The sequence below is a fragment of the Nocardiopsis prasina DSM 43845 genome (genome assembly GCF_000341265.1).
In the GTDB taxonomy this organism is placed as follows: Bacteria; Actinomycetota; Actinomycetes; order Streptosporangiales; family Streptosporangiaceae; genus Nocardiopsis; species Nocardiopsis prasina.
This window is the reverse complement of record NZ_ANAE01000201.1, coordinates 1-40512: the sequence shown is the minus strand read 5'-3', so window position 1 is coordinate 40512 and position 40512 is coordinate 1. Positions and strand designations below refer to the sequence as shown.

At 70.9% G+C, this 40512-nt stretch carries 37 protein-coding genes and 5 tRNA genes; 24 read left to right on the top strand and 18 right to left on the bottom strand.

Annotated elements, in window-relative coordinates; all coding sequences use genetic code 11:
• Positions 1–210: 210 nt before the first annotated feature.
• Positions 211–465, top strand: coding sequence for a helix-turn-helix domain-containing protein (locus D452_RS0124595; RefSeq protein ID WP_204366627.1), 255 nt, complete (start codon positions 211–213; stop codon positions 463–465).
• Positions 466–490: 25 nt separating this feature from the next.
• Positions 491–1750, top strand: a complete 1260-nt coding sequence (locus D452_RS31540; protein WP_017546790.1) for a tyrosine-type recombinase/integrase — start codon at positions 491–493, stop codon at positions 1748–1750.
• Positions 1751–1800: 50 nt separating this feature from the next.
• Here the strand turns inward: D452_RS31540 and D452_RS0124585 are convergent.
• The 5 genes from D452_RS0124585 to D452_RS0124565 all read right to left on the bottom strand — a co-directional run bounded on the left by D452_RS0124585 (position 1801) and on the right by D452_RS0124565 (position 2830).
• Positions 1801–1874 (bottom strand) — tRNA-Val (locus D452_RS0124585).
• A gap of 20 nt (positions 1875–1894) precedes the next feature.
• Positions 1895–1969 (bottom strand) — tRNA-Cys (locus D452_RS0124580).
• 48 nt (positions 1970–2017) lie between these two features.
• Positions 2018–2090: transfer RNA gene (locus tag D452_RS0124575), tRNA-Gly, on the bottom strand.
• A gap of 73 nt (positions 2091–2163) precedes the next feature.
• A tRNA-Gly gene (locus D452_RS0124570) sits at positions 2164–2236 on the bottom strand.
• Positions 2237–2398: 162 nt separating this feature from the next.
• The gene (locus D452_RS0124565) at positions 2399–2830 is read right to left on the bottom strand and encodes a roadblock/LC7 domain-containing protein (protein ID WP_017546789.1); all 432 of its coding nucleotides are present in this window, start codon (positions 2828–2830) and stop codon (positions 2399–2401) included.
• 399 nt (positions 2831–3229) lie between these two features.
• Here D452_RS0124565 and D452_RS0124560 point away from each other — a divergent pair, with 399 nt between their 5' ends.
• Positions 3230–4072, top strand: a complete 843-nt coding sequence (locus tag D452_RS0124560; protein ID WP_026129649.1) for an aminotransferase class IV — start codon at positions 3230–3232, stop codon at positions 4070–4072.
• A 90-nt stretch (positions 4073–4162) separates the two neighbouring features.
• Here the strand turns inward: D452_RS0124560 and D452_RS0124555 are convergent, their stop codons facing one another.
• Positions 4163–4585, bottom strand: a complete 423-nt coding sequence (locus D452_RS0124555; protein ID WP_017546787.1) for an SsgA family sporulation/cell division regulator — start codon at positions 4583–4585, stop codon at positions 4163–4165.
• 476 nt (positions 4586–5061) lie between these two features.
• On the opposite strand from D452_RS0124555, the gene D452_RS0124550 reads away from it, so the two are divergent.
• Positions 5062–5135, top strand: a tRNA-Val gene (locus D452_RS0124550).
• 150 nt (positions 5136–5285) lie between these two features.
• On the opposite strand, the gene D452_RS0124545 is transcribed toward D452_RS0124550, so the two are convergent.
• Complete coding sequence (locus D452_RS0124545) at positions 5286–5591, bottom strand: PGPGW domain-containing protein (RefSeq protein ID WP_017546786.1); 306 nt, start codon at positions 5589–5591, stop codon at positions 5286–5288.
• A gap of 557 nt (positions 5592–6148) precedes the next feature.
• Between D452_RS0124545 and thrS the strand changes: the two genes are divergently transcribed.
• On the top strand, positions 6149–8125 hold the full coding sequence (gene thrS, locus D452_RS0124540; RefSeq protein WP_017546785.1) for a threonine--tRNA ligase: 1977 nt from the start codon (positions 6149–6151) through the stop codon (positions 8123–8125).
• Between the two features lie 102 nt (positions 8126–8227).
• Here thrS and D452_RS30960 read toward each other — a convergent pair whose 3' ends face one another.
• The 6 genes from D452_RS30960 to D452_RS0124510 form a co-directional block, all read right to left on the bottom strand.
• Complete coding sequence (locus tag D452_RS30960; RefSeq protein WP_017546784.1) at positions 8228–8386, bottom strand: hypothetical protein; 159 nt, start codon at positions 8384–8386, stop codon at positions 8228–8230.
• Between the two features lie 112 nt (positions 8387–8498).
• Positions 8499–9185 (bottom strand): hypothetical protein, encoded by a 687-nt coding sequence (locus D452_RS0124530; protein WP_017546783.1) that lies wholly within the window; start codon positions 9183–9185, stop codon positions 8499–8501.
• A 446-nt stretch (positions 9186–9631) separates the two neighbouring features.
• Positions 9632–11194, bottom strand: coding sequence for a serine/threonine-protein kinase (locus tag D452_RS30115; protein WP_017546782.1), 1563 nt, complete (start codon positions 11192–11194; stop codon positions 9632–9634).
• A 327-nt stretch (positions 11195–11521) separates the two neighbouring features.
• On the bottom strand, positions 11522–12679 hold the full coding sequence (locus tag D452_RS0124520; protein WP_017546781.1) for an acyl-CoA dehydrogenase family protein: 1158 nt from the start codon (positions 12677–12679) through the stop codon (positions 11522–11524).
• On the bottom strand, positions 12676–14763 hold the full coding sequence (locus tag D452_RS0124515) for an acetyl/propionyl/methylcrotonyl-CoA carboxylase subunit alpha (protein ID WP_017546780.1): 2088 nt from the start codon (positions 14761–14763) through the stop codon (positions 12676–12678). Before D452_RS0124515 ends, D452_RS0124520 begins: the two co-directional genes overlap by 4 nt.
• 7 nt (positions 14764–14770) lie before the next feature.
• A complete protein-coding gene (locus D452_RS0124510) occupies positions 14771–16381 on the bottom strand; it encodes a carboxyl transferase domain-containing protein (protein WP_017546779.1) in 1611 nt (536 codons plus the stop codon).
• Positions 16382–16517: 136 nt separating this feature from the next.
• Here D452_RS0124510 and D452_RS0124505 point away from each other — a divergent pair, with 136 nt between their 5' ends.
• Complete coding sequence (locus tag D452_RS0124505; RefSeq protein WP_017546778.1) at positions 16518–17123, top strand: SACE_7040 family transcriptional regulator; 606 nt, start codon at positions 16518–16520, stop codon at positions 17121–17123.
• Between the two features lie 105 nt (positions 17124–17228).
• The gene (locus D452_RS0124500; RefSeq protein ID WP_017546777.1) at positions 17229–18695 is read left to right on the top strand and encodes a catalase; all 1467 of its coding nucleotides are present in this window, start codon (positions 17229–17231) and stop codon (positions 18693–18695) included.
• Between the two features lie 75 nt (positions 18696–18770).
• Here D452_RS0124500 and D452_RS0124495 read toward each other — a convergent pair whose 3' ends face one another.
• Positions 18771–19262, bottom strand: a complete 492-nt coding sequence (locus tag D452_RS0124495) for a hypothetical protein (protein ID WP_017546776.1) — start codon at positions 19260–19262, stop codon at positions 18771–18773.
• Between the two features lie 303 nt (positions 19263–19565).
• Here D452_RS0124495 and D452_RS0124490 point away from each other — a divergent pair, with 303 nt between their 5' ends.
• On the top strand, positions 19566–20942 hold the full coding sequence (locus D452_RS0124490) for an NAD(P)/FAD-dependent oxidoreductase (RefSeq protein WP_040694821.1): 1377 nt from the start codon (positions 19566–19568) through the stop codon (positions 20940–20942).
• Here D452_RS0124490 and D452_RS0124485 read toward each other — a convergent pair.
• Both D452_RS0124485 and D452_RS0124480 read right to left on the bottom strand, forming a co-directional pair.
• On the bottom strand, positions 20927–21625 hold the full coding sequence (locus D452_RS0124485; protein ID WP_017546774.1) for a hypothetical protein: 699 nt from the start codon (positions 21623–21625) through the stop codon (positions 20927–20929). The two genes, D452_RS0124490 and D452_RS0124485, sit on opposite strands and share 16 nt — an antisense overlap.
• A gap of 70 nt (positions 21626–21695) precedes the next feature.
• Positions 21696–21986, bottom strand: a complete 291-nt coding sequence (locus tag D452_RS0124480; RefSeq protein ID WP_017546773.1) for a metal-sensitive transcriptional regulator — start codon at positions 21984–21986, stop codon at positions 21696–21698.
• Positions 21987–22401: 415 nt separating this feature from the next.
• On the opposite strand from D452_RS0124480, the gene D452_RS0124475 reads away from it, so the two are divergent.
• The 5 genes from D452_RS0124475 (at position 22402) to D452_RS0124455 (ending at position 27910) form a co-directional block, all read left to right on the top strand.
• Positions 22402–22647 (top strand): DUF2630 family protein, encoded by a 246-nt coding sequence (locus tag D452_RS0124475; RefSeq protein ID WP_017546772.1) that lies wholly within the window; start codon positions 22402–22404, stop codon positions 22645–22647.
• 111 nt (positions 22648–22758) lie between these two features.
• Positions 22759–23457, top strand: coding sequence for a DUF4126 domain-containing protein (locus D452_RS0124470; RefSeq protein ID WP_017546771.1), 699 nt, complete (start codon positions 22759–22761; stop codon positions 23455–23457).
• An 84-nt stretch (positions 23458–23541) separates the two neighbouring features.
• Positions 23542–24219 carry an HAD family hydrolase gene (locus tag D452_RS0124465; protein ID WP_017546770.1) on the top strand — a complete coding sequence of 226 codons (678 nt, stop codon included), beginning with the start codon at positions 23542–23544 and terminating at the stop codon, positions 24217–24219.
• A 212-nt stretch (positions 24220–24431) separates the two neighbouring features.
• Positions 24432–26480, top strand: a complete 2049-nt coding sequence (locus tag D452_RS0124460) for an acetoacetate--CoA ligase (protein WP_017546769.1) — start codon at positions 24432–24434, stop codon at positions 26478–26480.
• Between the two features lie 131 nt (positions 26481–26611).
• The gene (locus D452_RS0124455) at positions 26612–27910 is read left to right on the top strand and encodes a heparan-alpha-glucosaminide N-acetyltransferase domain-containing protein (RefSeq protein WP_017546768.1); all 1299 of its coding nucleotides are present in this window, start codon (positions 26612–26614) and stop codon (positions 27908–27910) included.
• 39 nt (positions 27911–27949) lie between these two features.
• On the opposite strand, the gene D452_RS0124450 is transcribed toward D452_RS0124455, so the two are convergent.
• Entirely contained in the window at positions 27950–28639 is a 690-nt protein-coding gene (locus tag D452_RS0124450) for a hypothetical protein (RefSeq protein WP_017546767.1), read from the bottom strand.
• A gap of 320 nt (positions 28640–28959) precedes the next feature.
• Here D452_RS0124450 and deoC point away from each other — a divergent pair, with 320 nt between their 5' ends.
• The 7 genes from deoC (at position 28960) to D452_RS0124415 (ending at position 36171) form a co-directional block, all read left to right on the top strand.
• Positions 28960–29907 carry a deoxyribose-phosphate aldolase gene (gene deoC / locus D452_RS0124445; RefSeq protein ID WP_017546766.1) on the top strand — a complete coding sequence of 316 codons (948 nt, stop codon included), beginning with the start codon at positions 28960–28962 and terminating at the stop codon, positions 29905–29907.
• 3 nt (positions 29908–29910) lie between these two features.
• Entirely contained in the window at positions 29911–31341 is a 1431-nt protein-coding gene (locus D452_RS0124440) for an aldehyde dehydrogenase family protein (protein ID WP_017546765.1), read from the top strand.
• The gene (locus D452_RS0124435) at positions 31334–32266 is read left to right on the top strand and encodes an aldehyde dehydrogenase family protein (RefSeq protein WP_017546764.1); all 933 of its coding nucleotides are present in this window, start codon (positions 31334–31336) and stop codon (positions 32264–32266) included. Before D452_RS0124440 ends, D452_RS0124435 begins: the two co-directional genes overlap by 8 nt.
• 67 nt (positions 32267–32333) lie before the next feature.
• Complete coding sequence (locus D452_RS0124430; RefSeq protein WP_017546763.1) at positions 32334–32984, top strand: N-acetyltransferase; 651 nt, start codon at positions 32334–32336, stop codon at positions 32982–32984.
• Positions 32981–33619 (top strand): GNAT family N-acetyltransferase, encoded by a 639-nt coding sequence (locus D452_RS0124425; RefSeq protein ID WP_017546762.1) that lies wholly within the window; start codon positions 32981–32983, stop codon positions 33617–33619. Before D452_RS0124430 ends, D452_RS0124425 begins: the two co-directional genes overlap by 4 nt.
• Positions 33616–34413, top strand: a complete 798-nt coding sequence (locus D452_RS0124420) for a purine-nucleoside phosphorylase (protein WP_017546761.1) — start codon at positions 33616–33618, stop codon at positions 34411–34413. The genes D452_RS0124425 and D452_RS0124420 overlap by 4 nt, the downstream gene beginning before the upstream one ends.
• Positions 34414–34497: 84 nt before the next feature.
• On the top strand, positions 34498–36171 hold the full coding sequence (locus tag D452_RS0124415) for a phospho-sugar mutase (RefSeq protein WP_017546760.1): 1674 nt from the start codon (positions 34498–34500) through the stop codon (positions 36169–36171).
• Between the two features lie 18 nt (positions 36172–36189).
• On the opposite strand, the gene D452_RS0124410 is transcribed toward D452_RS0124415, so the two are convergent.
• On the bottom strand, positions 36190–36684 hold the full coding sequence (locus D452_RS0124410) for an Lrp/AsnC family transcriptional regulator (protein WP_017546759.1): 495 nt from the start codon (positions 36682–36684) through the stop codon (positions 36190–36192).
• Between the two features lie 624 nt (positions 36685–37308).
• Here D452_RS0124410 and D452_RS0124405 point away from each other — a divergent pair.
• From D452_RS0124405 to D452_RS0124390, 4 genes are all read left to right on the top strand, one after another.
• Positions 37309–38346 carry a thiamine pyrophosphate-dependent dehydrogenase E1 component subunit alpha gene (locus D452_RS0124405; RefSeq protein WP_017546758.1) on the top strand — a complete coding sequence of 346 codons (1038 nt, stop codon included), beginning with the start codon at positions 37309–37311 and terminating at the stop codon, positions 38344–38346.
• Positions 38343–39362 carry an alpha-ketoacid dehydrogenase subunit beta gene (locus D452_RS0124400; RefSeq protein WP_017546757.1) on the top strand — a complete coding sequence of 340 codons (1020 nt, stop codon included), beginning with the start codon at positions 38343–38345 and terminating at the stop codon, positions 39360–39362. Before D452_RS0124405 ends, D452_RS0124400 begins: the two co-directional genes overlap by 4 nt.
• A gap of 5 nt (positions 39363–39367) precedes the next feature.
• Entirely contained in the window at positions 39368–39712 is a 345-nt protein-coding gene (locus D452_RS0124395; RefSeq protein WP_017546756.1) for a biotin/lipoyl-containing protein, read from the top strand.
• A 167-nt stretch (positions 39713–39879) separates the two neighbouring features.
• Positions 39880–40512: alpha/beta fold hydrolase (locus D452_RS0124390; protein ID WP_239646443.1), on the top strand; the 633-nt coding region annotated here is incomplete at its 3' end.

The window sequence follows — 40512 nt, the reverse complement described above, 5'->3', positions numbered from 1 at the left end:
TGGTTCCGAGTCTCCAATAAACCCGGCACGAGACATGCTGAACGACGAGTTCCAGAGTGTTCCTTCCGAACTGTGTGGTCTCCCGCTTCTGGAATGTCACGTGGGCGACGTGCCGTGGAGTTGCCGCGGCAAGTGCGGCAGCCGGAGGGATGCCGAATGAGTGACCGGCAGCGACCTGAGACCAGGCGCCGTGACCGGGTTCCTCAGAAGTTGAGCACTACCTACGATTCGAGTTCCCCCGGGTCGGCCGAGGGGCTGGAGTTGTTCACCCCCGCCGAAGCAGCGGACAAGCTCAAGGTCCCCGAGTCCTGGCTTCGCAAGAAGGCGACCGCACGCCAGGTGCCCTGCACCTTCATCGGCAAGCACCTGCGGTTCAGCTCCGAAGACCTAGCCGAGATCATCCGTGACGGACATCGAGACCCCGTGACCGGGCCGTCTGCTCCCACCCGGAGGCGCACCGAGTAACCCGAGACACAAGGAGTACGTACGCATGGCGTACGCAGAAAAGCGAGGAACAAAGTGGCGGGTCAAGTACAAGAAGCCCGACGGTGACTGGGCCTCCGAATCCGGATTCGAGACCAAGCAGTCCGCATTGGACTGGGGACGTGACCAAGAGTCGGATGTCCGACGCAGCACCTACATCGACCCGAAGCGTGCCAAGGAGAAGTTCGGCGCGCTCGCGGAAGAGGTGTTCTCCAAAGCGAAGCTGGCGATCAACACCGAGGCCAAGTACCGCTCCTACCTGGACAAGCACATCCTGCCCCAGTGGGAGAACTGGCCTTTGGGAGCGATCCTCACCGACTCCCAGGAGCTCAAGGGGTGGGTGTCTGACCTGCATGAAGAGCTGGCTGAGCCATCGGTGGCCTCCATCTTCGCCTACTTCTCAACGATCCTGGAAGTAGCGGTCCAGGACCGTAAGATCCCGGCCAACCCCGCACACGGCGTGCGGGTGATCTCGGGGGAGTACATGGCCGAGCGTCAGGTCGCGACCCCCAGTCAGGCGCTGCGGGCCGCGATGCGGTTGGGCCACACCTTCGGTCACGCCGGGTTCGTGTTGACGCTGATGGCCCACTACACCGGCGCACGCTGGTCCGAGCTCGTCGTCCTCCAGCCGCACGATTACGACGAGGTCAACCACGCCATCCCGGTGCGTACGCCTCTTCGGGAAGCCAACGGGGCGTTGGAGGTGGCCAAGAAGCCCAAGACCCCGTCCAGCCGACGATGGATTCAGCTGCCCCCGTTCCTGGACCTGCTGTACACCGATCTGATCGTGGCCAGCGAACGCCCGTACCTGTTCACTGGCCCACAGGGTGGGCTGTTGCGACGTGGCAACTTCAGGCAGAGGTTCTGGCGGCCCGCATGGGATGGCGACTCGTCCAGCGAGTTGCAGTGGCTGCGCCCTGCCCTGGCCGAGGGGATGACGTTCACCGACGCGGGACGGCGTTCGCACCGGACCGGACTGGCCGAGGACAACATCCCCGAAGTAGCCAGGGCCGCCAGGCTGGGGCACACCATCCCGGGGATGAAGCGCGTCTATGAACTGGTCACCCCGAAGATGAAGAAGCGTGTACTCAAGGTGACCGAGAAGCGGTGGAGAAGGAGCGTGGACGCCTTCACCTACTGGGAGCGCGATCGGCTGTTCGATATGGCGCCGATCCTCGAAGAGCACTACCGTGGAAACAGCGAAAGCGGGCTCCCGAAGGAACCCGCTTCAAAGATGATCTCCCAGATATCTCCCAAGGTGGGATGATCATCTTCGCCGCTACAGTCAGATAACTCTCTGACCTGCGGTGCTGCTTGTGGGCGATACAGGACTCGAACCTGTGACCCCTACCGTGTCGAGGTAGTGCTCTAGCCAACTGAGCTAATCGCCCTTATGGAAATGTGGTGCGCATGGAGCCGGAGACGGGAATCGAACCCGTGTGCAGGGATTTGCAGTCCCTTGCCTCAACCACTCGGCCACTCCGGCATGCAAAGCACGGGGGAGCCGCGTGGCACCCATGCGTGCCTTACTCCGAGCGGACGACGGGATTCGAACCCGCGACCCTCACCTTGGCAAGGTGATGCTCTACCAGCTGAGCCACGTCCGCGTGTGTACGGGGTGTGTTGCCCCGAACCCGATCCGATTGTGCCACCTGGGGAGGCACGAGGCGAATCGTCTCGAGCGGACGACGGGATTCGAACCCGCGACCCTCACCTTGGCAAGGTGATGCTCTACCAGCTGAGCCACGTCCGCGCGGCGAGTGTGGTCGCGGGCCTCCGGGGCTTCCCGGTGCCGCGTCCCTCGCTGCGTTTAGAACTCTAGCGGAAGTTTCGGGGAAGTGCGAAATCGGTTCCGCGCAGGGGCTTTCGCGCCCTGCCCGTGGCAGGCCGGACCGGCCCGCCGCGGTGGCAGGAGCTACTTCTCCACGTGGGCGGGTGTGGACGGCATGTCGGGACGCGGTGGAGCGGACAGGTACTGGCCGACCCGCTCGATCACCTTGTTCATCTCGTAGGCGATGAGCCCCACGTCGCTGTCGGAGTCCGACATCAGGGCCATGCACGCGCCCTCGCCCGCGGCGGCCACGAAGAGGAAGGCCCGGTCCATCTCGATGATGCTCTGACGGATGTTCCCCGCGGAGAACTGCTTGCTGGCTCCCCCCGCGAGGCTGTGCAGACCGGAGGCGATCGCGGAGAGGTGCTCGGCGGCGGGCCGGTCGAGTCCGCTGGAGGTGGCCATGAGGAGGCCGTCCGTGGACAGCACGATGGCGTGTTGGGTGCCCGAGGCGCGGGTGAGGAGGTCGTCCAGCAGCCAGCTGAGTTCGCCGCGGGCGGTGCTCGGTGGGGTCATGTCTCTCTTCGCTGTGTCTGGTGCGGTCGTGGGCGAGGGGCGCGCGCGTGCTGCGGGAGGCTTCGCGTGTGCCGGCAGGGGATGCGGCTGGGGGTGGCTGCTACCGGTCCCGCATAAGCGTTGCCCAGATGATAGTCATTCGTAACTTATCTGTCCGTCACGAGCCATCGTTTCAGGGTGGGTCGTGCCATGGGAGCAGCCACTCTGACCTGTGACGACACCATGTGAAAACCCGTTGACTTACCGGACCGGAGGCCGGTGCCGGACAAGGGCCTTGCCAAGGCGCGGCCCCGGCGGGTAGGGCCGGCTGCGGGATCACCAAACGGGACGGGCCGCGGAGGTGGCAGGATTCGGGGTGTCACCGGCCCGACCAGGGGCCCAGAGAACGTGGGGGTTGGAATGAGGGTGTGGATCGCGGGAGCCGGTCACGGCCGGGGTGCCGTGCTGGAGGAGAGGGACGCGCGAATCCCCGTGGCCGACCACGGGATCACCGTCGGCGACGGCGTCTTCGAGACGGTGCGGGCGCAGGACGGCAAACCGTTCGCGCTCACCCGCCACCTGAAGCGGTTGGCGCGCTCCGCCCAGGGGCTGGGCATGGACGAGCCGGACCTGGAGCTGATCGCCGACGGCGTCGCCCAGGCGGTGGCGGCCAACCCGGAGATGACCGACGCCCGGGTGCGCATCACCGTCACGGACGGGGCGGGGCCGCTCGGTTCGGACCGGGGCCAGGGCGAGCAGACCGCCATCGTGGCCCTGGGCCCCTTCCCGGGCATCGCCCCCTCGACGAACGTGGCCCTGGCACCCTGGCCCCGCAACGAGTTCGGCGCGCTGGCCGGACTGAAGACCACCTCCTACGCCGACAACGTGCGCGCGCTCGCGTACGCGCGTCAGAGGGGCGCCAGCGAGGCGGTCTTCCGCAACATCACGGGGAACCTGTGCGAGGGCACCGGCAGCAACGTCTTCGTGGTGCTCGACGGAAGGCTGGTCACCCCGCCGCTCTCGGCCGGCCCGCTCGCGGGCATCACCCGCGAACTGGTCCTGGAGTGGTTCGGCGGCGAGGAGGAGGACGTTCCCATGGAGCGGCTCCCCGAGATCACCGAGGCCTTCCTGACCTCCACCGGCCGTGACGTCCAGGCGATCCTCAACATCGACGACCAGAAGGTGTCGACGGAGCCGGGCCCGGTCACGCGGAAGGCGATGGCCGTGTTCGCGGAGCGCTCCGCGGCCGACATCGATCCGTGACGGACGCCGCGCCGCGGTGAGGCGCGCAGAGACGAAACAGGAGGACGGCGCCCCGGCGCCGTCCCCTCTTCGTTCCTGACCCCCGTGTACCTAGGAGTGGAGGTGCTGCTGGATCTCCTCGTCGAGGTCCACGAACTGGCCCTCCTGGCCGGCCGGGACGATCTCGTAGGTGCGGTGGAGGAACTCCGCCAGCGGTGAGACCTGGGTGTCGAACTCGGCCTGGCCGAAGGGCGAGGAGAGCGCGATGCTGACCGAGCGGTCGCCGCTCTCGTCCTTGGAGGGCCACACGCGGACGTCGCCCTCGCCGACGGGGCGGACGATGCCCACGGTGAGGAGCTCGCGCGCGAAGATCCACTCGACGGGGTTGTCCTCGCCGGTGTGGAACGCGACGCGGATCGCGTACGGGTCGTCAGCGCTGTAGTCGAGTCGCGCGACCAGGGGAACCGCGGTGCGCTCCGGGACCACGAGTCGCAGGCCCAGCTCGGCGGTGGCAGTGGTGTCGCTACTGTTCATGTTCGCCAAACCTTTTCTCGTCCGGCCCAGAGTCCTGGGGCGCGGGCCGGTTGCCGCCTCACTCGCTCCTACGCGGCTGTCCGCGGACTATGACGTGAGTACGGGAACTTTCTTGGTCGGTGGGACCGGAGATCTCGCTGTCCGCCCTGCGGAGCCAGCGCGCCGCCTGGCGGCACCACGATCCTTCGTCACTGTAATGACCAGGGGAAACCAAAGATTTCCCCATGTTGAGTGGCCCGTGTCACGCGGAGGTCGATCCGCGGTCGCTACGGGAGGGTTCACGGGGTCGGGAACTCCTACTCATTGCGGGGATCATGGCTGATGAGGGAGCCTCGTGGGAACCCGTTGACCAGCATATGTGACCTCGATCACGCGGCTATGTGCCCGCTGGGCGGGTTTGCGTGCGTCGAACACTCCGGAACATGCGCTAGAGTTTTTCTTGTCAGGCCGACGAGGCCGGACAGGGCAGCAGACCGGGGCGATTAGCTCAGTTGGCTAGAGCGCATCGTTCACACCGATGAGGTCACTGGTTCGAGTCCAGTATCGCCCACAGTAAAGAGGGGCCCGGTTCGTATCGCACGAACCGGGCCCCTCTTTTTTTGTTTTGGTCGGGTCAAGCTCGGGCAACGTGCCCGTATGCGTCTCCGTGCGGGTTTCGGAGCGGGTGAGGGCCGGGAAAGGTGCCCACCCATTCGGGAGGTCAGTCCGGGGGAGCGGCGCGTCCACGGCGCGCGGCTCTGGCGGCCCTGCGCTCGCGGCGGCGCTCCAGGAGCTGGTCCTTGGTCCTCAGCGCCCACTTCTCACCCCGGCGAGCCCACACGCGAGCGGGCCTCAGCAGCCGGTGCGCCCAGTGGAACTCGGTGCTGATGATGAGGAGTCCGAGGAGGATCGAGGCGATCCCCGGTCCGGGGACCACCAGCATGACGACCCCGGCCAGGATGACGACGGTGCCCACCGTGCCGACCAGGACGCGCCACGGCAGGTGCAGGGCCGGGTGGGTGTGCATGCGTCTGCGGAACAGGCGGAGCCGCGCGCGCAGGCGCCTCCACTGTCGTACACGGGCGTGGCGAGTGGGGGATGTCTCCGGGGCCGGTGGCCCGTTTGGTGGGCTCGGTGACATGCGCTCACAGTATTCGGTCGATGCGACTGGTGCTTTCGGGTCGGGCTGGGTTCGCTGGATCGGATGTCTGCTGATTCTCACCGATCTCACGGGTCGGATCAATGGTTCCTCCCAGGACGGTGGAGAAACCTCGAAAAACGTGATGATCCATGACAGAACCTTCCTATGTGCGCGGGTTCCTCCTCGTCAGGGGGCGGCTCGGCCGTCTCACGGCTTCTTCGGCAGAGACGGACGGGGAGGCCGAATTCCACGACCGAATCACGACTGTCCTCCCTTGTGTGGACTTTCCCGTCGCCTTGTCGGAGCGTCCGGGCCCCTGTGGACAACCAGAGGCACCCTCCTTCCGGAGCCGATAGCATCGGGGGTGCGCAACACCCGTGCCCCGCGCACCCTCGCGGGCCGGTCCGCGTCCACCACATCGACGTACATCCCTAGGAGTCACCGTGTCCGCCGCGTCTGAGCTGCACATCACCCTCGCCGGAACCCCGCGTGCGGTGGCGGCCACGACCACCGCGGGCCAGGCGCTGGAGGCGGACGGCAGGACCGTGATCGCCGCCCTGGTCAACGGTGAGCCCCGCGACCTGGCCTGGGAGCTCTCCGACGGCGACGCCGTCGAGCCGATCGCGATCGACTCCGAGGAGGGGCGGGCGATCCTGCGCCACTCCACCGCGCACGTCCTCGCCCAGGCGGTCCAGGAGCTCTTCCCGGAGGCCAAACTGGGCATCGGCCCGCCCGTCGAGAACGGCTTCTACTACGACTTCGACGTCGCCGAGCCCTTCACCCCCGCCGATCTCAAGGGCATCGAGAAGAAGATGCAGCAGATCATCAAGCAGGGGCAGCGCTTCGACCGCCGCGCCGTCTCGGACGACGACGCCCGCGCCGAGCTGGCCACCGAGCCCTACAAGCTGGAGCTGATCGGCCTCAAGGGCGGCGCCGCCGAAGCGGCCGAGGGCGCCTCCGCCGAGGTCGGCGCCGGTGAGCTCACCATCTACGACAACGTCCACCCGCGCACCGGCGAGCTGTGCTGGAAGGACCTGTGCCGTGGTCCGCACATCCCCACCACCAAGGTGATCCCGGCGTTCAAGCTCATGCGCACCGCCGCCGCCTACTGGCGCGGCAAGGAGACCAACCCGCAGCTCCAGCGCGTCTACGGCACCGCCTGGGAGACCAAGGACAAGCTCAAGGAGTACCTGGCCTTCCTGGAGGAGGCCGAGAAGCGCGACCACCGCAAGCTCGGCTCCGAGCTCGACCTCTTCTCCATCCCGGACGAGATCGGTTCGGGCCTGGCCGTCTTCCACCCCCGGGGCGGCATCATCCGCCGCGTGATGGAGGACTACTCCCGCAGGCGGCACGAGGAGAGCGGGTACGAGTTCGTCTACTCGCCGCACGCCACCAAGAGCGCCCTGTTCGAGAAGTCGGGGCACCTGGACTGGTACGCGGACGGCATGTACCCCCCCATGCAGCTCGACGGCGGTCAGGACTACTACCTGAAGCCGATGAACTGCCCGATGCACAACCTGATCTTCGACGCCCGCGGGCGCTCCTACCGTGAGCTGCCGCTGCGCATGTTCGAGTTCGGCACCGTGTACCGGTACGAGAAGTCCGGCGTGGTGCACGGCCTGACCCGCGCCCGCGGCTTCACCCAGGACGACGCCCACATCTACTGCACCCGCGAGCAGATGGCCGACGAGCTCGACTCGCTGCTCACCTTCGTGCTGGAGCTGCTGCGCGACTACGGCCTGGAGGACTTCTACCTGGAGCTGTCCACCAAGGACCCGGAGAAGTACGTCGGTGACGACGCCAGCTGGGAGGAGGCCACCGACACCCTGCGCCGGGCCGCCGAGAAGCAGGGCCTCGAACTGGTCCTGGACCCGGGCGGCGCCGCCTTCTACGGCCCGAAGATCTCCGTGCAGGCCAAGGACGCCATCGGTCGGACCTGGCAGATGTCCACCATCCAGCTGGACTTCAACCTGCCCGAGCGCTTCGACCTGGAGTACACCGCGGCCGACGGCACCCGTCAGCGCCCGGTGATGATCCACCGTGCCCTGTTCGGTTCCATCGAGCGGTTCTTCGCCGTCCTGCTGGAGCACTACGCCGGGGCGTTCCCGGCGTGGCTGGCCCCGGTCCAGGCGGTGGGCATCCCCATCGCCGACGAGCACGTCCCCTACCTCCAGGAGGTCGCCGCCAAGCTGCGCGCCGAGGGGATTCGGGTCGAGGTCGACTCCAGCGACGACCGGATGCAGAAGAAGATCCGCAACGCGCAGAAGCAGAAGGTCCCCTTCATGCTGCTGGCCGGTGACGAGGACATCAGCAAGGAGGCGGTCTCCTTCCGTTACCGCGACGGCTCCCAGAACAACGGTGTGCCCGTGGACGAGGCCGTGGCCGAGATCGTCGCGGCCGTCCGCGAACGCCGCCCCTAGGGGCGGCGGAGCGCCGCGGAGAGACGCGCGTACGCCCAGGACGAGAGGAGCGCCCGTCCCCCGTGTGGGGGTGGGCGCTCCGTCGTTGCGGGGAGGGGCCGGTCAGCCGCGCTCACGCGGGCCCTTCGGGTCCTGGTCGTCCTTGAAGAGGTCCTCACGGGAGATCTGCGCGGTGGCGTTGGGGTCCGAAGTGGTCTCCTCCTCGTCGTCGCGGAACAGGTCCGCGCGTGAGATGCGGTGCGTGGCGTTGGGGTCACTCATGGGGTACTGCTCCTTGTGCGTTGGGGTACGCCGGATTTTATCGGCCCCCTGTGACAGGGGCGCACGCCCGGGGGCGGCGCGCACGGCCCTGACCGGGTCCGGGGGTGAGGGTTCAGGACCCGGCGGTGTCGTGCGCCCAGGCGCGGGCGGGCACCCGGCTGACCAGTTCGATCAGGTAGTCGGCCGCCGCCAGGGCGCGGTCGGGGTCCAGGCGCAGGGTCGCCCAGGTCAGTACGTGGCCGCCGGTGAAGCGCACCGGGAAGGAACGGGATCGGGAGTCCGCCAGCAGCCAGGAGACGGTGTCGTGGTCCAGGACCGCGTCGGTGAAGCGGTCGTCGGAGCCGTCGGTCCGGAAGGCCTCGGCGAACGAGCGGCGGACCTCCTCGGGCCCTCCGCTGGCGTCGAGGGAGACGGTGCGCGCCAGGTCGCGTCGGAGGATCTCCAGGTCGGCCCCGGGACCCGGGGTGTGCACGGCCACGACGCGTCGGGTGCGCCGTGGCCGCCCCGTGCCGCGTCGCGCGTTCGGGTCGGAGTGGGTGAGCTCGAACATGGTGACCAGGTGCGCGCCGCGTCGGCCGGTGAGCACGTGCCGTACGCGCGGGTCCGGGCCGTGCAGGGCGACCGGAAGGGTGGCCTCCTCCAGGGGGCGCGGGTGGTGTTCGGTGTAGTGCCAGCCGTGTCCACGCGCCCAGCTCTGGAGCTCGGTGACCCGTTCCTTGCGAAAGTGCGCGGCGACCGTGATCGCCCCGGCCGACACCACGACGGCTACCAGGGCGATCAGGGACAGTGCGCCTTCCATCCGGTGTCTCCTCCGGTGGGGAACGGTGAAGCGGCCGGGGACCCGTTGGCGGGCCCGCCGTGGCGGGCCGGGTCTCGGCGAACCCGAAGAGCAGGGGGTTCGCACCGGCCGTGTGGCTCCATTCTGTGCTGCTTGACGGCCCTTGTCACCCCTTGGGCCGGTTACTCCGGTGCGCTCGGGAGTGTGTACGCTCCGTGATCAGGGTCCCGTCTCCGGCTGCTCGCGGCCGTGGACGGCTCCCCGGGGTTCGGAGCCCGGGGCGGCCGCCCGCAGTACGGAAACACTGCGTGGAACGGGTTCCGGGGTGCGGCTCCGCGGGGCTCGGGGGTGCGCTTTGTCCTCTGGCACGCGCCCCGCGCCCGCTCCGCGGCACGCGCGGAGGGGTGTCCGGAAGTGGCCAGTCGAGTCCCCGGGGAACCGGGGTCGGGCGTCGGCCTTCACCGAGCTCATGTGCACTGTGTGTAGTCAACAGAGAACTCCGCGTCCGTCACGCTGTAGCAGACCCCGACCGGCGGGGCGCCGTCCACGTCCTTGACGTAACCGTTCTCGCGCACGACGAGGAGCCCGGTGTCCGGCGCTCCGTCGAACCCCACGGAGAAGCGGACACCGGCGTCGTCGGCCTCCTCGAGGGGGAAGTGACCGGGGGAGTACTCACCCTCCTCCGTGAGGACGGCGAACTGATCCTTGGCGAACCCGTACGCGTACGCGGGATCCTGGGCGCCGTGGAACTCTCCCTGGAAGACGAGGGTCCCGTCCGGGGACCGTTCCGGGGCCGAGACCCTGATGGTGGCGCCGTCGCGTCCGGGGGCACCCATGGTGAACTCGGCCCGAACCTCCTGCGCAGTGGAGCCGCCTCCCCGTCTCTCGGTGCCCACCTCGTTGCGCCGTCCCGCGTTGACCGCCGTCTCGGTGGCCTCGGGCGGCGGCCAGCGCCCGGTCCGGTCCGTCACGTCGCCCTGGCGGGCACCCCCCTCGTTCACGCCGGACATCCCGATCCGGTCAGGGGTCTCCCCGGTGCCGCCGTGCCGTACGCCCACGACCGCGCCCGCCGTGACCACGGTGGCCACCGCCAGGACCGCCGCTCCCCGACGAAGGAGACGCCGGTGCCGGGAGGCTCCGCTGACCACGGCCGAGGACCACTCCTCGCGCACGATGCGGGTGGCCACGACACCGGTGTCCGGTACCCCGCGGCCGTTCCCCAGGACACCGAGGATCTCGTGCGGTGCGGGCCGGTACCCCGGGAGGGGGCTCAGGGACGCGTGCACCAGCGAGGCCAGTTCCAGGGGCACGCCGTTCAGGTCGGCCTCACCGCGCATGACCCGGCGGACGACGGCCTCGGGGTTCCCCCGGCCGAAGGGGTTGCGTCCGGTCGCTCCGTAGGCGGTCAGCTGTCCCCAGGAGAACACGTCCGAGGCGGCCGTCGCGGGACCTCCTCGGAAGCGTTCCGGGGCGATCCAGCCCGGGGTGCCCATCACGCCGCCGGGGAGTGCGGCGCCGTCCAGGGTTCCGGCGATGCCGAAGTCCAGGACTCTGGGGCCGTCGGGGGAGAGGATCACGTTGCTCGGTTTGAGGTCGCGGTGGATGACCCCGGCGGCGTGGATGTCGGCCAGGGCGGCGGCCATCCCCGCCGCGAGCCCGGTCAGGGGGCCTCCGCGCAGCGGACCGCCCCTCTCCACCTGCTCCTTGAGGGTGGGACCGTCCACGTACGCGGTGGCCAGCCAGGGCACCTCCGCATGGGGAGCGGCCCCCGCGAAGCGGGGGACGAACGGGCTGCGAACCCGGCTCAGGGCGTCGACCTCCCTGGCGAACCGGGAGCGGAACTCGGGTTCGTCCGCCAGTTCGGGGTGCACGGCCTTGACCGCCACGGGAGGACCGATCCAGGGCCGCGCGAGGTAGACGGTGCCCATCCCGCCGGCGCCCAGCCGCCCGACCAGCCGGTGCGGACCCAGTCGGGCCGGGTCGTGGGCGCTGAGAGGGCGCACGGCCGACACCGTGGCGCGCCTACCCATGCCGCTCCTCCCGTTCGGAGACACGGCGGTGGGACCAGGGCACCTGGTCGGTGGCGACCCTCCGGCTCAGGGCCGGGCCGGTCGGGGTCCCTGGGGACGGCTCGGAGGGCAGGAGAGCGTCGGTGCGGGGAGAGGGTGTCACTGTGTCGAAACCTCGGGGGTAGGGGTCCGAAAGCGAGCCTCATTCTCCCAGTGACGAGTCGGTCACGCGCGAAGTGGCTCCAGCACGGTTGACGCGCCGCAGCCCCGAAAAGTTCGGCCCCCAGGGCCGGAGGGCGGCGGCCCCGGGGCGTCGCCTCTCCGACCGGCGCCCCGGGACCGTCGAGCCTAGGCGGGCAGGCCCAGCTCGCGGGCGATCAGCATCTTCTGCACCTCGCTGGTGCCCTCACCGATCTCCAGGATCTTGGCGTCCCGGTAGAAGCGGCCCACGGCGTAGTCGTTCATGAAGCCGTAGCCGCCGAACACCTGCGTGGCGTCGCGGGCGTTGTCCATCGCCGCGTTGGAGGCGATCAGCTTCGCGATGGCCGCCTCCTTCTTGAACGGCTCACCGGCCAGCATCCGGGAGGCCGCGTCGTAGTAGGCCAGGCGGGCGCCGTGCGCGCGGGCCTCCATCTCGGCGATCTTGAACTGGATCGCCTGGTAGCGGCCGATGCTGTTCCCGAAGGCCTGCCGCTGGTGGGCGTAGCGCACGCTCTCGTCCACGCAGCCCTGGGCCAGCCCCACGGAGAGCGCCGCGATGGCGATGCGGCCCTCGTCCAGGATGCGCAGGAACTGGGCGTAGCCCCGGCCGCGCTCACCGACCAGGTTGGCCTCGGGAACCCGGCAGTCCTCGAAGACCAGTTCGTTGGTGTCCGAGGCGTTCCAGCCGACCTTGGAGTACTTCTGGCCGACAGAGAAGCCGGGCGTCCCGCTGGGAACGAGGATCGACGAGATCTCCGGCCGCCCGTCCTCGCGCCTGCCCGTCACGGCGGTCACGGTGACCAGGGCGGTGATGTCGGTGCCCGAGTTGGTGATGAACGACTTGGTCCCGTTGATCACCCACTCGCCGTCCTCCAGGCGGGCGGTGGTCCTCGTCGCTCCGGCATCGGAACCACCGTCGGGCTCGGTCAGCCCGAAGGCGCCGAGGGCCTCGCCCGAGGTGAGCCTGGGCAGGTAGGTCTTCTTCTGCTCCTCGGTGCCGAAGCGGTGGATCGGCATCGCCCCCAGGGACACACCGGCCTCGAGGGTGATGGCCACGGAGGAGTCCACCCGCGCCAGCTCCTCCAGGGCCAGGCACAGGGCGAAGTAGTCGCCGCCCATGCCGCCGTGCTCCTCGGGGAACGGCAGCCCGAAAAGGCCCATCTGACCCATCTTGGCGACGATGTCGTACGGGAAGGCGCCCCGCTCGTAGAAGTCGCCGATCACCGGCGCGACCTCGGTCTGGGCGAAGGTCTCCACGGCGGCCCGGAGGTCGGCGTGCTCGGTCGAGAGTTCGTGGCGGTTCATCGCTGCTCCTGGGAAAGGGTGGCGGCCGGGTCCTCGGCCGACGCGGGGAGGGGTTCGACGGTGACCAGGACGGCGTCCATGGGCACCGGCACCCCGGGGCGGACCGCCACGGTGGTGACGGTCCCGTCAACGGGTGAGGGCACCGAGTGCTCCATCTTCATCGCCTCGACCACGGCGAGGGTGGTCCCGGCGGAGACCTCCTGGCCCACCTTGACCGGGACGTCGAGCACGGTGCCCGGCATGGGGCTGCGGACCGTGCCGTCGGCGGCGGCGTCGTCCTCACGCAGGGCGGCGGCCACCGGTTCCTCGTGCAGGCTCCACGCCGCGCCGCCGAGCCCCAGCCAGCGGTGGTGCGTGCCGGGCTCGTCGGCACGGGCGTAGGTGACGGTACCGCCGGAGCCGGTGACGGTGAGCCGGGTCCCGTCGGCGGAGCGGTGGCCCCTGAGGGCGACGGGGGCGTGGTCCTCCAGCTGGACCAGGTAGTGCCCGGCCGCCCCGTCGCGCCGCACCCGCACCACGGTGGCCTCGTGCCCGGGCGCGCGCAGCCGCCACGGGGTCCAGGCGGGGCCGCCCATGCGCCAGCCGTCCGGGACGGCGAAGCGGTCGGGGCCCGGCGGCCCCTCCAGGTCCAGTTGGTGGTCCAGGGCGGCCGCCGCGTACACGGCGGGAAGCAGGTCGGGGGCGCCCTCGGGCGGGTCGGTGGCGATGAGGTCGGTGCTCAGGTCTCCGGCGACCACGCGGGGGTGGCGCAGCAGCCGTCGCAGGTAGGCGGTGTTGGTCACGCAGCCGAGCAGCGTGTGGGCGGCCAGGGCGGCGTCCATCCGCCGCAGGGCCTCGGCCCGGTCCGCGCCCCAGGTGACGACCTTGGCCAGCATCGGGTCGAAGTCCGAGGTCACCGCCCCGCCCTGGGCGATCCCCGAGTCCACGCGCACGTGGGGCCCGGAGGGCTCCTCCAGGAGGAGGATCGGTCCGCCCGAGGGCAGGAAGCCCCGGTCGGCGTCCTCCGCGTACACGCGGGACTCGATCGCGTGCCCGATCCAGGAGACGTCCTCCTGGGCGAAGGGCAGCGCGTCCCCGTAGGCGACGCGGACCTGGAGCTCCACCAGGTCGACGCCGCGTTCACCGCGTACGGCCACGACCTCCTCGGTGACCGGGTGCTCGACCTGGAGGCGCGTGTTCATCTCCAGGAACGAGTAGGACAGTTCGCCGCCGGGACCGGTCTCGGCGATGAACTCCACCGTGCCCGCGCCCACGTATCCGCAGGAGTGGGCGGCGGCCACCGCGGCCTCGCCCATGGCGGCGCGTTGGGCTTCGCTGAGCAGCGGGGAGGGGGCCTCCTCCACCACCTTCTGGTGGCGGCGCTGGAGACTGCACTCGCGTTCACCCAGGTGGAGGACGTTGCCGTGGCCGTCTGCCAGGACCTGCACCTCGATGTGGCGCGGCCGCTGGACCAGCTTCTCCACCAGCAGGGTCGAGTCGCCGAAGGAGGCCAGCGCCTCGCGGCGGGCGGCGGCGGCGTCGGCGACCAGGGTGTCGGGCGAGCGCACCTCCCGCATGCCCTTGCCGCCGCCCCCGGCAGAGGGCTTGATCAGCAGCGGGTAGCCGGTCTCCTCGGCGGCACGCAGCAGGGCGTCGTCGTCCATGGGCTGACCGGGCTTCTCGGTGAATCCGCCCAGCACCGGCACGCCGGCGGCGGCCACGGTGTCCTTGGCGCGGATCTTGTCGCCCATGGCCTCGATCGCCGAGGCGGGCGGGCCCACGAAGACCAGCCCGGCGTCCACGCAGGCGCGGGCGAACCCGGCGTTCTCGGACAGGAAACCGTACCCGGGGTGCACCCCGGTGGCCCCGCAGTCCACGGCCAGGGCGACGATTCCGTCGGAGTCCAGGTAGTGGTCGACTCGGAGCGCCACGTCGGCGGCGAGGGTGTGCGGTGCCCCGGTGTCGGCGTCGGTGTACACGGCGGCGGGGCTGATGCCCATGCCGCGCAGGGTGCGGATGACGCGCAGCGCGATCTCGCCCCGGTTGGCGACCAGGACGCGCGTGACACCCCCGCGCGACGCGGTGGTCTGTGGTGTGGTGGTCAAGGGTTCCTCACATCCGGAAGACGCCGTAGCCGACCGGCTCCAGGGGCGCGTGGCGGGCGGCGGACAGGGCCATGGCGAGCACGTCGCGGGTGTCGGCGGGGTCGATGACGCCGTCGTCCCACAGGCGCGCGGTGGAGTAGTACGGGCTGCCCTGTTCCTCGTACTGGTCGCGGATGGGCGCCTTGAAGGCCTCCTCGTCCTCGGCCGACCACTCCTCGCCGCGCGCCGTCATCTGGTCGCGGCGCACGGTGGACAGCACCGACGCGGCCTGTTCCCCGCCCATGACGGAGATGCGGGCGTTGGGCCACATCCACAGGAAGCGGGGCGAGTACGCGCGGCCGCACATGGAGTAGTTGCCCGCGCCGAAGGACCCGCCGATCACCACGGTGAACTTCGGGACACGGGCACAGGCCACGGCGGTGACCATCTTGGCGCCGTGCTTGGCGATGCCGCCCGCCTCGTAGTCGCGGCCGACCATGAACCCGGAGATGTTCTGGAGGAAGACCAGCGGGATGGAACGCCGGTCGCACAGTTCGATGAAGTGCGCGCCCTTGAGGGCGGACTCGGCGAACAGGATGCCGTTGTTGGCGACGATTCCCACCGGGTGCCCGTTGACGCGTGCGAACCCGGTGACCAGGGTGGTGCCGTATTCGGACTTGAACTCGGTGAACTCGCTGCCGTCCACGACGCGGCCGATGACCTCGCGCACGTCGTAGGGGGTGCGGGTGTCAGCGGGGACCACACCGTAGAGCTCCTCGGGGTCCAGCGCCGGCGGGCGGGGTTCGCGGGTCTCCCAGGCCGGGGGGTCCAGCGGGCCCAGGGTGTCGACGATCCGCCGCACCTTGGTGAGGGCGTCGGCGTCGTCGTCGGCGAGGTGGTCGGTGACCCCGGAGACCCGCGAGTGCAGGTCGCCGCCGCCCAGCTCCTCGGCGGTGACGACCTCGCCGGTGGCCGCCTTCACCAGGGGCGGGCCACCGAGGAAGATGGTGCCCTGCTCGCGGACGATCACCGCCTCGTCGCTCATCGCCGGGACGTAGGCGCCGCCCGCCGTGCACGAGCCCAGGACCGCCGCGATCTGCGGGATGCCCGCCCGGGACATGGTGGCCTGGTTGTAGAAGATGCGGCCGAAGTGCTCGCGGTCGGGGAAGACGTCGTCCTGCATGGGCAGGAACGCGCCACCGGAGTCGGCCAGGTACACGCAGGGGAGGCGGTTGTGCAGCGCCACCTCCTGGGCGCGCAGGTGCTTCTTGACCGTCATCGGGTAGTAGCTGCCGCCCTTGACGGTGGCGTCGTTGGCCACCACCACGGTGGCACGCCCGGCCACGCGGCCGATCCCGGCGATCATCCCGGCCCCGGGGGCGTCCTGGCCGTCCCTTCCGTAGAGGCCGTAGGCGGCCAGCGGGGCGATCTCCAGGAACGGGGAACCGGGGTCCAGGAGGAGGTCGACGCGGTCGCGGGGGAGGAGCTTGCCGCGCTCGACGTGACGCGCTCTGGTCTTCTCGGGGCCGCCGAGGGCCGCGGTCGCGATCCGCTCCCGCAGCTCCAGCGAGAGCGCGCGGTTCGCGGCGTCGTTGGCGGCGAACGCGGGCCCGGCGGTGTCTACCGCCGAACCGAGCACAGGTGCCCTGCTCATGGTGTCCTCTCGTGGAGGGATGTTAATGCTCACTAACAGAGGTGATGTTAGTAACTACTAACATGGGTGTCCAGGGTCCGGGTGGCGCGGACCACGCGGACGGGCGGCGAGAGGCGGACGGATGGCGACGGCACCCCAGGGTCAGCGGCCCACGGGCGAGCGGAGAACGGCGATCCTGGGTGCGGCGGCCCGGCTCTTCGCCGCGCACGGCTACCGGGGTGTGACCATCGACGACCTCGGGCGCGCCGTGGGCACCACGGGGCCCGCCCTCTACCGGCACTTCCCCGGTAAGGAGGCGCTGCTCGGCGAGGTCCTCGTGGACATCAGCGAACGCCTCGCCAGTCGGGGACGCGAGCTCGTCACCGGCGCGGACGGCCCCGAGGAGGCCCTGGAGGCCCTGCTGCGCGGGCACATCGAGTTCTCCCTCGGGGAACCCGACCTCATCACCGTGCACGACCGCGAACTGGTCAACCTCACCGACGACGACCGCCGCCGGGTCCGCCGCCTCCAGCGCGGTTACGTGGAGGAGTGGGTGACCGTCCTCGTCGAACTCCGCCCGGGGTCCCCGCGCGCCGACCTGCGGGCCTCGGTGCACGCCGCGTTCGGTCTGCTCAACTCCACCCCGCACAGCCGGGGCCCGCTGTCCCGGGGCGCGATGTCCGCCCTGCTGCTGCGGATGGGATCCGCCGCCCTGCTCGCCGAGGACCCCGCGCCAAAGCCGAGTTGAAACCCGCAGGTACATGGCTTGACCCTCACGTGGGTAGGCCCGCGCACGAGTCTCCCGGACCGACATCCGGGACGCGCGCGTCCACTTCCACAAGGGGGATCGTTCATGGTCGACAAGCGACCGGAGTCCGAGCGCACCACCACCAACGCGGGTATCCCCGCACCCAGCGACGAACACTCACTGACTGTGGGCAGCGACGGCCCCATCGTCCTCCACGACGCCTACCTCGTCGAGAAGATGGCCCACTTCAACCGTGAGCGAGTGCCCGAACGGGTGGTGCACGCCAAGGGCAGCGGCGCCTATGGCACGTTCCAGGTGACCAACGACGTCAGCGAGTACACCTGCGCCGACCTCTTCCAACCGGGGCGTCGAACCCCGATGCTGGCCCGCTTCTCCACGGTGGCCGGGGAGATGGGCAGCCCCGACACCTGGCGCGACCCGCGCGGGTTCGCGCTCAAGTTCTACACGCGCGAGGGCAACTTCGACATGGTCGGCAACAACACGCCGGTCTTCTTCGTGCGGGACCCCCAGAAGTTTCAGGACTTCATCCGCTCCCAGAAGCGCGACCCCCGCACGGGCCTGCGCGACAACACCATGCAGTGGGACTTCTGGTCGCTGTCGCCGGAGACCTCGCACCAGGTGACCTGGCTGATGGGTGACCGGGGCGTTCCGAGGACCTGGCGTAACATGGACGGGTTCAGCTCGCACACGTACCAGTGGATCAATGCCAAGGGGCAGCGGTTCTGGGTCAAGTACCACTTCCGCACCGACCAGGGCAACGACTTCCTCACCCAGGAGGAGTCGGACCGCGTGGCCGGTGAGGACGCCGACCACCACCGCCGCGACCTGTTCGAGGCGATCGAACGCGGGGACCACCCGTCGTGGACGCTGAGCATGCAGATCATGCCCATCGACGAGGCGGCGGGCTACCGGTACAACCCCTTCGACCTCACCAAGGTGTGGCCCAAGGGCGACTACCCGCTGATCGAGGTCGGGCGGATGACCCTGGACCGCAACCCGGACAACCACTTCATCCACATCGAACAGGCCGCCTTCGAGCCGTCCAACATGGTGCCGGGCACCGGCGCCTCCCCGGACAAGATGCTGCTGGGCCGCATGTTCTCCTACCCCGACACCCACCGCTACCGGATCGGGGTCAACTACGACGAACTCCCGCCCAACCGTCCCCACGCGCCGGTGCGCTCCTACGGCAAGGACGGGGCGATGCGCCACTACGCCCCGGACACCGGGCAGGTCTACCACCCCAACTCCTACGGCGGCCCCGACGCCGCGCGCCAGGAGGGCGTGGAGGAGGCCGGGTGGAAGGTGGAGGCCTCCGAACTCCTGCGGGAGGCCTACCGGCTGCGCGAGGACGACGACAACGTCTCCCAGCCGCGCGCGCTGATCCGCGACGTCATGGACGACGCCGCTCGTGACCGGCTGGTCTCCAACATCGTGGGCCACGTGAGCGCGGTCACCGACGAGGGGATCCTCCAGCGCGCCCTGAAGTACTGGAGCGACATCGATCCCGGGATCGGCGCCCGTGTGGCCGAGGGGGTCAACCGGAGCTGACCCTCCGGGGCCGGGACGGCAGACGGAAGGGGGCGGGTGGCCACGATCACCCGCCCCCTCACGTGCGAACCGGTCCTACCTGAGGCCGACGCCGCCCACGACGTCCTCCACCGGCTGGGTGACGTCGCCGGTGTCCGGGGCCTCGGCCGGGAGCTGGCCGGTGACCTCGTCGGTGGCGACCGGGGCCTCCTCCGCGCTGACGGGAAGGTTCTCGGTGGCGACCGGGAGCTCGAGCGCCGCCAGGGCCGCGGTCGGGTCCTCCAGTTCCATGAGCGCCTGGAGCGACTTCAGGGAGTCGGCGTCGCTGAGCAGCGCGACGGCCTCCTCGTCGGCCAGGATCTCCTGGACCTGGGGGTTCGCGAGCAGGGCCTCGGCCTCGGGCGAGAGGTTCTCGACGGAGCCGGTGGCCTCCTCGGCGGGCTGGGCGACCTCACCTGCGGGCTGGGAGACCTCCCCCACCGGCTGGGCGACCTCGTCCTTCGGGTCGGCCTGGGCCGCTCCGACGCCGACGAAGGTCATTCCCCCGGCCAGTACAGCGGCGGTGGTGATCCTGGTGAAGGCACGCATATGCGTTCCTTGCCCCTCTCTGCGACACGGGTCAGCACGTTCCGTAAGTGCACGACCACACATAGTCATCTAGTCTCAGGTTCAGGACACCAAGAGCGGGTTTCGCCCCCGTGAAGTCACCGTATGTCTTTCGGGCTGTGTGCCAATGGCGGACAAAGTCCCCGGAACGACTCGTGTGGGAGTGAGGGGAAACCGCCACCTCGCCCGTACATTCGGCAGCGGTGAAGTGGGTACGCCCGCGATCGACGGCCCACAGACGCGTCAGGCGTCCCGCCCCCGACCCGAAGAAGGAGCGGTGTACCTATGTCTCGGCCTCGAATCGTGGTGGTCGGATCGGGTTTCGGTGGATTTCACACCATCCGTCACCTGGAACGACGCATTCCCGCGGGAGCGGCGGACATCGCCCTCGTGGCACCACACGACTACATGCTCTACAGCCCGTTGCTGCCGCAGGTGGCCTCCGGCCTACTCACCCCGCAGTCGGTCGTCATGTCGGTGCACCGGCTCACCAAGCAGACCCGGCTCGTCCCCGGGCACGCCGTCGGGGTGGACACCCGCCACCGCACGGTGGTGGTGCGCAGGCCCACCGGTGAGCTCGCCCCCTGCCGTTACGACCGGCTCGTCCTCGCCCCGGGCTCCATGACCCGGGAGTTCGACATCCCCGGGCTCACCGAGCACGCCTACGGTGCCAAGACCCTCGCGGAGGCGGTGCTGCTGCGCGACCACGTCCTCTCCCAGCTGGAACTGGCCAACGACTCGCGCGACCCGGTCGAGCGGGAGGAGCGCTGCCGGTTCGTCGTGGTCGGTGGCGGCTACACCGGGGTGGAGACCGCGGCCTCGCTCATGCGACTCTGCCAGGAGGCCGCCCAGCGCTACCCCGAACTCCGCTCGGTCATCCGCTGGCACCTCGTCGACATCGCTCCGAAGGTCCTGCCCCAGCTCGGCGACCGGCTCGGCCGCAAGGCCGTCGACCTGCTCCGCAACCTCGGGATCGAGGTGAAGATGAAGGTCAGCGTCCGCGAGGTGACCGCCGACAAGGTGGTGCTCACCGACGGCCGAGCCCTCCCTTGCCGCACCCTCATCTGGACGGCGGGCATCACGCCCAGCCCGCTGATGGAGACCCTCGGCAAACCGACCCAGGCCGGGCGCCTGGAGGTCGGCACCGACCTGGCCGTACCCGGCCAGCCCGACGTGTTCGCGATCGGTGACGCCGCCGCGGTGCCCAACCTCTCGCACACCGACAGCGCCTACTGCCCGCCCACCGCCCAGTACGCCAGCCGGCAGGCCTCCACGGCGGCCGAGAACGTCGTGAACTCGGTGCTCGGGCGGCCGCTGAAGGAGTTCCGCCACCACGACATGGGCCTGGTCGTGGACCTGAGCGGACGCGACGCGCTGGCCCGGATCATGCAGTTCGACCTCAGCGGTCTGCCCGCGCTGGCGGCCACGCGCGGCTACCACGTGGCCTCGGTCCCGTCCGGGACCGCGCGGGCCCGTATCGTCGCGAACTGGGGCATCCGCGCCTTCCTCGGCAGTGAGGTGTCCCGGATGGGGTTCGCCGACGACGGCCGGCCGTCGTCGTTCGTGGCCAACGAGGCCGTCGACTACCTGGACGCGGGGACGTCCCGTTCCGAGGGCGCCCGCCTTCTCGACAACGAACGGGAGCGCTACGGCGAGGACTGATCCGCGCCCCCGTCGGGGGAGGGGGTGCGGGACCGGCGCCAGCGGCGGACGACCACGAGGGCGGTGGCGCCCGTGAGGACCACGACCGCCAGGATGACGAGCCAGGTCCCCGTCCCCGACACCAGGGACTCGGCGTACCGGCGGCTGGTCGAGGTCGGATCGGCCAGGACCGCCGCGACGAAGACGGCGGACAGGACGGTGGTGGCCGCGGCCACCACCGTCCCGCGTGTCCCGGTCAGTCCCATCCGGCGGCGCAGCACCCCGCCGGCCTCGACGATCCGGGTGACACGGAGCAGGCGCAGGGTTCCGGCCGCGCGCAGCAGGCGCAGGACCTGGGCGGGCCCGAGTGCGAAGACCACGGCGGGCAGCGTCACCGCCGCCACGAACGTGCTCCACTTGTGGGTGCGCAGCCAGCCGAGCTTGTTCTCGGCCAGCGCGATGAGCAGGATCCACTCGGCCCACAGGACCAGCCCGGCCAGCCAGTTGACCCGGTGCCCGAGCTCTGCCCACCGGTCCTCGCCCCACATGCCGAGGAAGACCGCCGGGACGGAGACCACCGCGCAGAGCAGGACCGGCAGCGCCAGGCGGCGTTCCAGCGCGCGGGCGAGCCCGTTCTCCTCGGTGGCCCGGTGGTCGGCGGAGGTTTCGTCGAAGGTGCGTTCAGGGGGGTCTTCGGGGGGCATACCAGTACGTTAGCCCTGGTGTGGGCGTGGGAGGACGGATGGCCGGGACCGGTCGCGGCGGTCCCGTCGGTCAGGAGCGGACCAGGCGGGCGATCGCGTCGGAGGCCTCGCGCACCTTCTCGTCGGCCTCGTCGCCGCCGTTGGCCACGGCGTGCGCCACGCAGTGCTTGAGGTGCTCGTCCAGCATGGACAGGGCGAAGGAGCGCAGTGCCTTGTTGACCGCGGAAGTCTGGGTGAGGATGTCGATGCAGTACTGGTCGTCCTCGACCATCCGCTGGAGACCCCGGATCTGCCCCTCGATACGGCGGAGCCGGTTGATGTGGCTCTGCTTGTCGTCGCTGTAACCGTGGTTCGCCGCCATGCCACCGTCTCCGTGTCGTTCCTGCTCAGCTGCCATAACAATACCCCCTCAAGGTATTCAAGCGGGGAGCTTCGCGGTCTATTCCGCGCTTCCGGCCGTCGACCGGCGAACCATTTGTCACCAACCAGGCCGTACGAGAAGTTTCCCAGACCGCAGGGGTCGGCCGCCCCGCCGTCAGCGGCCGCCGAGGGTCCCGTCCTGCGCGTCCTCGGTCGGGGGGCGGCTCGCACCGGACCCGTGTGTACGGCGGAGGGGGGCCGCAGCGGCCCCCACTCGACGAGCCCACGCCGACCGCGTCGCCCACGGACTCCCCCGGGGCAGCCCTCGTGGCCGCGCGTAAACGTTCGGTCTGACCTGGGCAATCCCGGGACCGGGACTCTTGCCCCGGTCCCGGAGCCGCGCGGACCATGACGGTATGAGCGACAACCCCGAGCAGGACATCATGACGACCATCCGCGGCCTGATGGACGAGGAGCACGCGCTCCGCTCCACCGAGGGAGGACTCGACCCGGAGGAACGGAGCCGGATGAGGGAGGTCCAGGAGTCCCTCGACCAGTGCTGGGACCTCCTCCGTCAGCGCCGGGCCCGCAGCGAGTACGACCAGGACCCCGAGGAGGCCCGCGTCCGGCCCGTCTCCGAGGTGGAGAACTACCGGCAGTAGCCGAGCAGGAGCACGCAACCAGCGGCCCTCCACCGGCGTCACAGAAGAGTCGGTGCCGGTTCACGCACCCGGACCGGCACCGCCCCTGTCCGGCGCGCACGGAGGAATCCCTTGTTCGCTTCCCTCACCGGCCTCGGCCTGGCCTCGGCCGCCGGTCTCAACGCCTACGTCCCCCTGCTGGTGATCGGGCTGCTGGCCCGGTACACCGAGATCATCCCGCTCACCCCCGCCTGGGCCTGGCTGGAGCACCCAGCCACGCTCGTCTGCCTCGGCGTGCTGCTCGTCGTCGAGTTCGTGGCCGACAAGGTGCCCGCACTCGACAGCGTCAACGACGTGGTGCAGACCGTCATCCGGCCCACCTCGGGCGGGATCACCTTCGGCGCCGGTGCCTCGGCGGTCCAACTCTCGGAGATCACCGAGATCTCCGGCGAGGCCTCGGGCATGGCGACCACCGCTGGCGGCATCGCCTGGGGAGCGGTGATCGCCGGGGTCGTGATCGCCCTGCTCTTCCATCTGGCCAAGGCGCTGGCCCGCCCGGTGGTCAACACCCTCACACTCGGCCTGGGCGCTCCGGTGGTCTCCTTCCTGGAGGACGTCGCCAGCTTCCTCACCGCGCTGATGGCGGTGCTGCTGCCCGTTCTCATCGTGGTGGTGTTCCCGCTGATGGTGGTGCTCGGCGTGTGGGCGGCGCGCAAGGGCCGCAGGGCGCGGGAACAGCGCAGGGCCGAACGAGCGGCGCGGCGGCACGGGACCGGGCCCGGTTCCGGTGCCCACTCCCCACCGGGGCGCGCAGACCAGTACCGGCAGTGACTCCCGCTCCGGCCAGCGCCGACGCGGCCGGGGTGGCGGAAAACGCATATCGGTGACGGGTCGGGGGGTCGTACAGTGCTCCCAATGGCTGAGATGACTTCCGCGAATCCGAACACCCACCACATCGTCTGGGACTGGAACGGCACCCTCCTGGACGACAACCACGCCAACCTGGCGGCCGTCAACGCGGTGTGCGCCCAGTTCGGCCGTGAGCCGGTCGAGATGGACCACTGGCGCACCGTCTTCCGCCGCCCCCTCATCCCCTGCTACGAGGAGCTCCTCGGCCGGAGCCTCTCCGCGGAGGAGTGGGAGCGCATCGAGAAGCTCTACGACAACAGCTACCTGGAGTACCTGCACACCTGTGAGCTGGCCGCGGGCGTCCCTGACGTCCTGCTCCAGTGGGCCGGGAGCGGCCGGACCCAGTCCCTGCTGTCCATGGCCACCCACGACCACCTGGTGCCGCTCATCACCGAACGCGGGCTGAACGACCACTTCACGCGGGTCGACGGACGCAAGTTCGACACCGAGCACGACTCCAAGGCCGAACACCTCGTCCACCACCTGGAGCAGCAGGGCCTGGACCCCGCGCGCGTCGTCCTCATCGGCGACATCGACGACGACGCCCGCGCGGCCCGTGAGGCCGGGGCCCAGACCGTCCTGGTCGCCAGCGGGCTGATGGCCCGCGAGCGCCTGGAGGCCACGGGCGCCCTCGTCGTCGACACCCCGACGGACGCCGTCGCCGCCGTACGCCGACTCGGCTGAACCCCGTCCCCCGACGCGGTCAACGTGGCCCGCCCACCCAATGACACGCTTCGGGGGTGGGCGGGCCACGCTCGTGCTCCCCAGCGGTGACCTGCGTACTTCGTGCCCGCCCCGCGCAGTCGTTAGGCCGGACCGGCCCGTGGCGCCGATGATGGTGTGCTGTTAGATGTGTCTCACAGCAACACACAGCGACGCGATTGGGAAGGCCTGCAATGACGGAGAGCAGCGTGCCCCGTGTGCTCTGGGAGCCCGGTGAGGACCGGATCGAGTCCTCCAACATCGTCGCGTTCGCCCGGTGGGCCGAGCGTGAACAGGGCGTCAGGGCCTTCGGCGAGGGCGACTCCACCGCCGCCCCGGACTTCGACTACGACGCCTTGTGGCGCTGGTCGGTCACCGACGTCGACGGGTTCTGGGCGTCCGTCTGGGAGTACTTCGGCGTCCGCTCCGCCACTCCGTACGAGCGGGTCCTGGCCGACCGGAGCATGCCCGGCGCCCGCTGGTTCCCCGGCGCCACGCTCAACTACGCCGAGCACGTCTTCGAGGGACGCGACCCCGGTGAGGTCGCCATCCGCCACGCCACCGAACTCCGCGCGCTCGACTCCTGGACCTGGGGCGACCTGCGCGAGCGCACCGCCGCGATCGCCGCCGGGCTCCGTGAGCTCGGGGTGGGGAAGGGCGACCGGGTGGCCGCCTACCTGCCCAACCTGCCCGAGACCGCCGCCGCGTTCTACGCTGTCGCCTCCCTCGGCGCGATCTGGTCCTCCTGCTCGCCCGACTTCGGCGTGCGCAGCGTGATCGACCGCTTCGCCCAGATCGAACCCAAGGTCCTGCTCGCCGTCGACGGCTACCGGTACGCGGGCAAGGACTTCGACCGGCGCCCGGTCGTGGAGGAGCTGCGCGCCGCGCTCCCCACCGTCGAGCACACCGTCCTCCTCGACTACCTGAGCCCCGGGGCCGCCCTCGACGGCACGCTGCCGTGGGACCGTCTCACCGAGAGCGGGGCGGGCGCCGAACTCACCTTCACCCCGGTCCCGTTCGACCACCCCCTGTGGGTCCTGTACTCCTCGGGGACCACCGGTCTGCCCAAGGCGATCGTCCAGGGGCACGGCGGCATCCTCCTTGAACAGCTCAAGAACCTGAACCTGCACCTGGACGCCCAGTCGCACGACCGGGTCCTCTGGTTCACCACGACCGGCTGGATGATGTGGAACTTCCTGGTCAGCGTGCTCCTGACCAGGGCCTCCATCGTGCTGTACGACGGCAGCCCCGCCCACCCGTCACCGTCCGCGGACGACGCCGGGGCGCAGGCCGCGGGCCCCGCCTCGCCCGACCTGGGCTCCCTGTGGGACCTGGCCGCCGAAGCGGGGGTGACGGTCTTCGGTACCAGCGCGGGGTACCTGTCCTCCTGCATGAAGGAGGGCGTGCACCCCACGCGGGGCCGCGACCTGTCCGCGCTCAAGGCGATCGGATCCACCGGCTCCCCGCTCAGCCCCGAGGCGTTCACCTGGGTCTACGAGGAGTTCGGCGACGACCTGTGGCTCTTCTCCACCAGCGGCGGCACGGACATCTGTAGCTGTCTGGTGGGCGGGACCCCCACCCTGCCCGTGTACGAGGGCGAGATCCAGTCGCGCGGGCTGGGCATGGCCGTGGCCTCCTGGGACCCGGACGGCAACGAACTGGTCGGCGAGGTCGGGGAACTCGTGGTCACCGAACCCGCCCCGTCCATGCCGGTGTTCCTCTGGGGCGACACCGACGGCGAGAGGCTCAGGGACAGCTACTTCTCCGTCTACCCGGGCATCTGGCGGCACGGTGACTGGATCGAGATCACCGACCGGGGCACCGCGATCATCTACGGCCGCTCGGACTCCACCATCAACCGGGGCGGCGTCCGCATGGGCACCAGCGAGATCTACCGCGCGGTCCTGGCCCTGGACGACGTGGTGGACGCCCTGGTCGTGGACGTGCCCCAACAGGACGGGTCCTCCCGCATCGAGCTGTTCACGGTGCTGCGCGAGGGGGCCGACCTGGAGGGCGGCCTGCCCAAGGAGATCGCCCGCCGGATCCGGACGGACTGCTCGCCCCGGCACGTGCCCGACCGGGTCCGCGTGATCGCGTCGGTGCCGCGCACACTGTCCGGCAAGGTGCTGGAGGTTCCGGTCAAGCGCATCCTCATGGGGGAGGACCCCAGGAAGGTGGCCAGCCGGGACTCGCTGTCCAACCCGGAGGCGCTGGACCACTTCAGCGAGCTGGTCGACGACTGAGCCCGAGGGCGGCGCCCGGCGCCGCTCGGACCGGGCCCGGAGGAACACCCCCTCTCCGGGCCCGGTCAGGGGCCCGTGGCCGGGAGCGGCCTTTGCTCGCCGCCGGACAGAGCCGGGCGTAGCCTGACAACGTGCCACAGAACCGATCCGACCGCTCCCCGTCCGCCAGCACGCCCTCCCCGGACCGGCGCCGCATCGACGGCATCGACGCCGCGCGGGCGCTCGCGGTCTTCGGGATGTTCGCCGTCCACCTCGGGGTCGTCTCCTTCGGCCTGCTGCCGGAGGAACAGGGGTGGGAGTTGCACAGCCTCGTGCGCGGCAACTCCTCGGCCCTCTTCGCCTTCCTCGCCGGGGTCTCCCTGGCCCTGATGACCGGACGCACCCGTCCCGTCGGGGGCGATCCGCTGCGCCGGGCGGTCGTGCGCATCCTGGCCCGCGCCCTGCTGATCGGACTGCTGGGGTTCGTCCTGGACGCGTTCGCCGTGCCGGTGGCGATCATCCTCACCTACTACGCCGGGTTCTTCGTGCTGGCCCTGCCGCTGCTGCGGGCGCGGGCGGCCCTGTTGTGGGTGTCGGCCGCCGCCCTGGCGCTGTTCGGCCCGGTGGTGTCCTTCCTGCTGCGCGCGGAGTACTTCCCGGGAGGGATCCGCACCAGCGCGGTCAGCTCGTTCACCGAGTTCCTCCTCACCGGCTACTACCCGGCGATCACCTTCATGGCGTTCGTGATCGCGGGCATGGCGGTGGGCCGCACGGACCTGACCTCCGCCGTGGTGCGGGTCCGGATGGCGGTCGGCGGCGCGGTCATGGCGGCCTCGGGCTACCTGGGCTCCTGGGTCCTCCTGTACCCGCTGGGCGGCCTGGACCGGCTGACCGAGGCGGAGAACCCCTTCCTCGACGGCCGCCCGCTGAGCTCCCTCGATCCGCAGTACGCCGAGGACCTGCGCTACGCCACGACGGACCACGCCCACAGCATCAGCGGCCAGGTGCCCACCGACTCATGGTGGTGGCTGGCGGTGAACACCCCGCACACGGGCACGACCTTCGAGATCCTCGAAGCGGTGGGGCAGGCCCTGGTCGTGCTGGTCGTGTGCATGCTGCTCGCCGAGCGCCTGCCGCGCCTGCTGTACCCGCTGACGTCCGTGGGCCGGATGCCCCTGACCGTCTACTCGGGGCACATCCTGGTCCTCGCGGTGATCGTGGCCCTGCACCCGGACGGCTCCGCGAGCGGCCCCTGGTACCTGGAGCTGTTCATCCTCGGGGCGCTGGTCTTCGCGAGCCTGTGGCGATGGGGCGTGGGCCGGGGACCGCTGGAGACCGGCCTGGGCTCCTTCGCGGACGCCGCCGTCAGCTTCGTGGAGGGCGGCCGGTCCGACGGCGGAGGGCTCGGCGGCCAGGGCCCCGGCCCTGGAGCGGCACCGCGGGCGGACTGACGGGGCCGACCCGCGGACCGCCGCGGGCGCGGTCCCGGATCAGCGCTGGTCCTCCGGCCGGGTGATGTGCGCGGAGGTGCGGTCCTGGTGCGCCAGGGTGTCCGTGGTGGTGCGCGTGTTCTGCCGGATCAGGCGGCGGGCGTCGTCCGCCGCCGAGCGCGCCACCGCCGGGCTGGCCACGGGCCGCGCCGACAGCTCGGTGTCCTCGGGCAGGCCGATGTCCATCGGCAGTCCGGCCCGGCTGATCACTCGCAGCTGCGCCGACTCCTGCGACTGGGAGGGCCGGATGTCCCCGTCCGGGGTCTTCCACGCCGACAACCGGTGCGCGAACCAGGCGGCGCCCCGGTAGTCCGGGCCGCTCTCCCAGTCCACACCGTCCGGGCGGTGGGCCAGTGCGTGCTGGAGGTCGGCCAGGGTCCAGCCGGCGGAGAAGAACCGGGCGCTCTCGTTCCTGAGGGCGGCGAAGTCCACCCCGCGCAGGGAGGTGTCCTCCCGGCGCAGCAGCTCGCAGGCGTCGTGCACCGCGTGCGGGGTGTGCCGGGGCCGGTGCAGGGGGTCGGCCTCCGGTCTGCGCAACAGGGAGTCGTCGATGGTCACGATCACCTCGCCCCGGCGGTTGTCCCAGATGCTCACGTCCTCGCGTGCCCACCCCTGCGACTCGGCCAACGCGGTGGCCATTCTGCGCAGGTCGACCTGCCTGTCGTCACTGCTGATCCGGAACTCCGCCATGTCTCCAGGGTAGTCGCGCGCACCGGCGGAGACGGCCGGGGAAGGGCCCGGTGTCCCCGCTCGGTGGAGTGCTCCGGTCTAGACCGCAAGCCGAGCGGGCATGCCATCACGCGCGGCCAAAACGTCGTTTTTCGGGCTTTTCGCACCCACGGTTGGAGAAAAGGACGACCTCAGGGGCCCTCCACCCTTGGAGCCTTCTCCAACCTTGGGGGCGCGCACCCGCCGGGGACTGACGGCGGAGCGGCCCGGGGTTATGGTGACTGCCTGACGGCGGGGGACACCCCGCGTCGAGTGAGCCCACTTGACCTGACGAGCTGTAGGTGCCCGTGCCCCACACCGCATCCGTGCCCGAGGCGACGACCAACCGCGCGCTCCGGGCCTATCTGCACGGCTTCCCGGGGGTCGACGAGGTCGGCGCCCGAGCCCGCGCCCAGGACCTGTCCACCCGGTCCATCAAGACCACCGCCAAGGCCCACGCCATCGACCTGGCCGTCTCCATGGTGGACCTGACCACCCTGGAGGGCGCCGACACGCCCGGCAAGGTCCGGGCCCTGTGCGCCAAGGCGGCCCTGCCCGACCCGACCGATCGCACCGTGCCCCACGGGGGCGCCGTCTGCGTCTACCCGGACATGGTCGCCGTCGCGGTGGAGGCGCTGCGCGGCACCGGGATCGGTGTGGCCTCGGTCGCCACCGCCTTCCCCGCCGGACGCGCCCCCCTGGACGTCAAGCTGGCCGACACCCGGCGAGCGGTCGCCGACGGCGCCAGCGAGATCGACATGGTCATCGACCGCGGGGCCTTCCTCTCCGGCGACTACCTGAAGGTGCACGAGGAGATCGTCGCGGTCAAGGAGGCCTGCGGCGACGCCCACCTGAAGGTCATCCTGGAGACCGGCGAGCTGGTCACCTACGACAACGTCCGCCGCGCCTCCCACCTGGCCATGAGCGCGGGCGGGGACTTCGTCAAGACCTCCACCGGCAAGGTGTCGCCCGCCGCGACCCTCCCGGTCACGCTGGTCATGCTGGAGGCCGTGCGCGACCACCACGCCGCCACCGGACGACGCGTCGGCGTCAAGCCCGCGGGCGGCATCCGCAACACCAAGGACGCGCTCCGCAACCTGGTCCTGGTCAACGAGACCGCGGGACCCGCGTGGCTGACCCCCGACCTGTTCCGGATCGGCGCCTCCAGCCTCCTGAACGACCTGCTCATGCAGCGCACCAGGCTGTCCACCGGCACCTACCCGGGCCCCGACTACTACACGCAGGACTGAGCCGTGATCTTCGAGTACGCGCCCGCACCGGAGTCCCGCTCCGTCGTCAGCCTGCGCGAGACCTACGACCTGTTCGTCGACGGCGAGTTCACCCCGGCCCAGAGCGGTGAGTACCTCACCACGCTCAACCCGGCCGACGAGGAGGAGCTCGCCCGGGTGGCCGTGGCCGGGGAGGCCGACGTCGACCGCGCCGTCGCCGCCGCCCGCCGGGCCCACGACACCGTGTGGGGCCGCATGAGCGGCGCCGAACGCGGCAAGTACCTGTTCCGCATCGCCCGGATCATCCAGGAACGCTCACGCGAACTGGCCGTCCTGGAGACGATGGACAACGGCAAGCCGATCAAGGAGACCCGCGACGTCGACCTCCCGCTGGTCGCCGCGCACTTCTTCTACTACGCCGGTTGGGCCGACAAGCTCGCCCACGCCGGGCTGGGCCCCGACCCCCGCCCCCTCGGCGTGGCGGCCCAGGTCATCCCGTGGAACTTCCCGCTCCTCATGCTCGCGTGGAAGGTCGCTCCGGCCCTGGCCACCGGCAACACCGTGGTGCTCAAGCCCGCCGAGACCACCCCGCTCAGCGCGCTGGTCTTCGCGGAGATCTGCCAGGAGGCGGACCTGCCCCCGGGCGTGGTCAACATCCTGACCGGCGCCGGGGACACCGGCCGGGCCCTGGTCGAGCACCCGGGCACCGACAAGGTCGCCTTCACCGGGTCGACCGGGGTCGGCCGCCAGATCGCCCGCGCCGTGGCCGGGACCGACAAGCGCGTCACCCTGGAGCTGGGCGGCAAGGGCGCCAACATCGTCTACGACGACGCCGCGATCGACCAGGCCGTGGAGGGCGTGGTCACCGGCATCTTCTTCAACCAGGGCCACGTGTGCTGCGCCGGATCGCGTCTGCTCCTCCAGGAGTCCGTCGCGGACGAGTTCCTGCCCCGCCTGAAGGAGCGCATCGCCAAGCTGCGGCTCGGCGACCCGCTGGACAAGAACACCGACATCGGAGCCATCAACTCCGCCGCGCAGCTGGAGCGGGTCCGCGAGCTCACGGCCACCGCCGACGAGGAGAACGTCGAGCGCTGGTCCCCCGCCTGCGACCTGCCCGAGCGCGGCTACTGGTTCGCGCCCACCGTGCTCACCGGGGTCAGCCAGGCGCACCGGGTGGCCCGCGAGGAGATCTTCGGTCCGGTGCTGTCCGTCCTGACCTTCCGCACCCCGGAGGAGGCCGTGGCCAAGGCCAACAACACCCCCTACGGGCTCTCGGCCGGTGTGTGGACCGAGAAGGGCTCCCGCATGCTCTGGACCGCCGAGCGCCTGCGCGCCGGGGTGATCTGGTCCAACACGTTCAACAAGTTCGACCCGACCAGCCCCTTCGGCGGCTACAAGGAGTCGGGATACGGCCGCGAGGGCGGCCGCCACGGTTTGGAGGCCTACCTTGGCTGAGCGTCGCGGCAAGAAGAAGAGCACCGGCGGCGGGTCCCAGACCCCCGTCCCGGCCCGGCTCGCGGTCCGCAAGACCTACAAGCTCTACCTGGGCGGGGCCTTCCCCCGCTCGGAGTCCGGCAGGAGTTACCCCGTGACCTCAGCCGACGGCACCCACCTGGCCAACGCCTCCCTGGCCTCCCGCAAGGACGGCCGGGACGCCGTCGTCGCGGCCCGCAAGGCCTTCGGCGGCTGGTCCGGGCGCACCGCGTACAACCGGGGCCAGATCCTCTACCGGGTCGCCGAGGTCATGGAGGGGCGCCGCGAACAGTTCGCCGCGCGCCTCGTGGAGGCGGGCGGCGTGACCCGGGCCGACGCCGACCGCGCCGTGTCCGCCGCCGTGGACCGCTGGGTGTACTACGCGGGCTGGACCGACAAGTTCGCCCAGGTGCTCGGCGGGGCCAACCCCGTCTCCGGGCCCTTCTACAACCACTCCGCGCCCGAACCCACCGGTGTGGTCGCGGTGTTCGCGCCCCAGCACGCCCCGCTGCTCGGGCTGACCTCGGTGGTCGCCCCGGTGATCGCCACCGGCAACACCGCCGTGGTGGTCACCTCCGAGTCCGCGCCGCTGGCCGCGATCGAGCTGGCCGAGGTGCTGGCCACCTCGGACCTGCCCGGAGGCGTGGTCAACCTGCTCACCGGGAAGGCGGGCGAGATCGGCCCGCACCTGGCATCGCACGCCGACGTCAACGCCCTGGACCTCACGGGGGCCGGGGAGCACGCGGTGGAGTTCGAGCGGGCCGCCGCGACCACCCTCACCCGGGTGCTGCGCCCCGGACCGGAGGCCCACGGCGGGGAGGACGCCTGGCTCGGCGCCGACCCCGGGACCTCCCGGTTGACCCCTTTCCTGGAGACCAAGACGGTCTGGCATCCGGTCGGGGTGTAAGACTGACGGTCCGGCCCGCCCCCACCTTCCGGGGGCGGGAACGGCCCGACAGCCGAGTGGAGGAACGGTGTCAGCGAACACCCCCGAGCAGGCCGAGCCCCGAACCACCGAGTCACGCGCGCCCGAACCGGTGCGCGTCCCCGGGCTGCGCCTGGTGCGCCTGGACCGCACCACCCCCGAGGTGGCCCTGCTGCGCGAGGTCCTGCCCCGCCAGCGGGTCGCCCCCGACCAGCGCCGGTTCATCGACGAGGCGGTGCACACCCTGCCCCGCGCCGACGACGACCCCGCGCGCCACCCCTTCGCGGTCGTCCTCAACGACGGGCCCCTGACCGACCGGAGCGCCGTCCTGGAGGCCTGTGTCGGCTTCGGAGTCGTCGACCGGGCCGGACAGCTCCGCGAACTGGTCGACGACCCGGAGACCGCCGTGCAGCTGCGCGCCTTCTACATCGCCCTCGAACACCAGGGGAAGGGCATCGGCCGCGCCGCCTGCTCCGCCCCGCTGCTCGACCTCCTGGTGGCGGCGATCGCACCCGCGGCCACCCAGATCGTCCTGTGCGTCAACGACGGCAACGACATGGGTGAGCGCACCTACCGTTCGGCCGGGTTCACCCCCAACGGTCGCCGCCACGACGCGGGCGAGCACGGCATGCAGAGCGTGCTGACCCGACCCGTCGAGACCGGATCCCACCCCGTACCGCAGCTACCGGAACACCGATGACGCGCTGGCGGGGGTCGCGCAGGAGGGCGGCGGGGCGCTGGGACACCTCCCAGGTCCGCCTGGTGCGGCTGGACTCGGGGACGGCCGAGGCCGGCCTGCTCCGGGACGCCGCCCTCGAACACGACCTGCCGCCCGAGCAGCTGCGCTTCACCGGGCTGCCCGAACGGACCCTGCCCGACGCCGACGGCGACCCCGAACGCTTCCCGTACGCGATCGTCGCCCTGGAGGGGCCGCTGACCGGCCCCGACCGGGCGCGGGCCGCCTGCGCGGGGTTCGGTGTGCTGGACCGGCTCCTGCGCTCGGAGCTGGTCGACGCGCCGGAGCGGGCGGTACTGCTGCGCGCCTACTACGTCACGCCACAATGGCAGGGCCGGGGAGTCGGCCGGGCCTCCTGCTCCGCACCCCTGCTGGACGGACTGGCCCACGAGGTCGCTCCGGGCGCCGAGGAGATCGTGCTCTGCGTCAACCGGGCCAACCAACCGGCGCAGCGCGTCTACAAGGCCTCCGGATTCGACTTCACCGGCACGGTCGTCCCAGGTGGCGCGGGCCCCCAGGAAGTGATGTCCCGCCCCCTGGAGACCGGAACCCACCCCGCACCGCACCAGCGGTACCGACGAACGGAGAAACCCCAGTGACTCGCACACCCCAGGCCGCCGCCGAGGAGGCCGCGACCGAGCTGCGTTCACGCACCGGTGTGGACAGCTACGACGTGGCCCTGGTGATGGGGTCCGGCTGGGCGCCCGCCGCCGACCTGCTCGGCGACTCCAAGCACGAGTTCGCCACCTCCGAACTGCCCGGGTTCCTGCCCCCGGCGGTGGAGGGGCACAGCGGCACCCTGCGGAGCATCGTGGACGGCGACCGCCACGTGCTCGCCTTCCTCGGCCGCACCCACCTGTACGAGGGCCACGGCACCGACGCGGTCGTGCACAACGTCCGCACCGCCGTTGCCGCGGGCGCGCGGACCGTCGTGCTCACCAACGCCGCGGGCGGCATCAACACCGACTACGCCGTGGGCTCCCCGGTCCTCATCGCCGACCACCTCAACATGACCGCGCGCTCCCCGCTGACCGGCGCGACCTTCGTGGACCTCACCGAGACCTACACCCCGGAGCTGCGCGCCCTGGCCCGCGAGGTCGACCCCGACCTTCCCGAGGGCGTGTACGCGGCCATGCCCGGCCCGCACTTCGAGACCCCCGCCGAGATCCGCATGCTCCGCGCCATGGGAGCCGACCTGGTCGGCATGTCCACGGTCCTTGAGGCCATCGCCGCCCGGGAGGCCGGGGCCCGCGTGCTGGGCATGTCCCTGGTCACCAACATCGCCGCCGGTCTGGAGGGAGCCAACCTCGACCACGAGGACGTCCTCGCCACCGGCCGCGACTCCGCCGCGACCGTCGGCCGTCTGCTCGCGGACATCGTCAAGAGGTTCTAGGCGAGCCCGCCGTCCGCCTCGGTCCGGTGCCCCTGTGCCCCGCTTCGCCCCGGCCCCGCCCGCTCATCCAGACAGGAGATTCCCATGATCGACTCCGCGCTCCTCGTCGAGGCCAGGGACTGGCTCGACCAGGACCCCGACCCCGGCACCCGGGGGGAACTGGGCGCGCTCCTGGCCCGCGTCGAGGTCGGCGACGGGGAGGCCCTGACCGACCTCGACGACCGGTTCGCGGCGCGGCTGGAGTTCGGCACGGCGGGACTGCGCGGTGCGCTGGGGGCCGGGCCCAACCGGATGAACCGCGTCGTGGTCATGCGCGCGGCGGCGGGGATCGCGGCGTGGCTCGGGGCGGAGCGCCGACACGTGGTGATCGGCTACGACGCCCGCCACCGGTCGGCCGACTTCGCCCGGGACAGCGCCGCCGTCCTCACCGGGGCCGGGCACCGGGTGTCCCTGCTGCCCGGCCCGCTGCCCACGCCCGTGCTGGCCCACACCCTGCGGCGGTTGGGCGCGGACGCCGGGATCGTGGTCACCGCCAGCCACAATCCGCCCCAGGACAACGGCTACAAGGTGTACGTGGGCGGGTCCGGTCACGACGCGGGCAGCCAGATCGTCTCACCGGTGGACGCCGAGATCTCCGCGGCCATCGACGCGGTGGGGCCGGTCGGCGCGCTGCCGCTGGGCGAGGACTGGGAGGTGCTGGGCGCCGACGCGGTCTCGGAGTACCTGGACGCGGTGACCGCGCTGGTTCCGGACGGGCCCAGGGAGCTCTCGGTGGTCTACACGCCCCTGCACGGCGTGGGCGGCCGGGTGCTGTCGGAGGCGGTGGAGCGGGCCGGGTTCGCGGCGCCCGAGGTGGTGGTCGAGCAGTTCGAACCGGACCCGGACTTCCCCACTGTCGCCTTCCCCAATCCGGAGGAGCCGGGTGCGATGGACCTGGCCCTGGCGGCGGGGGAGGCCCACGGGGCGGACCTGGTGGTGGCCAACGACCCCGACGCCGACCGGCTGGCCCTGGCGGTGCCCGGGTACGGCCTCCTCACCGGGAACGAAGTCGGCGGCCTGCTCGCCGAATACGTGCTGGACCACACGAGTGGCGCGGACCGGGTGGTGGCCACCTCGATCGTCTCCTCCAGTCTGCTCGGCAAGATCGCCCGGGACAGGGGAGTGCACTACGAGGAGACCCTGACCGGCTTCAAGTGGTTGGCTCGCGCGGGCGCGCCCGGCCAGAGCAGGGTGTTCTCCTACGAGGAGGCGCTGGGCTACTGCGTGGGCGGGGACGACGGCCGACCGGTGGCCGACAAGGACGGCGTGAGCGCGGCGCTCGTGGCGCTGGCGCTGGCGGCCGAGGCGCGTAGCCGGGGCCGCACGCTGGTCGACCTCCTCGACGACCAGGCCAGGCGGTACGGCCTGCACCTGAGCGACCAGTTGTCGGTCCGGGTGCGGGACCTCTCGGAGATCACCGCGGCGATGCGGCGGTTGCGCGCCGAACCGCCCGCCGCGTTCGGCCCCCTGAAGGTGTCGGGGGTCGTGGACTTCGCCGACGGGCACGTGGGTCTGCCGCCGACGGACGCCGTGCGGTTCGAGCTCGAAGGTGGGACGCGTGGGCGGGTGACGCTGCGCCCCTCGGGGACCGAACCCAAACTGAAGGCCTACGCAGAGGTGGTGTCGGGGGTCGACGGCGACATCGCTGCCAGCCGCGCGCGCGGCTCGGAACTGCTGTCCGAGCTGATGACGGCGGTCGCCGGGGTGGTCAGGGGATGATCCGGGGGTGGGGCGGGGTCACTCGCTCCCCTCGGCGGGCTCCACGACCGGTCGGTGTACGACCTCGTCGATGACGGTGAGCGTCTGGGTGGACGTCACACCGGGGAGCGACTGGAGGCGGCTCAGGATCAGGTCGCGCAGCTGGTTGGTGTTGGCGACGCGGACCAGCAGCACGATGTCCGCCGACCCCACCACGTACCAGCAGTACTCGATCTCGGGGTAGGACGAGAGGATCTCCCGGTTGGCCCGCCAGTCGGGCTGACTGCCGGAGATGAGGACGAGCGCGGTGACGCCGAGCCCCATTTTGGAGTGGTCGGTCACCACGGAGTAGCCGCGGATGACCCCTTCGTCGGTGAGGCGCTTGATCCGGTTGTATGCCGTGGCTCGGGAGACGTTGGCCAGCGCGGCGATCTCGGTGATGCCGGTCCGGGCGTCCTTGGCGAGCGCGCTCAGAATGGTCTGGTCGGTCGTGTCCGGCCGCCGGCCGTTCCTGTGCTGTTCGCCCATGGCCATGTGCGTGCTCCTCGTGTGCTCTTGTCGCAGGGCTCGGCTCCGTGCTGTCTTCATTGACAGGAAGCTGGGAAAAACCGGTCGGGGAGATGACGGACGCACGTTCCGTGGTGCTCGGGTCGGTGTGGGGGTATCGGGGGGATTCGTGCGTACGGACCTCTTGTGCGAACCGCCAAACGGGGGAGTGGCGGAGGAGTTCCGACTGTACTCATGGTTGACGCACGGAGTAGGTCGAGGGTTTCCCTGACTGAGCAGTAACTACACCCGAACCGCCGGAATCCGCCAGAAATTCTTGTCCTGACACCCATTCTCCGCATATTTGTCGTGACTGTCCGGGCATACGACGACTCCTGTGTGTGGCTTCCGGGCTTCCCTTCGGTGGGGTTGGCGGATGGTGGTGTTGATGGTGATTCGTGATGTTTGGCACTGCGTGTCGTTTTCCCCTGTTTCGGAGGCTGAAACTTGGACATCCACGAACGAAACCAGGTCCAACGTTCTTGATCGTATCGACTGTACGGTCGTATCTAGCGAAACTGTCCAGTTGTACGGAGAATCAAAGGCAGACCTGACCACCCCGAGCCCGGGTCGCGCCACACGCGCGCAGGGCCACGTTGGGAGCCGCTCGACATGCCAACCCCAGAGCCCACGGGCCAGGGCGCCATCACCGTGGAGCACCTGCGACCCGAACTCACCCGGGAGCTGTACCGCGCCATGCGCACCGCGCGTGACCTGGACACCGAGGCCATCGCCCTCCAGCGGCAGGGCGTCTTCCCCGCGTACGTCTCCGTCCGGGGTCAGGAGGCCGCCCAGGTGGGCAGCGCCAGCGCGCTCGACCCCACCCGCGACTTCGTCTTCCCCACCTACCGCGAGATGGCCTCCGCCCTCGCCTACGGCGTGGAGATGGTCGCCTACATGGCCACCCACCGCGCCCTGTGGCACGGCGGACTCCACGACGTCATGGAGTCCCGCTTCGGCGCCATCAACGCGGTCGTCGGCGGCCCCGTCCCGCACGCCGTGGGATGGGCGGTCGGCGAACGGCTCCGCGGCGGTGACGGTGTCGCCATGGCCTACTTCGGCGACGGCGCCAGCTCCGAGGGCGACGTCCACGAGTCCATGAACTTCGCGGGCGTGTTCACGGCACCCGTCGTCTTCCTCTGCCAGAACAACCAGTGGGCCCTCTCGGTGCCCAACGAGCGCCAGGTCGCGGGCGGCTCCGTCGCGGCCCGCGCCGAGGGCTACGGCATGCCCGGGGTGCTCGTCGACGGCAACGACGTCGGCGCCGTGTACACCGCCACCGCCGAGGCGGTCGAGCGTGCCCGCGCGGGCGGCGGCCCCACGGTCATCGAGGCCCTCACCTACCGCGTCGAACCCCACTCCACCTCCGACGACCCCAGCCGCTACCGGGACCGCGCCGACACCGACCACTGGCGCACACGCGACCCCCTCGACCTGCTGCGCACCGCGATGATCGAGGCCGGGCACGACGACGAGTCCCACCTCGCCACCGTCGACGCGGAGGCCGCCAAGCGCGCCGAGGAGATCCGTGACGGGGTCGCCGAGACCCCCGAGCCCGACGGCTCCGAACTGTTCACCCACGTGTTCCGGGAGACCACCGAGGAGCTGGCCCGGCAGCACCGCACCTGGCAGGAAGAGGTCGAGCTGTGACCGAGCTGATCGAACACACCGACGCACCGGCCGACTCCCGAGCGGTCGAGCTGTCCATGCAGCAGGCGATCAACCGGGCCCTGCGCGTCCTGTTGGAGGAGGACCCCGACGTCCTCGTCTTCGGTGAGGACGTCGGCGCCCTCGGCGGCGTCTTCCGCGTCACCGACGGTCTCCAGAAGGAGTTCGGCGACCAGCGCGTCTTCGACACCCCGCTGGCGGAGTCGGCCATCATGGGCATGGCGGTCGGTCTGGCGATGAACGGCTGGCGGCCGGTCCCCGAGCTCCAGTTCGACGGCTTCGCGTATCCGGCCGTCGACCAGATCGTCAACCAGGTGGCGCGCATGAACTACCGCACGCGTGGCGCCGCCCCCATGCCGATCACCCTGCGCCTGCCGTCCTTCGGCGGCATCCAGGCACCCGAGCACCACGGGGAGAGCCTGGAGGCGCTCTTCGCGCACACCCCCGGGCTGAAGGTCGTCGCCCCCTCCGACCCCGCCGAGGCGTACAGCCTGCTGCTCCAGTCCGTGCGCTCCGACGACCCGGTCGTCTACATGGAGCCCAAAGCCCGCTACTGGGACCGCCGCCCGGTGGTGCTGAGCGAGCCCACCGACCCCATCGGCACTAGCAGGATCGTGCGCCCCGGCAGCCACGCCACCCTCGTCGCCTGGGGCGCGATGGTGCACCGCTGCCTCCAGGTGGCCGAACTCGCCGCCGAGGACGGAGTGGACCTGGAGGTCCTCGACCTGCGCTGGCTCAAGCCCATCGACGCCGCCGGGCTGGCCGCCTCGGTGGCGCGCACCAAGCGCGCCGTGGTCGTCCACGAGGCCCCGCTCACCGCGGGACTCGGCGCGGAGGTGGCCACCCTCATCACCGAGAACTGCTTCCGTGAGCTGGCCGCCCCGGTCCAGCGCGTCACCGGGTTCGACGTGCCCTACCCGGCCGGACCGCTGGAGCCCCAGTACCTGCCGACGATCGACCGCGTCCTGCTCGCGGTCCAGCGAACCCTGGAGTACTAGCCCACATGGCAGAAGAGAACATCACCTTCACCCTCCCCGACCTGGGCGAGGGCCTGGTCGAGGCGACCGTCCTGGAGTGGCAGGTCGCGGTCGGGGACACGATCGGCCGCAACGACCCCCTGGTCGAGGTGGAGACCACCAAGTCCGCCGTGGTCATCCCCTCGCCCAAGGCCGGGCGCGTGGTGGAGCTGCACGCGGAGGAGGAGCAGGTGGTCCCCGTCGGCGACCCCCTGGTGACCTTCGCGGTGGAGGTCGAGGAAAGGGCGCCGCAGGCCGGAATCGTCGGACGCGTTCCCACTGAGGACGCCAAACCGCAGCGCCGGGTCCGACTCAGGCCACCGACGAACTGAGGCCGTGACGACGAGGGCCCGTTCGGACGTCGACACCAACGGAACGGCCCTTCGGGTCATTCTGTTTATGGGAACGTCTGAATGGGCCCTCGTTCGCTTCCAACAAATCCCCACCGGATCGAGAACGGAAAAGATTCATGAACGCGAATCTCGTCGGAGACGTGACAATGCGTTATGCGGATTTGCCGCCGCAGGCCCCCGGCGATCACCTTCCGGTGCTTCTGCTGCACGGTTTCGGTACCACGTTCGAGATGAATTGGAGCGCCGCCGGGTGGCCGCGCGCGTTCGACACCGCCGGACGCCGGGTGATCGGCCCGGACCTGCGCGGGCACGGGGCCAGTGACAAGCCGACCGACAGCGGGCTCTACCTGCCCGAACACTTCGTCGCCGACCTTGTGGGTCTGCTCGACGAGCTGGCCGTGGAGCGCGTCGACGTCGTCGGCTACTCCATGGGCTCCCGGATCGCCTGGGAACTCGCGCTCACCGCGCCCGAGCGGGTGCGTCGTACGGTGCTGGGCGGGTTCGGCCCGGCCGACGCTCTGGCGGGCCTGGGTGCTGCCGAACCGGGCGCGGGGGACACCCCCTTCGACCACGTGTACCGGACCGTGGTCGCGCTTCCGGGCAACGACGCCGCGGCGCTCGCCGCGTGCGCCCGCGGCCAGGCCGCCCGTCCCTTCCAGGAGGAACCGCGTCCCGAGGGCCTCCCGCCGCTCCTGGTCGCCGGAGCCGGGGACACCGTCGCCGAGGGTGCCGCCGGGCTCGCTGAGCGCTGCGGCGGGGCGTTCGTGGAGATCCCGGGG

Bases quoted from the DNA above. Each gene is read 5' to 3' on its own strand.
- D452_RS0124530 (WP_017546783.1), bottom strand. From the start codon at position 9,185: ATGGAAGGCGCACTGTCCCTGATCGCCCTGGTAGCCGTCGTGGTGTCG.
- D452_RS0124505 (WP_017546778.1), top strand. From the start codon at position 16,518: ATGGCGACGGCACCCCAGGGTCAGCGGCCCACGGGCGAGCGGAGAACG.
- D452_RS0124450 (WP_017546767.1), bottom strand. From the start codon at position 28,639: ATGGCGGAGTTCCGGATCAGCAGTGACGACAGGCAGGTCGACCTGCGC.
- D452_RS0124555 (WP_017546787.1), bottom strand. From the start codon at position 4,585: ATGAACAGTAGCGACACCACTGCCACCGCCGAGCTGGGCCTGCGACTC.
- D452_RS0124460 (WP_017546769.1), top strand. From the start codon at position 24,432: ATGACGGAGAGCAGCGTGCCCCGTGTGCTCTGGGAGCCCGGTGAGGAC.
- D452_RS0124485 (WP_017546774.1), bottom strand. From the start codon at position 21,625: ATGCCCCCCGAAGACCCCCCTGAACGCACCTTCGACGAAACCTCCGCC.
- D452_RS0124500 (WP_017546777.1), top strand. From the start codon at position 17,229: ATGGTCGACAAGCGACCGGAGTCCGAGCGCACCACCACCAACGCGGGT.
- D452_RS0124395 (WP_017546756.1), top strand. From the start codon at position 39,368: ATGGCAGAAGAGAACATCACCTTCACCCTCCCCGACCTGGGCGAGGGC.
- D452_RS0124545 (WP_017546786.1), bottom strand. From the start codon at position 5,591: ATGCACACCCACCCGGCCCTGCACCTGCCGTGGCGCGTCCTGGTCGGC.
- D452_RS0124490 (WP_040694821.1), top strand. From the start codon at position 19,566: ATGTCTCGGCCTCGAATCGTGGTGGTCGGATCGGGTTTCGGTGGATTT.
- D452_RS0124520 (WP_017546781.1), bottom strand. From the start codon at position 12,679: ATGAACCGCCACGAACTCTCGACCGAGCACGCCGACCTCCGGGCCGCC.
- D452_RS0124415 (WP_017546760.1), top strand. From the start codon at position 34,498: ATGATCGACTCCGCGCTCCTCGTCGAGGCCAGGGACTGGCTCGACCAG.
- D452_RS0124405 (WP_017546758.1), top strand. From the start codon at position 37,309: ATGCCAACCCCAGAGCCCACGGGCCAGGGCGCCATCACCGTGGAGCAC.
- D452_RS0124425 (WP_017546762.1), top strand. From the start codon at position 32,981: ATGACGCGCTGGCGGGGGTCGCGCAGGAGGGCGGCGGGGCGCTGGGAC.
- D452_RS30115 (WP_017546782.1), bottom strand. From the start codon at position 11,194: ATGGGTAGGCGCGCCACGGTGTCGGCCGTGCGCCCTCTCAGCGCCCAC.
- D452_RS0124480 (WP_017546773.1), bottom strand. From the start codon at position 21,986: ATGGCGGCGAACCACGGTTACAGCGACGACAAGCAGAGCCACATCAAC.
- D452_RS31540 (WP_017546790.1), top strand. From the start codon at position 491: ATGGCGTACGCAGAAAAGCGAGGAACAAAGTGGCGGGTCAAGTACAAG.
- D452_RS0124475 (WP_017546772.1), top strand. From the start codon at position 22,402: ATGAGCGACAACCCCGAGCAGGACATCATGACGACCATCCGCGGCCTG.
- D452_RS0124560 (WP_026129649.1), top strand. From the start codon at position 3,230: ATGAGGGTGTGGATCGCGGGAGCCGGTCACGGCCGGGGTGCCGTGCTG.
- D452_RS0124565 (WP_017546789.1), bottom strand. From the start codon at position 2,830: ATGACCCCACCGAGCACCGCCCGCGGCGAACTCAGCTGGCTGCTGGAC.
- D452_RS30960 (WP_017546784.1), bottom strand. From the start codon at position 8,386: ATGAGTGACCCCAACGCCACGCACCGCATCTCACGCGCGGACCTGTTC.
- D452_RS0124495 (WP_017546776.1), bottom strand. From the start codon at position 19,262: ATGCGTGCCTTCACCAGGATCACCACCGCCGCTGTACTGGCCGGGGGA.
- D452_RS0124465 (WP_017546770.1), top strand. From the start codon at position 23,542: ATGGCTGAGATGACTTCCGCGAATCCGAACACCCACCACATCGTCTGG.
- D452_RS0124410 (WP_017546759.1), bottom strand. From the start codon at position 36,684: ATGGCCATGGGCGAACAGCACAGGAACGGCCGGCGGCCGGACACGACC.